The organism is Hominiventricola aquisgranensis, from assembly GCF_040096225.1.
GTDB classification, from domain to species: domain Bacteria; phylum Bacillota; class Clostridia; order Lachnospirales; family Lachnospiraceae; genus Hominiventricola; species Hominiventricola aquisgranensis.
On the sequence record NZ_JBBMFC010000004.1, the window covers coordinates 115,343 to 159,949 of the forward strand.

44 protein-coding genes (1 of these 44 running past the window's edge) are annotated in these 44,607 nt (G+C 45.9%); all 44 read left to right on the top strand.

Going from position 1 to position 44,607, the window contains the following annotated elements; genetic code table 11:
* A protein-coding gene (gene mcrC / locus WMO62_RS03375) for a 5-methylcytosine-specific restriction endonuclease system specificity protein McrC (protein WP_349143799.1) crosses the window boundary here: on the top strand, positions 1-724 show its 3' portion. It extends 344 nt beyond the left edge of the window; 724 of the gene's 1,068 nt are visible here — the last part of the coding sequence; the start codon falls outside the window, past its left edge; the stop codon is at positions 722-724.
* A gap of 10 nt (positions 725-734) precedes the next feature.
* Positions 735-1,430: a hypothetical protein gene (locus WMO62_RS03380; protein WP_349143800.1), complete on the top strand. Its 696-nt coding sequence runs from the start codon at positions 735-737 to the stop codon at positions 1,428-1,430.
* Positions 1,431-1,547: 117 nt separating this feature from the next.
* Positions 1,548-2,255 (top strand): ABC transporter ATP-binding protein, encoded by a 708-nt coding sequence (locus tag WMO62_RS03385; RefSeq protein WP_118438366.1) that lies wholly within the window; start codon positions 1,548-1,550, stop codon positions 2,253-2,255.
* The gene (locus WMO62_RS03390) at positions 2,249-4,603 is read left to right on the top strand and encodes an ABC transporter permease (protein ID WP_349143801.1); all 2,355 of its coding nucleotides are present in this window, start codon (positions 2,249-2,251) and stop codon (positions 4,601-4,603) included. Before WMO62_RS03385 ends, WMO62_RS03390 begins: the two co-directional genes overlap by 7 nt.
* A 4-nt stretch (positions 4,604-4,607) precedes the next feature.
* Entirely contained in the window at positions 4,608-5,963 is a 1,356-nt protein-coding gene (locus WMO62_RS03395) for an efflux RND transporter periplasmic adaptor subunit (protein WP_349143802.1), read from the top strand.
* 295 nt (positions 5,964-6,258) lie between these two features.
* A complete protein-coding gene (gene mutS / locus WMO62_RS03400) occupies positions 6,259-8,901 on the top strand; it encodes a DNA mismatch repair protein MutS (protein ID WP_118759800.1) in 2,643 nt (880 codons plus the stop codon).
* 18 nt (positions 8,902-8,919) lie between these two features.
* Positions 8,920-11,019, top strand: a complete 2,100-nt coding sequence (gene mutL, locus WMO62_RS03405; protein ID WP_349143803.1) for a DNA mismatch repair endonuclease MutL — start codon at positions 8,920-8,922, stop codon at positions 11,017-11,019.
* A 15-nt stretch (positions 11,020-11,034) separates the two neighbouring features.
* On the top strand, positions 11,035-11,979 hold the full coding sequence (gene miaA, locus WMO62_RS03410) for a tRNA (adenosine(37)-N6)-dimethylallyltransferase MiaA (protein ID WP_349143804.1): 945 nt from the start codon (positions 11,035-11,037) through the stop codon (positions 11,977-11,979).
* Complete coding sequence (locus tag WMO62_RS03415; RefSeq protein WP_349143805.1) at positions 11,976-13,256, top strand: methionine gamma-lyase family protein; 1,281 nt, start codon at positions 11,976-11,978, stop codon at positions 13,254-13,256. The genes miaA and WMO62_RS03415 overlap by 4 nt, the downstream gene beginning before the upstream one ends.
* A 9-nt stretch (positions 13,257-13,265) precedes the next feature.
* On the top strand, positions 13,266-14,006 hold the full coding sequence (locus tag WMO62_RS03420; RefSeq protein WP_349143806.1) for a zinc ribbon domain-containing protein: 741 nt from the start codon (positions 13,266-13,268) through the stop codon (positions 14,004-14,006).
* Entirely contained in the window at positions 13,999-14,316 is a 318-nt protein-coding gene (locus WMO62_RS03425) for a hypothetical protein (RefSeq protein WP_349143807.1), read from the top strand. Before WMO62_RS03420 ends, WMO62_RS03425 begins: the two co-directional genes overlap by 8 nt.
* Positions 14,306-14,983, top strand: a complete 678-nt coding sequence (locus tag WMO62_RS03430; RefSeq protein WP_349143808.1) for a hypothetical protein — start codon at positions 14,306-14,308, stop codon at positions 14,981-14,983. Before WMO62_RS03425 ends, WMO62_RS03430 begins: the two co-directional genes overlap by 11 nt.
* Positions 14,980-15,366, top strand: coding sequence for a hypothetical protein (locus WMO62_RS03435; RefSeq protein WP_349143809.1), 387 nt, complete (start codon positions 14,980-14,982; stop codon positions 15,364-15,366). The genes WMO62_RS03430 and WMO62_RS03435 overlap by 4 nt, the downstream gene beginning before the upstream one ends.
* On the top strand, positions 15,363-16,604 hold the full coding sequence (locus WMO62_RS03440; RefSeq protein ID WP_349143810.1) for a BaiN/RdsA family NAD(P)/FAD-dependent oxidoreductase: 1,242 nt from the start codon (positions 15,363-15,365) through the stop codon (positions 16,602-16,604). The genes WMO62_RS03435 and WMO62_RS03440 overlap by 4 nt, the downstream gene beginning before the upstream one ends.
* Entirely contained in the window at positions 16,597-18,207 is a 1,611-nt protein-coding gene (locus WMO62_RS03445) for an NAD(P)/FAD-dependent oxidoreductase (protein ID WP_349143811.1), read from the top strand. Before WMO62_RS03440 ends, WMO62_RS03445 begins: the two co-directional genes overlap by 8 nt.
* Positions 18,208-18,235: 28 nt before the next feature.
* Positions 18,236-18,490 (top strand): DUF4321 domain-containing protein, encoded by a 255-nt coding sequence (locus WMO62_RS03450; protein ID WP_117496183.1) that lies wholly within the window; start codon positions 18,236-18,238, stop codon positions 18,488-18,490.
* 52 nt (positions 18,491-18,542) lie between these two features.
* Positions 18,543-19,232 carry a RadC family protein gene (gene radC / locus WMO62_RS03455; protein ID WP_117496182.1) on the top strand — a complete coding sequence of 230 codons (690 nt, stop codon included), beginning with the start codon at positions 18,543-18,545 and terminating at the stop codon, positions 19,230-19,232.
* Positions 19,233-19,259: 27 nt separating this feature from the next.
* Entirely contained in the window at positions 19,260-20,267 is a 1,008-nt protein-coding gene (locus tag WMO62_RS03460; protein WP_349143812.1) for a rod shape-determining protein, read from the top strand.
* An 18-nt stretch (positions 20,268-20,285) separates the two neighbouring features.
* A complete protein-coding gene (gene mreC / locus WMO62_RS03465; RefSeq protein ID WP_349143813.1) occupies positions 20,286-21,197 on the top strand; it encodes a rod shape-determining protein MreC in 912 nt (303 codons plus the stop codon).
* 16 nt (positions 21,198-21,213) lie between these two features.
* Entirely contained in the window at positions 21,214-21,708 is a 495-nt protein-coding gene (gene mreD / locus WMO62_RS03470) for a rod shape-determining protein MreD (RefSeq protein WP_118438354.1), read from the top strand.
* A 12-nt stretch (positions 21,709-21,720) separates the two neighbouring features.
* Complete coding sequence (locus WMO62_RS03475) at positions 21,721-24,609, top strand: penicillin-binding transpeptidase domain-containing protein (RefSeq protein WP_349143814.1); 2,889 nt, start codon at positions 21,721-21,723, stop codon at positions 24,607-24,609.
* Between the two features lie 10 nt (positions 24,610-24,619).
* Positions 24,620-25,309, top strand: a complete 690-nt coding sequence (minC, locus tag WMO62_RS03480; protein WP_349143815.1) for a septum site-determining protein MinC — start codon at positions 24,620-24,622, stop codon at positions 25,307-25,309.
* A 45-nt stretch (positions 25,310-25,354) separates the two neighbouring features.
* Entirely contained in the window at positions 25,355-26,140 is a 786-nt protein-coding gene (gene minD / locus WMO62_RS03485; protein WP_349143816.1) for a septum site-determining protein MinD, read from the top strand.
* A gap of 15 nt (positions 26,141-26,155) precedes the next feature.
* Positions 26,156-26,428, top strand: coding sequence for a cell division topological specificity factor MinE (gene minE / locus WMO62_RS03490; RefSeq protein WP_117496176.1), 273 nt, complete (start codon positions 26,156-26,158; stop codon positions 26,426-26,428).
* A 14-nt stretch (positions 26,429-26,442) separates the two neighbouring features.
* Positions 26,443-27,546 (top strand): FtsW/RodA/SpoVE family cell cycle protein, encoded by a 1,104-nt coding sequence (locus WMO62_RS03495; protein ID WP_349143817.1) that lies wholly within the window; start codon positions 26,443-26,445, stop codon positions 27,544-27,546.
* 22 nt (positions 27,547-27,568) lie between these two features.
* Positions 27,569-27,964 (top strand): methylglyoxal synthase, encoded by a 396-nt coding sequence (locus WMO62_RS03500; RefSeq protein WP_117496174.1) that lies wholly within the window; start codon positions 27,569-27,571, stop codon positions 27,962-27,964.
* A complete protein-coding gene (locus WMO62_RS03505) occupies positions 27,948-28,937 on the top strand; it encodes a D-alanyl-D-alanine carboxypeptidase family protein (protein WP_349143818.1) in 990 nt (329 codons plus the stop codon). The genes WMO62_RS03500 and WMO62_RS03505 overlap by 17 nt, the downstream gene beginning before the upstream one ends.
* Before the next feature lie 67 nt (positions 28,938-29,004).
* A complete protein-coding gene (locus tag WMO62_RS03510; RefSeq protein WP_117496172.1) occupies positions 29,005-29,415 on the top strand; it encodes a twitching motility protein PilT in 411 nt (136 codons plus the stop codon).
* A gap of 135 nt (positions 29,416-29,550) precedes the next feature.
* Positions 29,551-30,957, top strand: a complete 1,407-nt coding sequence (locus WMO62_RS03515) for a biotin/lipoyl attachment domain-containing protein (RefSeq protein WP_349143819.1) — start codon at positions 29,551-29,553, stop codon at positions 30,955-30,957.
* A 16-nt stretch (positions 30,958-30,973) separates the two neighbouring features.
* Positions 30,974-31,669, top strand: a complete 696-nt coding sequence (locus tag WMO62_RS03520) for a YggS family pyridoxal phosphate-dependent enzyme (protein WP_349143820.1) — start codon at positions 30,974-30,976, stop codon at positions 31,667-31,669.
* Between the two features lie 16 nt (positions 31,670-31,685).
* Positions 31,686-32,207, top strand: a complete 522-nt coding sequence (locus WMO62_RS03525; RefSeq protein WP_118438346.1) for a cell division protein SepF — start codon at positions 31,686-31,688, stop codon at positions 32,205-32,207.
* A gap of 156 nt (positions 32,208-32,363) precedes the next feature.
* On the top strand, positions 32,364-33,455 hold the full coding sequence (gene aroB, locus WMO62_RS03530; protein ID WP_435390461.1) for a 3-dehydroquinate synthase: 1,092 nt from the start codon (positions 32,364-32,366) through the stop codon (positions 33,453-33,455).
* Complete coding sequence (gene lspA, locus WMO62_RS03535; RefSeq protein ID WP_118438345.1) at positions 33,448-33,963, top strand: signal peptidase II; 516 nt, start codon at positions 33,448-33,450, stop codon at positions 33,961-33,963. Before aroB ends, lspA begins: the two co-directional genes overlap by 8 nt.
* On the top strand, positions 33,960-34,886 hold the full coding sequence (locus tag WMO62_RS03540) for an RluA family pseudouridine synthase (protein ID WP_178754005.1): 927 nt from the start codon (positions 33,960-33,962) through the stop codon (positions 34,884-34,886). Before lspA ends, WMO62_RS03540 begins: the two co-directional genes overlap by 4 nt.
* Before the next feature lie 67 nt (positions 34,887-34,953).
* Positions 34,954-37,617 carry an FtsK/SpoIIIE family DNA translocase gene (locus tag WMO62_RS03545; protein WP_349143822.1) on the top strand — a complete coding sequence of 888 codons (2,664 nt, stop codon included), beginning with the start codon at positions 34,954-34,956 and terminating at the stop codon, positions 37,615-37,617.
* Positions 37,618-37,643: 26 nt separating this feature from the next.
* Positions 37,644-38,594, top strand: a complete 951-nt coding sequence (locus WMO62_RS03550; protein ID WP_118438342.1) for a chitobiase/beta-hexosaminidase C-terminal domain-containing protein — start codon at positions 37,644-37,646, stop codon at positions 38,592-38,594.
* A 163-nt stretch (positions 38,595-38,757) separates the two neighbouring features.
* Positions 38,758-39,642 (top strand): sulfide/dihydroorotate dehydrogenase-like FAD/NAD-binding protein, encoded by an 885-nt coding sequence (locus tag WMO62_RS03555; protein WP_349143823.1) that lies wholly within the window; start codon positions 38,758-38,760, stop codon positions 39,640-39,642.
* Positions 39,642-41,030: an NADPH-dependent glutamate synthase gene (gene gltA / locus WMO62_RS03560; RefSeq protein WP_349143824.1), complete on the top strand. Its 1,389-nt coding sequence runs from the start codon at positions 39,642-39,644 to the stop codon at positions 41,028-41,030. The genes WMO62_RS03555 and gltA overlap by 1 nt, the downstream gene beginning before the upstream one ends.
* Positions 41,031-41,140: 110 nt before the next feature.
* A complete protein-coding gene (locus tag WMO62_RS03565; protein WP_349143825.1) occupies positions 41,141-41,722 on the top strand; it encodes an HD domain-containing protein in 582 nt (193 codons plus the stop codon).
* A 36-nt stretch (positions 41,723-41,758) separates the two neighbouring features.
* Positions 41,759-42,598 carry a PGN_0703 family putative restriction endonuclease gene (locus WMO62_RS03570; protein ID WP_349143826.1) on the top strand — a complete coding sequence of 280 codons (840 nt, stop codon included), beginning with the start codon at positions 41,759-41,761 and terminating at the stop codon, positions 42,596-42,598.
* Between the two features lie 229 nt (positions 42,599-42,827).
* On the top strand, positions 42,828-43,565 hold the full coding sequence (locus WMO62_RS03575) for a hypothetical protein (RefSeq protein ID WP_349143827.1): 738 nt from the start codon (positions 42,828-42,830) through the stop codon (positions 43,563-43,565).
* A gap of 121 nt (positions 43,566-43,686) precedes the next feature.
* Positions 43,687-43,923: a DUF3791 domain-containing protein gene (locus WMO62_RS03580; protein WP_494337507.1), complete on the top strand. Its 237-nt coding sequence runs from the start codon at positions 43,687-43,689 to the stop codon at positions 43,921-43,923.
* Positions 43,920-44,390 carry a DUF3990 domain-containing protein gene (locus WMO62_RS03585; protein ID WP_349143829.1) on the top strand — a complete coding sequence of 157 codons (471 nt, stop codon included), beginning with the start codon at positions 43,920-43,922 and terminating at the stop codon, positions 44,388-44,390. Before WMO62_RS03580 ends, WMO62_RS03585 begins: the two co-directional genes overlap by 4 nt.
* Positions 44,387-44,599: a DUF3791 domain-containing protein gene (locus WMO62_RS03590; protein WP_349143830.1), complete on the top strand. Its 213-nt coding sequence runs from the start codon at positions 44,387-44,389 to the stop codon at positions 44,597-44,599. The genes WMO62_RS03585 and WMO62_RS03590 overlap by 4 nt, the downstream gene beginning before the upstream one ends.
* The last annotated feature ends 8 nt before the right edge of the window (positions 44,600-44,607 follow it).

Below are 44,607 nucleotides of genomic sequence, written 5' to 3' on the forward strand. Positions count from 1 at the left end.
TTATCTGCTTAGCAATGATGGAGTAGACGGAGAAAGAAAGATAGCACTGAAGGAGGTGCTGGTCTTCTTTGATGAAATAGAACTCTTGGAACCCTCTGAGATTGCGTGGAGTAGGTTACATTATCAGAGAAACAATAAGAACTATGAGCTTTTAATGAATGTATGCTACTTTGTGCTGGACGGTATGTTGCAGACAACAGAAAAGGGTGAATATAAGATGACATCCTTTTCTGATGAACATATGGCACGACTGTATGAAAAATTTATTCTGGAATACTATAGCCAGCATCACACATATCTGTCTGAGGTAAAGGCCGGACAGGTAAAGTGGGATCTGGTTGGTGATAATAGTGAGTCGATGATACGTTTCCTTCCTACCATGCAGACAGATATCATGCTAAGGCTGAATGAGAAGATTTTGATTATTGATGCGAAGTATTATGGGCGGACATTGCAGAAACAGTTCGACAAATATACGCTGCATTCTAATAATGTTTATCAGATATTCACCTATGTGAAGAATCAGGATAAGAATAATACCGGGGATGTTGCCGGAATACTTCTTTATGCTAAGACTGATGAGGATATCACACCGGATGTCATGTTTAATATGGGAGGTAACCAGATTGGAGCGAAGACGCTGGATCTGAATAAAGAGTTTTCATTGATTGTGGCTCAGTTGGATAAAATCGCTGAAGATTATTTTGGAAAGCAAGCTATTTAAGAGGTGTCGGATGGTAGTTTCAGGAGTTGAAAATCAATATAAAGAGTACCTTGCTCAGAAGAATTCACGATGGGAGTTTGGAAACAGTATTCTTTATCAAATGTGCGAAGAAAATCCGCTCCATAATAACGCGGATGTTTTGATCGGTAAAATATGGTTGATTGGCAGGAGCTATGCAGCTGCGATTGAGCGAAGAAAGAACGCAGATGATTACCAGGGCGATGATTTTTATTACGATGCCGTTGCGCCAAAGATGCTGGAAATAGGCGATGAGCTTGATAGTCGAATTGAATCATTAAAGAATAATGCCAACGTTATCTCTGATTGCGTTCCGGAGATATTGACTACGCACAAGTTTCTTATGGATGCTTTTACAGAGTTGACAGGATTAGAGAAGAGGTCTTTGGCATCAAAATACTTACATTTTCATTGTCCGAACAAGTTCTTTATATATGACAGCCGAGCAAGAGCAGCAATCGGAAAGATTGTAAAAAAACCTAATAAGAAGATCTTGACAGAAATTGCGGAGTATGATGCGGAGTATGGTGATTTTGTATGCCGGATGCTTGAACTTCAGAAGTGTCTGGATGAAAGGCTGGGTGTATATGAAAATCCCCGGTCAATTGACAGTTTTTTACTATCAAAAACGATGGCATGCTATGGTGCCAAACACCAAATATATTATTCTGCAGATCCTTGTTGTTGATGCTGATTAGTATAATTTTACATATATACCCCTGTTCACAATTGAGAATTGTATTTCATTTTCCAATATGCTATACTGTGCATGAATTAGATATATCTAACTAAAAGAGGGGAAAGTATGAGCGATTGGGTACTGAAAGGAACGGATGTGAGCCGGTGGTATGGAGACGGAGAAGTCCGTGTTCATGCGTTAAACGGGGTATCTTTCGAGATCTGTCCCGGGGAATTTGTGGTGGTCTTAGGACCGTCCGGTTCCGGTAAGAGTACACTTCTTAACCTGCTGGGAGGCATGGATAGTGCCAGCGGCGGCGAACTGTTATATGGAGAGAAAAATCTGTCGGAGATGACGGCACTGGAGCTGTCTTCTTACCGCAGGGACGTGGTGGGATTTGTGTTTCAGTTCTTCCATCTGATCCCTACGCTGACAGCCAAGGAAAATGTGGAGCTGGCATCCAGCATTACACCGGGTTCCCGAAGTGCGGATGAGGTGTTGGAGATGGTAGGACTGGCGGAACGAAAAGAACATTTTCCGGCGCAGATGTCCGGTGGTGAGCAGCAGCGGGTATCCATTGCCAGAGCAATCGTGAAAAATCCATCGATCCTGTTGTGTGATGAGCCGACCGGAGCATTAGATTCCAAGAACAGCCTGGCGGTGGTAAAGCTTTTGCTGGATGTGAGAGATCAGATTGGCTGTCCGGTGGTGACGATCACACATAATGCGGAGATGGCTAAGGTGGCAGACCGGGTCTTCTATATGAAGGATGGTCAGATCATCCGGGTGGAGAAGAATGAGCACCCGCTGAAAGCGGAGGAGCTGCTATGGTAAAGCTGCTGTTCTTGAAAATGCTTCGGGATATGAAGAAGAGTCTGGCAGCTTATGGAATCTGTCTGTTGATCGTTGGTGTGGGCTTCTGTGGCTTTTGCGTCATGTCGGTGGCGAAGGATCATCTGCTGGTGTCCAGAGATCTGCTGTATGAGAAAAGCGCATTTACAGAAGGATTTGCGGAAGTTTATGAGGCTCCGGCAGCAATCAAAGACAAGCTGGCAGACATACCGGGAATTGGAGAAGTACAGGCCAGGATCATCAAGGAAGCAAGGCTTACAGATATTGGAGATGGCAATGCCAGACTGAAGCTTATTTCTTATGAGAAAGGCGGCAGAAATGTGCCCATGCTTTTTCAGGGAACGGATGTGAAAGCAGGAGAACTTCAGGTGGTTGCCGGAAATGCATTTTTGGAAGCCAGAAGTCTGGCTGTGGGAACGAAGATCCATGTGCTGGTATCAGGAAAGGATACGGAGCTAGAGATTACAGGTGGGGGCATTTCGCCGGAAAATATTTACATTATCAGAAATATCGTGGATATGTATCCCGATGCCGCCAATTATGATGTGGGATTTGTGGATCAAAAGACCATGGAATCCCTGTACGGCATGAAAGATATGGCCAACAGCTTTGCCTTTGATCTGGATCCTGGCTACACTATTGACGATGTGAAGGATCAGGTGGAAGAGCTGTTAAAGCCCTATGGATGTTACAGCGTCTATGGAAGAGAAGATCACCAGTCAGCGTCCATGCTTGATTCAGAATTAGATCAGCTGGATCAGATGGCATTGGTATTGCCGTTTTTGTTCCTGTTTGTGGCTGCAGTGGTGCTGTATATTACCATGCATCGGCTGATCGAGCAGCAGCGGATCCAGGTGGGGACCATGCTGTCCATCGGAATCACTGGCAGACAGATTGGATGGCATTATCTGGGATATGGTCTGACTATTGGAGTGATCGGAGGTCTGGCAGGCGGACTTCTGGGAAATGTGTGTGCTACACCGTTGGTGGATTATTATCGGGTCTATTATAATCTGCCGGATGCACAGGCAGGAATCTCCATGAAATATCTGGTGATCGGTGTGATCCTGGCAAGTGTGTTCTGCTCAACAGTCAGCTATCTGTGTGCCAGAAAACTGACTCACTTAAGTCCGGCAGAGGCACTTCGACCACCAGCTCCCAAAGGGGCGAAAAAGACGCTGGCAGAGCGGATTCCAGGACTGTTAAAGCTGTTTACAGTGCCTGGTATCATGGCACTTCGAAGCATTGGAAGAAATCCAAAGCGAAGTATGCTGTCCTTGTTTGGTATTGCCTGCGCATTTATGATCACGGCAACGCTCATGTCGGTGAGCAGTCTGTTTGATGTCTTTTTGTTCGATAATCTGGAAAAAGTACAGCATCAGGATTTTACCGTTTATTTTGAAGAACCACTGAAAACGGTGGATGTACTTTCTTCCGTTGAAAATGAAAATATTGAGAAAATGGAGCCTTTTGCAGAGACACAGGCAAAGCTCATACGTGGCAATGAAGAACTGGACTGTACAGTGCAGGGCATTGACAGGGATTGCGAACTGGTACATCTCTATGATGCAGATGGTGAAACGATTCATGTGGCATCAGAAGGAATCGTCCTGTCGATCCATATGGCTCAACGGCTGGGTGTTGGTGTTGGCGGCTGGGTGGATGTGAAAGTGACATACCCGGAAGAACGGATCACGCGGGTGCCTGTCACTGCAGTGATGGAGCAATATATGGGAACAACTGCCTATATGTCTATGGAAGGACTGGCGGATATCAGTAAATATCGAAATGTGTGTACGGGTCTCTATATTAAGGCTGCTTCCGGGGCGGAAGAGCTGATCTGGAAAGATCTGGAAGGAGCACCTCAGGTGACCGGACTGGAAGGCAGGATCGCCAAGATCCAGAAATGGAGGGATATGATGGGGAGCTTTGATATGCTGATCGGTATGATGGTAGCTCTTGGAATCCTGATCGGTCTGGCAGTGCTGTACACCAGTGCACTGATCAGTTTTGAAGAGCTGAAGAGGGAATTGTCGGTGATGTTGATGTTGGGTCTATCCGCAGGGGAGTGCCTGGAAGTCATCAGCGTGGGTCAGTGGATATTGACTGCTGGCGGTGTGCTGTTGGGAATTCCCATGACTTTCTGGATGAGCCATGCATTTGCAGTGTCCATGTCTGCCAAGATGTTCAGTATCCCAGATTTTGCAGATGCTGCATCGGTGGCAGAGTCTGCTGTGCTGATGTTCATTGCGGTATTTATCAGTTCCAGACTGATACTTAGAAAATTAAAAGCGGTATCCCCTGTATCGCTTCTGATGGAGAGGGAGTAGAGAGATGAAAAAACGAGTAAAGATCATTGCAGGAGCAGTACTCTTAGGTGTGCTGGCAGTGGCAGGACTTGTGGTGCTGCTGATGCCTGTGCGTGTGGAGACGGAGACAGTCCAGAAGGCAGACCTTCTGGATACTTTTACGGTATCGGCAACAGTAACTCCGAAGGACAGCCAGTATGTATGTGCACCGCTGTCAGGCACTGTGTCAGAAGTGGCAGCCAAAGAAGGCGAGACTGTAGAGCAGGGTGCAAAGATCGTCGTACTGGACGACTCGCAGACCAGGGATGAACTGAACCGCCAGATCGAGTCTTTGAAGGCACAGAAGACCAGTGCACAGAGTGAAGGTAGTTCCACAAAAGCCCAGTTGAGTGTGAGCCGTCAGCAGCTGGAATCCCAGCTTAAACAGGCACAGCTTACCTATCGACAGCTTTACGGGGAGGAAGGGCATGCGGAGCAGCTTTACCGGGTGGCTTCTGAGAATTTTGACACGGCAAATGTGGCATACTGGAAAGCGTTTGATGAGTATGACGGTTCCAAGGATCCAGCCAAGCAGTCCGTGTTAAGCTCTCTGGAGGGTGCCAGAGCAGCAGCGGAGCAGGCACTGGTGGAAGCGGATAACAACCGCTCCGAATCCACAAAGTCATATTATGAGAGCCTGATCGCTTCTTATGAGTCCCAGTTAAGTCTGCTGGACGGAAGTGTGAAAGCGGTAAATACTGGAACCAGTGCATCTGGTCAGCAGATTGATCTTCAGATGCAGCAGGTACAGGAAGAACTGGATAAGACAGCTCCAACATCTCCAACAGATGGTGTGGTATGGGAGATTCTTGTGAAAAACGGCGATTATGTGACTCAGAACCAGCCACTGTACCGGATCTACAACACCGATCAGATGACACTGGAGGCAGATGTGCTGGATACACAGGCGGCACTGCTGAAGGAAGGCGATATTGCTACCGCAGAACTGGCAGACGGAAGTGAACTTACCGGAACGGTATCTTTTCTCTCGCCGGTATCCACGCAGGAGTTGTCGGTGCTTGGTATTGAGGAAAACAGATCTAAAGTGATTTTGGATGTAGATGGTCTTTCTGAAAAGATGGGTGCCGGTCATCAGGCAGATCTGACCTTCTCTGTGGTTCGGAAAGAAGATGTGCTGCAGATTCCATCTTCAGCCATCGTTCCGGGAGACAATGGAGATGCTGTCTATGTGAAAGCTGGCGGCAAGGCGGTTCTCAAAGAAGTGGAACTTGGAGAACAGAGCGGTGGACGCTCGGAGGTAATCAGCGGTCTGGAAGAAGGAGACCAGGTGGTGACTAATCCGTATGACACCGGAATCAAGAAAGGAACACATATAAAATAAGGCAGGACTGTCGGTGAAAAATGGATTTCACCGACAGTTTTTCGGCTTTACCCGGGTTTTAAGCTGTGATATAATGTGCGTTGCATGAAGCAGTGCCAGTTTCACAGGGAGATGAGTCGGCTGTTTACAGACGGACGCATCTCACAAGAAACTGATAGGGCGTGAGCCCAACAACGAGAGAAGTCGAAGACTTCTCGAGTGTGCACTGCGTAAGTAAAGTGTGCACTGCGATAATATAAAATGAAAGATCAGATAGAATAGATAGTGAGGTAACTGAGTGGCAGAATATACACCAATGATGCAGCAGTATCTGAAGACCAAAGAGGAATACAAGGACTGCATCTTATTTTATCGCTTGGGCGATTTTTATGAGATGTTTTTTGAGGATGCGAAGATCGCATCCAAGGAACTGGAACTGACGCTGACCGGAAAAAGCTGTGGTATGGAGGAACGTGCTCCTATGTGTGGGGTACCCTTTCATGCGGTAGAAGGATATTTGAGCCGTCTGGTGTCAAAAGGCTATAAAGTGGCGATCTGTGAACAGGTGGAAGACCCGGCATTGGCAAAAGGGCTGGTAAAGCGGGAAGTTGTCAGAATTGTCACACCTGGAACCAACCTGAACGCACAGGCACTGGATGAATCCAAGAACAATTATGTAATGAGCATTGTCTATGTCAGTGACCGGTACGGCATTTCCTTTGCGGATGTGACGACCGGTGATTATTTTGTAACGGAGGTTGATTCTGCCAGAAAGCTCATGGATGAGATCTATAAGTTTACGCCTCGGGAAGTGGTCTGCAATGAAGCACTTCTTATGAGCGGACTGGAACTGGATGATCTGAAGGAACGGCTGAATCTGGTACTGTATCCGCTGGAAAACTGGTATTTTGATGATGAACTGTGTAAAAATACACTTCGGGAGCATTTTCATGTGAGATCGCTGGAAGGACTGGGTGTGGCAGATTTTGGCTGCGGAGTCATTGCAGCAGGTGCGCTGCTCCGTTATCTGACAGATACACAGAAGACATCTCTGGCACATATGACAAAGCTTCAGCCTTATGTGTCCGGTAATTTCATGATCATTGACAGTTCCAGCCGGAGAAATCTGGAACTGGTGGAGACCTTAAGAGAAAAGCAGAAGCGTGGTTCTCTTCTGTGGGTGCTTGATAAGACGAAGACGGCCATGGGAGCCAGAACTCTGCGTGGTTATATTGAACAGCCGTTGATCGATAAGGAAGAGATTGAGAAGCGTCTGACTGCTATTGAGGAATTGAATTCCCAGATGATCACCAGAGAGGAATTGAGAGAGTATCTGAATCCTATCTATGATCTTGAACGACTGATCGGGCGGATCAGCTATCAGACAGCGAATCCAAGAGATCTGATCGCATTTAAGACTTCTCTTGGCATGCTGCCACCCATCAAGACATTATTATCCGAATTGAAAAGTCCGTTGATGCAGGAGATAAGTGAAGAGCTGGATACATTGACGGATCTATATGATCTGGTGGAGAAGTCCATTCAGGAGGAACCGCCTATCTCCATCCGGGAAGGGAATATGATCCGGGATGGCTACAATGAGGATGTGGATAGATACCGGACTGCCAAAACAGAAGGAAAATCCTGGCTGGCCGAGATTGAGACCAAAGAGCGTGAGCGGACCGGAATCAAAAACATGAAGATCAAGTTCAACAAGGTCTTCGGTTATTATCTGGAAGTGACGAATTCCTACAAGGATCTGGTGCCGGAGGATTATATCCGCAAGCAGACCCTGACCAATGCAGAACGCTATATTACTCCGGAGCTGAAAGAACTGGAAGAGACGATCCTTGGAGCAGAGGAGAAGCTGACCGCATTGGAGTATGAATTGTTCAGTCAGGTGCGGGATCACATTGCGTCCCAGGTACTTCGGATCCAGAAGACCGCCAAGGCGGTGGCAAAGCTGGATGTATATACTGCTCTTTCTTATGTGGCAGAAAAAAATAATTATGTGCGTCCGAAGATCAATGCCAAAGGTGTGATCGATATTAAAGGCGGAAGACATCCGGTGGTGGAGCAGATGATATCCAATCATATGTTTATCAGTAATGACACGTATCTGGATAATCAGTCCAACCGGATCTCCATTATCACCGGACCGAATATGGCAGGTAAATCCACCTACATGCGTCAGACGGCACTGATCGTTCTCATGGCACAGGTGGGAAGTTTCGTTCCGGCAGACAGCGCGGATATTGGGGTAGTAGACCGGATCTTTACCCGTGTGGGTGCATCCGATGACCTGGCCAGCGGACAGAGTACCTTTATGGTGGAGATGAACGAGGTCTCCAATATTTTGAGAAATGCAACCGCCAACAGTCTGCTGATCCTGGATGAAATCGGAAGGGGTACCAGTACCTTTGATGGCTTGTCCATCGCATGGGCAGTGATCGAGCATATTGCAGATAAAAAACTGCTGGGAGCCAAGACCTTATTTGCCACCCATTACCATGAACTGACCGAGTTGGAAGGCACCATGGAAGGGGTCAACAACTACTGTATCGCTGTCAAGGAAAAAGGCGATGACATCGTATTTTTAAGAAAGATCGTCAAAGGCGGAGCAGATAAATCCTACGGAATCCAGGTGGCAAAGCTGGCTGGTGTGCCGGACAGCGTGATCGCCAGAGCTAAAGAACTGGTGGAAGAATTAAGTCAGGCAGATATTTCCGTCAAAGCGAAATCAATCGCTGAGGAAAGCCAGGCAAAGGCAAAGCAGAAAGCCAAACCGAAGAAATACGACGAGGTGGATCTGGAGCAGATCTCCCTGTTTGATGCGGTGAAGGATGATGATGTGGTGAAAGAACTTCAGGAGCTGGACATCTCCAATATGACGCCGATGGATGCCATGAATACCTTGTATCGGCTTCAGAATAAGCTGAAGAACCGTTGGCAGAGCTGAACATAGAGAGAATAGAAAATGGGAAAGATTGCAGTATTAGACCAACAGACAATTGATAAGATTGCTGCCGGAGAGGTGGTGGAGCGCCCGGCTTCCGTGGTAAAAGAACTGGTGGAAAATGCTATTGATGCCAAAGCCACACAGGTGACCGTGGAGATTAAAGACGGCGGAATCGGATTTATCCGGATCACAGACAATGGAAGTGGAATGGAAAAGGACGATATTCCGCTGGCATTTCTGCGTCATTCCACCAGTAAGATCCGAAGCGCGGAAGATCTGAACGGAGTGTCCTCCCTTGGATTCCGGGGTGAGGCATTATCCAGTATTTCGGCTGTGGCTATGGTGGAACTGATCACCAAGACCAGAGAGAGCATGATGGGAAATCGCTGCTGTATTGAGGGCGGTGTACAGAAGACACTGGAAGAGATCGGTGCGCCGGACGGGACCACATTTATAATCCGTAATCTGTTCTTTAACACTCCGGCAAGAAAGAAATTTCTGCGAAGTGAGATGAGTGAAGGTTCAGCGATCCATGAGTTGATGACCCATCTGGCATTGTCTCATCCAGAGGTGGCATTCAAAGTACTGATCGGTGGACAGATGCGGATCCAGACTTCCGGAAATGGAAGCCTCAAGGATGTGATCTATCATATCTATGGAAGAGATGTGGCCATGCGTCTGATTCAGGTGGATCGGCAGGAAGGCCCTGTGCATATTACGGGATTCCTGGGAAAACCGGAGATCTCCCGTGGAAATCGGAATTATGAGAATTATTTTGTAAATGGAAGATATGTGAAGAGCAAGATCATTGCAAAGGGTATAGAAGACGGCTACAAAAGCTTTATGATGCAGCACAGGTATCCTTTTGTGTGTCTGGAATTTCAGATTGATGGCAACTTGCTGGATGTGAATGTGCATCCCACCAAGATGGAGATCCGGTTCAGCAATCAGAACCTGGTTTATGATCTGGTGGAACGGACGGTGAAGGATGCCCTGTCCGGAAAAGAACTGATCCCGGAAGTGACGCTGGATACACCGGCACGGAAACCCATAGCAACGCAGACATCAGAGTCGAGATCGCAGATGAGCACATCTGGGATGCCGGAACAGCGGGTATCTGCGCCCATCACAAGAACGATCCCACAGCGGGCAGTGGTCAGTGAGCAGCCCATGGAGTGGAAACGACCGGAGAGCAGACCGGCAGCAGAAACACCGCAGGCTTCTGCACCGGCAGGGTCGGCGCAGACAGAACGGATTCCGCTGGAAAAATTATGGAAGACACCGGAATCGACGCCGGTGAAAGAGCAGCCAAAGCCCCAGGATGCAGGTCTTGATTACTTTATGGAACAGATGCGCAAAAGGGTGGAGGAACGCCACCGTCAGGAGGCAGAGGCGGCCGCAGTTGAGCAGACCAGGCCAGAACCGCCTGCAGAAGGGGTCAAGACTACACCGGAACCGACCCAACAGCCACCGGCTCCCCAGATGGACAAACCGGAGCAGATGGAGCTTTTCGACGGTAAGCTGCTCTCAAAAGAAGCAGCGATCCATCATGTGATCATCGGGCAGTTATTTGATACTTACTGGCTGGTACAGTATGCAGACAAGCTTTATATTATTGATCAGCATGCAGCCCATGAAAAAGTGCTGTATGAAAGACTGATGAAAGATCTGAGGAACCGGACATTCCAGTCTCAGTTATTATCGCCGCCGATCATATTGAATTTAAGCATGCAGGAAGAGGAATTGTTCCTGAAATACCGGAACTGTTTTACAGACATGGGATTTGAAATCGAGGAGTTTGGTGATCGGGCCTATGCGGTACGTGCAATTCCATCTAATCTGCCAGGAATTGCCAAGCAGGATATTCTGATGGATCTGCTGGATGGTCTGTCAGACATTACGGGGACAGCCAGTTCAGAGACACTGCTTGACAAGGTGGCATCTATGTCCTGCAAGGCAGCAGTTAAGGGTAATCATCAGATGTCTTCCATGGAGGCGAAGGCACTGATCGATGAGCTTTTGTCGCTGGAAAATCCTTACAATTGTCCTCATGGAAGACCGACGATCATTTCCATGAGTAAATATGAGCTGGAGAAGAAATTTAAGAGAATCGTATAGGAAGGATAGAGGCTTATGAAGGAGCCATTAATCATATTGACCGGGCCGACCGCAGTGGGCAAGACCCATCTGTCCATTGCTCTTGCAAAAGCAGTGGGGGGAGAGATCATTTCGGCGGATTCCATGCAGGTCTACAAACATATGGATATAGGTTCGGCAAAGATTATGCCACAGGAGATGGACGGAGTCCGTCATTATCTGGTGGATGAGCTGGAGCCTTTTGAAGAATTTCATGTGGTGCGCTTTCAGGAGATGGCGCGTGCTGCCATGAAAGAGATTCGAAGCCGTGGGCACATTCCTATTCTGGTGGGAGGAACCGGATTCTATATTCAGGCAGTGGTGCGGGATATTGATTTTACGGAAAATGAAGCAAGTCCCTATCGGGCGGAGCTGGAAGCACTGGCAGAGGAAAAGGGAAGCACCTGGCTTCATGAGGAACTGCGTAAGGTCGATCCAGAATCTGCAGAAGCCATTCATGAAAACAATGTGAAGCGGGTCATCCGTGCACTGGAATTTTACAGACTGACCGGAAAGAAGATCTCGGAGCACAATGAAGAGCAGAAGGAGCGCCAGTCGCCCTATCATTTTGCCTATTTTGTGCTGAATGATGAAAGAGAGCATCTGTATCGGCGGATCGAGCAGCGGATCGATCAGATGCTGGAACAGGGATTGGTAGATGAAGTAAAGAAGCTGAAAAGCATGGGCTGCCATCAGAATATGGTATCCATGAAAGGGCTTGGATATAAAGAGATTCTGGACTATCTGGACGGGATCACTACATTGCCGGAAGCAGTAGAGATCCTGAAGAGAGATACCAGACATTTTGCAAAGCGCCAGATCACCTGGTTTAAGCGGGAAGAAGATGTGATCTGGTTAAACAAGCAGGACTACGCATATGATGAGGACAAGATCCTCGGTACTATGCTGGAAATATTAAGAGAAAAGGATATTATAAAATGAACTTAAGTGAAATGTATCAGGAGATGGGCATTGATCAGGATGTATATGCCTATGGACAGAAAATAACAGAGGATTTGAAGGAACGTTTTTCGGAGATCGATGAGACCGCAGAGTACAATCAGCTGAAGGTGCTGCATGCCATGCAGAAAAACCGTGTCAGCGATATTCATTTTGCTGCTACCAGCGGATATGGATACAACGATCTTGGAAGAGATACACTGGAATCCGTATATGCAGATACCTTCCATGCAGAGGCAGGACTGGTGCGTCCGCAGATCACCTGTGGAACTCATGCTCTGGCAATCGCACTGGCAGCAAACTTACGCCCGGGAGATGAGCTTTTAGCTGTTTCCGGAAAGCCTTATGACACGCTGGAGGAAGTCATTGGAATCCGTCCAAGCAATGGAAGCCTTGCAGAGTATGGCGTGACCTATCGCCAGGTGGATCTGAAAGCAGACAGCAGTTTTGATCTGGAGGGGATCCGTGCAGCTGTCAATGAGAAGACCAAGATGGTGCATATTCAGCGGTCCAAAGGTTACCAGACCAGAAAGACCCTGTCTGTGACAGAGATTGGCGAGGTGATTGCATTTGTCAAATCCATCAAACCGGATGTGATCTGTATGGTGGACAACTGTTATGGTGAATTTGTAGAGCGGATCGAGCCTACAGATGTGGGAGCAGATCTTTGTGTGGGATCCTTGATCAAGAACCCAGGCGGCGGACTGGCACCCATCGGAGGCTATATCGTAGGAAAAGAGGCTTATGTAGAGAACTGTGCATACCGCCTGACTTCTCCGGGTCTTGGAAAAGAGGTAGGAGCAACTCTTGGAGTTATGCAGTCCTTTTATCAGGGATTTTTCCTGGCTCCGACCGTGACTGCAGGAGCACTGAAAGGTGCCATCTTTGCAGCTAATGTGTATGAAAAACTGGGATTTTCTGTACTTCCTAATGGAACTGAGAGCCGTCATGATATCATTCAGGCTATTACTTTTGGAAAACCAGCGGGTGTGATCGAATTCTGTAAAGGAATCCAGGCAGCAGCACCGGTGGACAGCTATGTGGAGCCGGAGCCGTGGGCAATGCCGGGTTATGACAGCGATGTGATCATGGCAGCAGGTGCATTTGTGCAGGGATCTTCTATTGAGCTGTCTGCAGATGGACCGATCAAACCGCCCTATGCCGTGTATTTCCAGGGTGGACTTACCTGGGAACATGCCAAATTTGGTATTCTCATGTCTCTACAGAAGTTGAAAGATGCAGGAATCGCAAACTTATAGGATGACTCTATGAAATGTGCACATTGCGGGGCGAATCTGAAGCTGACGGATGAATATTGCCCTTATTGCGGAAGAAAAAATACGCAGAGCAGTCAGCATGTAAAAGAAAAGAAATATTATGAAAAGGATTCCACAGATACCCGGAAGAAGGTACATACTGTATACCGGAGTTCTTCAAAACTGCGGGTGCGGGGAATCGCAATCCTTATATTGGCAGTGCTGGTGATCGTTCTTATGTTTGTCACTTTTTATGTGGATGAGAGAATATATTACAGGAAGCAGGAATGGGCGGTGTTCCATGAGGATGAAGTATCCGCACAGATCCGTCAGTATCTGGATGAGGATCGGTATGAAGCTTTTTATGGATACTGCGATGCTTATCACCTGACTGGCTGGACGGCCGGGCCGTTTCTCAAATACCGTCCGCAGATGGAAGCAGTCCGTATTGGTATGTTTATTGATCAGCGGGCAAATGAATATTTGACTGCGGATTCTGTCTATGGGCAGAACAGTGCAATGGAGAGCATCAGCGGCCTTTTGCCGGAATTTTACAACAGAGACAGCCTCTGTTATCAGTCCAGAGAAGTCATGGACCCGGATGAAGTGAATGAAGATCTGAACCGGATCTATGAGCATATGGAAGAAAAACTGATGGTTTATTTTGACCTGACAGAAGAGCAGGCGCGGAGCCTTTCCTCCATGAGTGAGGAAGAGATTCTGCTTTTGCTGGAGGAGACAAGAGATGAGTAACATACAATGCAGATCCTGCGGAGCCATATTTGACGATCATCTGACAGAATGCCCCTACTGTGGAGCAACCTGCATCAAAGGGTCGGAGAACGCGTTTTTACGATATCTTAAGAAACTGACAAGAAGGGTTGCAGATGCTCCGGCGCAGTATGCCAGGGAAGGGCAGATAGAATGGAAACATGTGGTGATCCTGGTCCTCTCGACCATGCTGGTCGTGATGCTGGGAGCTACAGCAGTATTTACATACAGTAACATGGAAGAGCAGGCAAGATGCCGACAGATCAAGGAAACCATATTACATGAACAATAGAGAACGAAAAGAACATGCAAAAAGCATGAAAGAATTTGACCGTGACTATCGGAAGACAAAGGAAGGTGTCTGGAAGCAGACCAGACAGTATCAGACTGGTTCACGCAAAAAAGTGGTGATTGGATTGGCTGGATTTTTCCTGATCGTGTTCTGCATTTTTATGGCAGAATTACAGGCTGGAGCATTGGAAAAATCTCTTCGCCGCTGGGAAGCGGGAAACAACTATGATACAGTTATCAGTCAGATTCAGGAGTATCTGGATCAGGGCGAATATGGAAAGTTATTTGAGTATGGAGAATATTACCATCTGACGGATTCGGAAAAAGGCAGGTTTGCGGAATACTACCATGTGTTCTGGTGTGCATGGAGATACGACAGAACCGCCGGTGATATGGACAGCTATTTAAGAAGTCAGGACTATGAAGATCAGAGCATCAGAGACAGTTATTTACAGAGTCTGGCGGACAGTCTGTCGTCTTTTTATCAGGAGAGCTGGCCGGATCAGTACCCGGAAGAGATGAGTTCCATCTATGAGACCATGAGAACCAGAATGGGAGAATTGCTGGAAGAAAGAATCGGACTTTCGGAGGAAACAGTTGAAGAACTGGATGGAATGACTTCTGCAAGGATTGCGAAGCTTCTTCGGGAAAGGGGACAGGCAGAATGAAAAAGTTATTAAGTCTGGTGATCGTCATTCTGACAGTCCTTATGAGCATTGAACTGATCGCCATTGCAGACAACGCCATTGGATTTCTGCCGGAAGGAACCAGGACGGTGACCTTCCTCACATATATCAGCAGAGAAGAATATGCGTACTGTGTGGAGCGTTATTATAAAAATGAGGCTCTGGGGGTAGAGCCTGATGAAGAGATGCTGGAGTGCTATGGGGTAGCCCGATACTATGAAGCAGCTCTTCAAAGACAGGTGAGCCTCAGAAAAGGAGACAGGGAGCAGGCAAAGGTCGCAGAAGAACAGATGGAACAGGCTTACGGACAGATGGGAGAGCTTGCGCCGGTGAGAGACAGAATTGACGAGGTGATAGAGCGTTGAAACAAGTATTGATTATAGGAGGCGGAGCTTCTGGACTGATGGCAGCGATTACAGCGGCCAGAAACGGGGCGAAGGTGACTCTTCTGGAAAAGAACAGACAGACTGGTAAAAAACTGCTGGTCACTGGGAACGGGCGATGTAATTTTACCAACCGGAATCAGGAATTATCCAATTATCGGACAGATCGGCCGGATCTGGTGAAAGAAGCACTGGAGAGCTTTTCGGTGGACGATACGGTAGATTTTTTTGAAAGTCTGGGCATCCTTACCAAAGAGAGAAATGGCTATCTCTACCCGGGCAGCGGACAGGCTTCTTCTATTGCAGATGTGCTTCGGCTGACTGCGGTGAAAGAAGGAGTCAAGATCGCCTGCGATACGAAAGCACTGGCAGTGAAAAGAATCAATGACAGATTCGCAGTGGAGACAGAAGGCTGGACTTATGAGGCAGATGCCCTGATCCTTGCCTGTGGCTCCAAAGCAGCGCCGGAGACAGGTTCTGACGGGGACGGTTATACATTTGCAGAAAGTATGGGACATACGGTGGTGGATCCACTGCCCGCTCTGACAGGTCTGTGTGTGGCAGAAAAAGATGGAGGTAAGGTAGCAGGCGTTCGGGCAGACGGAGCAGTGACCTTACAGATCGGAGAAGAGAAATACTGTGAATCCGGGGAACTACAGTTTACTTCGTATGGACTGTCAGGTATTCCGGTATTTCAGATCAGCCGATATGCGGCGAGAGCCCTGAACCAGGGAATCGAATGCAGTGTGACCTTGGATCTTTGTCCTCTCCGGAAGCGGGATCAGGTGCTTACAAGACTAAAGGATCGGAGAGCATATACCCAGGAGCGAAGAGGTGCAGCCGTGCTTCTTGGCATGTTTCCGGATAAACTGTGCAGTCTTCTTCTGGAGCGCGCAGGAATCTCACTGAAGAAGCAAGGCGGAGACTGGACAGACGAGGACTGTGAGCGGCTTGCCGCACAGATCAAAGGACTTCACTTTACCATCAGCCGGTGCCGCGGCTATGAACAGGCACAGATCTGTACAGGAGGAGTCCCTTTGACAGAACTGGATCATACGACCATGGAATCCAGGCGCGTGCCAGGACTTTATCTCACTGGAGAGCTGATTGATGTAGATGGAGCCTGCGGAGGCTATAATCTTCAGTGGGCATGGACCAGCGGATATCTGGCAGGCAGAGCAGCGGCACAGGAACAGAAAGGTATAGAAGTACATGCTTAGAATCAGACAGTTGAAGCTTCCGGTGGAACACAGCCGCCGGGATCTGGAACAGAAAATCATCAAGACTCTGCGTATTCGGCCGGAGGAACTGATCCGTTATGAACTGATCCGCCGTTCGCTGGATGCCAGAGGCGGGGAATTAAAATATGTCTATATGATCGATGCAGAGGTGAAACGGGAACCAACCGTACTGAAGCATTGCAATGGTCATGCGGAGAAAGCGGTGAGAACCTGGTATCAGTTTCCGAAAGCCTCCGCAGATGCAAAAAAAATGCAGGGAAGACCGGTCATTATTGGTGCAGGACCTGCAGGTCTGTTCTGCGGCTGGATGCTTGCAAAAGCAGGCTATGCACCGCTGGTTTTAGAGAGAGGCGAGAAGGCGGAGGATCGTGCCAGAACGGTGGAGCATTTCTGGCTGACGGGAGAACTGAATGAGCGGTCCAATGTACAGTTTGGAGAAGGCGGAGCAGGTACATTTTCTGATGGAAAACTGAATACACTGGTAAAAGACCCGGTGGGACGCAACCGGAAAGTATTGGAACTGTTTGTGGAAGCCGGAGCCGATGAAGAGATCTTATATGAGCAGAAGCCTCATCTGGGAACAGATGAACTGATCGGAATTGTGACCTATATCCGAAAAGAGATTGAGCGTCTGGGAGGAGAGGTACGGTTTCATTGTCAGATGACAGACCTGTTGATCCAGAATGGACAGATCCATGGTGTCCAGGCCACAGATCTGAAGACCGGAGAGATGGAAGAAATCGCTTCCGGACAGGTAGTGCTGGCAGTGGGACATAGTGCCAGAGATACCTTTTCCATGCTGAAGACCAGGCAGATCCCTATGCGGGCAAAGCCTTTTGCGGTGGGTGTACGTATGGAACATCCGCAGGAGATGATCAATATCAGCCAGTATGGAGCTGATTATCCATCATTTCTGCCGTCAGCAGCTTATAAAGTAACCCGGCAGACAGGTGCAGGAAGAGGTGTATATTCCTTCTGTATGTGTCCGGGCGGCTATGTGGTCAATGCATCGTCAGAAAAAGGTCATCTGGCGGTCAATGGAATGAGTTATCATGCGCGTGACAGCCGGAATGCCAACAGTGCCATGATCGTGACCGTGACACCGGAGGATTTTGGAAGTGACGATATTCTGGCAGGTGTGGAATTTCAGAGAAAGCTGGAGCGGGCGGCTTATGAACTGGGTGGCGGAAAAGTTCCGGTGCAGTTGTTCGGAGATTTTTGTCAGAATATACCGACAACCACGCTGGGAGAGGTGGAGCCTTGCATCAAGGGACAGTACACGTTTGCCAATGTGAGGAACATTTTCCCGGCAGAGCTGTCCAGTGCACTGGAAGAAGGAATCCATGGCTGTGAGAAGCTGATCCGTGGATTCGACCGGCCGGATGCAGTGTTATCCGGTGTGGAGAGCCGGACTTCTTCGCCGGTGCGGATCATGCGGGATGAGACCTTTGAAAGTGAGATCAGGGGACTTTATCCCTGCGGAGAGGGAGCCGGATATGCAGGCGGGATCACATCTGCGGCCATGGACGGATTAAAGATTGCAGAAGCAATTGCAAAAAAATATTTGCCGTGTTATGATTAAATGAACTGGTTTTGGAGGTAAGATACAAATGAGAGGAACGAAGAACGGATGGACATTACTTCTGCTGATGCTGGCCGGTGTGGTGATCGGCGGATTTATCGGAAGCATTGCATCGAGTGTGCCAGGACTGGACTGGCTGAATTACGGGCAGGCATTCGGACTTGAGAATCCACTGGTTTTATCTATGGGACTTGTGGTACTTACATTTGGTCTGACCATCAAGATCACGATTGCCGGTATTATCGGCATTGCACTGGCGATCCTTATCTATCGCTGGATCTAGTTATAATAAGATAACCGAAGGGATGTCTGAACACCAACGGAGGTTATCGCATATGAACAAACAGTTTGACTGTCTGCCTGAAGAAGACAGACCCTATGAAAAATGTATTCGCTATGGAGTGCAGGCACTGACCAACAGGGAACTGCTTGCAGTGATCCTGAGGACAGGAGCAAAGGGAAAACATGTTCTTGATCTGGCAGGAGAGCTGCTGAATCTTGTGCCGGAGAGGGAAGGGTTTACCGGGATCCGGCGGTTGAGCATGACCGAGCTTTCAGCGGTTCATGGAATCGGAAAAGTGAAAGCAGTACAGCTTAAATGTATTCTGGAAATAGCGAGACGGATGGCGAGAGAAGAAGCCGGCGAAGGGACTGCATTTACTTCGGCAGAAGCTGTGGCAGGATATTATATGGAAGATCTGCGCCACAGAGAACAGGAAGTGCTTCTGGTCCTGATGCTCAATCAGCGGGGTCGGTTGTTAAAGGAGACTTACCTGTTTCAGGGAACCGTGAATGCATCAGTGATCTCGCCCAGAGAGATCTTCCTGGAAGCTCTGTCAGCCAGAGCAGTTCAGATCATTCTTCTGCATAATCATCCAAGCGGAGATCCGCGGCCGAGCAGAGAAGATCTGGAAGTGACCAGAAGAGTACAGGAGGCCGGAGAGCTGATAGGAATCACATTGACGGATCACATTATTATAGGAGGTCACTCCTATATCAGTTTTCGAGAAAAAAATTATATGTAGACACAGAGAAAGAGGGAAGAATATACCATGAATAATCATAGTTTTGGCTGCGATTTTGGATCTTATCATCTGAAAATATACAACAGAGATGCAGATGGATATTTGATGCAGCATAATATGGTAGCAGTTCAGGACAAGAATAAACTGCTGGCATGTGGAGATGAGGCATACGCTATGTATGAAAAAGCACCGGCCAACATTCATGTAGGTGCACCTATGTCTTATGGTAATCTGGCGAGCATCAGCAACATGCAGGCATTTCTGAAAAAACTGCTGGAAGAGAATATTAAGGGACAGCTGAAAGGTGCAGACTTTTTCGTGGCACTTCCCACAGATATGCAGGAACGGAACTTTACCATGCTGATCCAGGATTCTGCCATGAAGCCAAAGACCGTATATCTGGTTGACAAGCCAGTAGCAGCAGGTCTTGGTCTTGGCATCAATGTAAAAGAGGCACAGGGAGTTCTGATCGTAGATATCGGAGCTGAGACTACGGAAATATCCGTACTTTCTCTTGGTGGAACCGTGATCAGCCGCCTGATCCAGACCGGTGGACGTTCTATCGACGATGCGATCCAGAGTGCGATCCGTAAGGAATACAGTTTCTTCATTGGCAGCAAGACCGCAGAAAATATCAAAAAAGAGCTGGCGTATGCTGTAGATCCGGAAGAGAAGACCATGCAGATCTGCGGACGTAATATGGTAGTCGGTCTGCCGCAGATGCTGGAATTATCCGCTGCATTTGTATATGATGCGATCAAAGAGCAGCTTGGAATCATTACCGACGCCATCAAGACGATTCTGGAGCGTACACCACCAGAATTAGGTGTTGATATTATTGCAAATGGTATTTATCTGACCGGTGGTTCTGCACGGATCCGTAATCTGGATCAGCTGCTTCAGAAGAAGACAGGTATCAGTGTGAAAGTGGATGAAGATCCGGAAATGTGCGTGGTAAGAGGGCTTGCCCGTGTGATCAATGAAAAGGAATTCCGTCCGCTGGCATTCGTTACCAAAGAACAGAAATATGTATAACGGCGGGAGCTGTATAGTATGAAACGAAGAAATCGATTTACGATTCCGTCAAAATATATTTTGTTTGCACTGACGTTGTTGTGTGTTGGCACGATGTCAGTGTCTTTCCTGACAGATTTTGACGGAGGGATCCTTAATTCCGTCTCTGGTTATGTGCTGATCCCGGTACAGAAGGGGATCAATGCAGCTGGCGGCTGGGCCAGATCAAGAGTCGATAATCTGGCAGATCTGCAGCAGATCAACGAAGAGAACCAGAGCCTGAAGGAACAGGTGGCAGAACTGACGCTGGAAAATAATATGCTGATGCAGGAACGCTATGAACTTCAGGAGCTGAGAGATCTTTATAATCTGGACAGCGATTATTCTGATCTGAATAAGATCGCGGCCAATGTCATTGGAAAAGATACCGGTAACTGGTTTAATATGTTCATTATTGACAAGGGTTCCAGTGATGGAATCAAAGTGGATATGAATGTGATCGCCGGAGGCGGACTGGTCGGTATCGTGACCAAGACCGGACCGGACTGGGCACAGGTGCGTTCTATCATTGACGACATGAGTAATGTCAGTGCCATGATCCTGAAAAATTCAGATCTGTGTTATGTGCGCGGTGATCTGGAGATGATGTCAGAGGGAACCCTGCAGCTTAATCAGCTCAGAGATCAGAATGATGAGGTAGAATCCGGAGACAAAGTTGTCACTTCTTATGCCAGCGCAAAATATCATAAAGGAATCCTGATCGGCTATGTAAATGAACTGGCTGTGGATTCCAATAATCTGACCAAGTCCGGAAGCATTACTCCGGCTGTGGATTTTGAGCATCTGAGTACGGTTCTTGTCATCACTGACCTAAAGCAGCAGGTGGATGAATCCCAGGCGGATGCAACGGAAGAAGATACGCTGCTGGATGAGACTACTGAGGCAGAATAGGAGGGCAGAAGAATAGATGAAGCGTAAAATTGTGATCGCTCTGATGATTCTTCTCTGCTTTCTTCTGCAGAGTACGGTGTTTCAGGCTCTTGCTATTGGCTCTATCAGTCCCAATCTCATGATCATTCTGACAGCTTCCTTCGGGTTTATGGGCGGTCGGAAAGAAGGTATGATCGTAGGATTTTTCTGTGGGCTGCTGGAAGATATTTTCTATGGAAGACTTCTTGGCATGCATGCAATCATTTATATGTACATCGGCTATGGCAATGGACAGTTCAACCGGATCTTTTACGGAGACGATATTAAGCTGCCGCTGAGTCTGATCTCGGCCAGTGAACTGATCTATGGACTGGGAACGTACATGATCATGTTTGTCATGAGAAGCCGGTTCGCATTTTTTCATTATCTGACAAGTATCATTCTGCCAGAACTTCTGTATACAGTCATTGTGACCCTGTTTATTTATCGGTTGATCTATAAGATCAACGTAAGGCTTAAGACTGATTCGTAAGGAGCGGGTAATTTGCTGGAAGATATCAAAGAATCCATATTGAATTTCATAACATCGCGTATATTCGTGCTCGTGGTGATTTTTCTGGCTTTTTTCGGAATTATGATGAGCCGGATCTTCTATCTGCAGATCATCAATGGACAGAATTATGCAGATAGCTTTACCATGCGTATTAAACGTGAGGTAAGTTTACCTGGTACCAGAGGAAGAATCTATGACAGGAACGGACAGGTTCTGGCAGATAATGTTCTTTCCTATTCGGTGACCATGGAGGATAACGGAACTTATAAAAGTGCAAGAGAGAAGCAGTCTACCTTAAACCGGACTGTGTTGAAGGTCATAGATATTGTAGAGTCTCATGGAGATAACGTGATCGGTGATTTCGGTATTGTGTACCAGAATGGCTCTTATACTTATACGCAGGAGGGAAGAGCACTGCTTCGTTTTAAGGCGGATATTTATGGTTACAGCAGTATTGATGATCTGAAGCCGGAAGAATATGTGGCGACTGCGGACGAGATGATCGAGTATCTGTGCGGTAAGAAGAAGTTCTGGATCTCTCCGGACCTTTATACAGAGGAGCAGATCAAGGAATATAAGGTTCCCACAGATCTGACGCCGGAACAGATCTTAAAGCTGGTGACTATCCGTTATGCCATCAGCAGCAACAGCTTTAAACGTTATGTGACCACCACAGTGGCTTCAGATGTATCAGATGCCACAGTTGCAGAGATCCTGGAGAACCAGAGTAATCTGCAGGGAGTGGATATTGAGCAGAGCAGTCTGCGTACGTATGCCGATTCCAAATATTTTGCAAATATCATTGGATATATCGGCAAGCCTGACCAGGACGAGCTGGATACGTTGAAAGAACAGAATGAAGATTATGATGCCAACGACCTGGTTGGTAAAGCAGGTCTTGAGCAGTATATGGAGACAGATCTTCAGGGTAAGAAGGGGCAGCGTACCATCTATGTGGACAGTGTGGGAAATGTGCTGGAGGTGGAGAGCGAGACACAGCCAGAATCAGGACATGATCTGTATCTGACCATTGATAAGGATCTGCAGATTGCAGTATATAATATTCTGGAACAGCGTCTGGCGGGTATTCTGGTATCCAAGATCCAGAATATTAAGCAGTATGTGCCAGGGGCACACAGCTCTGCCACAAGCATTGTGATCCCTATCTATGATGTCTATTATGCGCTGATCCAGAACCATATTATTGATACGTCCCATTTTACAGCGGATGATGCCACGGATCTGGAGAAGTCAGTACAGCAGCGGTTTGATACCCAGCTTGAAGACGCGATCAGCCGTATTATGGCACAGCTTCAGTCGGATAGTCCGACTGCCTATTGTGACTTGCCAAGTGACATGAAAAATTATATGAGCTACATTGTGTCTGACATCCTTATGGGTGAGGATCAGGTGCTCATGAAGAGTGCGGTCAATACAGAAGACGCTACTTATATTGCCTGGGCAAAAGACGAGACCATCAGCCTGAAGGAATATCTGGAATATGCCATTTCCATGAACTGGGTGGATGTATCCGGGCTTGATGTGAAGAATTCCTATATGAATTCCGAAGAAATCTATCAGGTGGTAGTTGATTATATTTCGTCAAAACTGACAACCGACAGCAAATTTCATACAATGCTGTATAAATATGTCATTTTGAATGATGTGGTGACGGGAAGAGAAGTTTGTTTGCTCTTGTATGACCAGGGTATACTGGAGTATGATGAGGAGACGGTTGGAAAGCTCAGAAGCGGTGCTTATTCTGCATACAGCTTTATGCTGGATAGGATCAAGAATCTGGAGATTACACCGGGACAGCTTGCACTGGAACCGTGTAGTGCCGGATGTGTGATCACGGATCCGAATACGGGTGATGTACTGGCAAATGTGTCTTATCCGGGATATGATAACAACCGACTGACTAATACCATGGATTCTGCTTACTATGCAGAACTGAACCGTGACCTGGCAGGACCTCTGTACAGTCGCTCTACACAGGAACGCACAGCGCCTGGTTCTACATTCAAACCGATTTCTGCTGTTGCAGGTCTGGAAGAAGGAGTGATCCGTTCCACAGATATTATTCATGCAACGGGTGTGTTTACGGAAGCGTACGGTTCACCTACCTGCTGGATCTATAACCAGTATCATGGAAGCCATGGAAACATCAACATGGTGGATGCTATTCGTGTTTCCTGCAACTATTATTTTTATGAGGTAGGATTCAGACTGGGAGGCGGACGGAGCACCGGTTATTCATCAGACCGGGCACTGGCAGCACTCTCAAAATATGCAGCTATGTTTGGTTTTGACCATACATCCGGTATGGAACTTCCAGAGAGCGATCCGAAGATCTCAGACAGTGACGGTATTCGTTCAGCAATTGGACAGGGTACTCATCTGTATACGGTATCTCAGATCGCCAGATATGTAAGCACGATCGCAAACAGAGGAACTGTGTATGATCTGACATTGCTGGATAAATTGACAGATTCTGAAGGAAAAACTATTGATGATTATTCGGCATCAGTATATAATAATATCGATATTGCGGATAATTCCTGGAACACCATTCAGGAAGGCATGCATCAGGTGGCAGAGAATACGGCGGCATTTAAAGATCTGAACCTTACCATTGCAGGAAAGACCGGTACGGCACAGCAGTCTAAGAGTCATCCAAACCATGCACTGTTCATGGGATATGCACCATATGAGAGCCCGCAGATCGCAATTGCGATCCGAATTGCCAACGGCTATACTTCCGCAAATGCAGCTTCTATGGCAGCTGATATCTTTTCCTATTATTTTGATCTGACAGATAAAGATGAACTGCTGAATGGATCTGCAACAACTGCCACAAGTGCAGTGATCAATGACTAGGGAGACAGTTATGATACAACAGACAGTTGTGATAAAGAGCAACAAATATGGAATTACCTTGTGCCTGGATAAAGATATTGCTTTTCGTGATCTGCTGTCGCAGATCGCAGAAAAGTTCAAAGCATCTGCCAAATTCTTTGGTGATGCTCAGATGGCATTGAGCTTTGAAGGACGCAGATTATCAGAGAGTGAACAGCTGGAAGTGGTTCAGACAATTCAGGAGAATACTTCGTTGGAGATTCTGTGTATCATGGAACAGGATACGCTGACAGAAGCTTATATGAAGGAAGTCCTGGAAGACAGAAAAAAAGAACTCTCTGCCAGTGATGGCAAATTCTATAAAGGAACACTTCGTTCCGGACAGGTACTGGAAGCTGGAAGCAGCATTATTATTCTCGGCGATGTGAATCCGGGAGCCACCGTTGTATCGAAAGGCAATGTGGTGGTACTGGGAAGTCTGAAGGGAACGATTCATGCAGGAGCCGCAGGAAACGAAGGCGCTTTTGTGGCGGCACTCAATATGAATCCCATGCAGATCCGGATCGCGGATGCCATTGCAAGGGCTGCAGATGACAAGCCTGATAAGAAATCCAGAAAAGCGAAAGAGACCTCCACAGGTCCGATGATCGCCTATACAGAAGACGGCAACATCTATATGGAGCCGATAACAAAAGAAGTTATCAACGATATCCGGATCTAAGAAGACCTGATGCGGATCGAGCGATATAAAATTGGAGGACGCAATATGAGTGAAGTAATTGTAATTACATCAGGAAAAGGCGGTGTGGGCAAGACAACCACCACAGCCAACGTAGGAACCGGTCTGGCAAAACTGGACCAGAAAGTAGTTCTGATCGACACCGATATCGGACTTCGTAATCTGGATGTTGTCATGGGACTGGAAAATCGCATCGTTTACAATCTGGTAGACGTGGTGGAAGGAAACTGCCGGATCAAGCAGGCACTGATCAAGGACAAGCGATATCCGAACCTGTATCTGCTTCCGTCTGCACAGACCAGAGATAAGACAGCGGTAAGCCCGGAACAGATGGTGAAGCTGATCGAGGAACTGAGAAGCGAGTTCGATTACATACTTCTTGATTGTCCGGCTGGTATTGAGCAGGGATTCAAAAATGCCATTGCAGCGGCTGACCGTGCGTTGATCGTCACGACTCCGGAGGTATCTGCAATCCGTGACGCAGACCGTATCATAGGTCTTCTGGAGGCAAATGAGATCAAGCAGACGGATCTGATCGTAAACCGTATCCGCATGGATATGGTGGAGAGCGGAAATATGATGTCTATAGATGATGTTGTTGAGATTCTTGCAATCAATATTATCGGTGCAGTACCGGATGATGAGAATATCGTTATCTCTACCAACCAGGGTGAGCCGTGTGTAGGGGATTCTTCTCTTGCAGGACAGGCATATATGAATATTTGCCGCAGAGTGATGGGAGAGGAAGTACCATTCCTGGATCTGAAGGTAAAGACCGGATTTCTCGGAAAGTTAAAGAATCTGTTCAAATAGGGGGAGGACAAGTCTATGGGATTCATGGATTTTTTCCGGAAAAAGAATTCCGGCGAAGTCGCAAAAGACCGTTTGAAGCTGTTATTGATCTCTGACCGGGCAAACTGCTCACCCGAGGTCATGGAAGCAATTAAAAATGATATTATCAAGGTTATCACCAAATATATGGATATTGACAGCGAGGGACTTGATATTCAGATCACACAGACAGAGTCAGAGGGCGGTAATGGAACTGTTCCGGTGCTGTGTGCCAATATTCCGGTGAAGGACCTGAGAAAAAGAAGTTAGGAATCAGGTGAGACATGTTCAGACAATATAGACTGCAGGATTTTAGACTGCGGCTGGTTGTTCTTGTTTACGCAATCACGATCCTTGGTATTCTGGTCATAGGAAGTGCGGCCGAAGAGTACCAGAGTCAGCAGCTGCTTGGAATGATACTGGGAACAGTAGCCATGCTCGTGCTGACTTTGATGGATTATCGCATTTTGCTCAATCTGAGCTGGGTGTTATATGCAGTGAATATTATTTTGCTGCTTGCAGTAAAATTTGTAGGGTATGAGGCAAATGGAGCCAAGCGCTGGCTGAATCTTGGATTTATGCGGTTTCAGCCATCCGAGCTTACCAAGCTGATCCTGATTATATTCTTTGCATACTTTTTTACAAAATATAAAGATCAGCTGAACACCTGGAAGATGATTCTTGCATCTATCGTGCTTCTGCTGATCCCGCTGGGACTGGTCATTGCGCAGCCACATCTGTCAGCGACCATTACCATTGCCTATCTGTTCTGTGTCTTGTTCTTTGTGGCGGGTTTAAGTTATAAAGTGATCGGAGGCATCATTGCTGTGACAGTGCCATCGATCATTATATTTCTGAATCTGATCATGCAGGAAGGACAGACCATTCTGAATGAGTATCAGTTAGACAGAATCATGGCATGGTTGAACCCGGCAGAATATGGAGATGACGCATATCAGCAGCAGAACTCCATCATTGCCATCGGATCCGGACAGCTCTATGGCAAAGGCTTATATAATAATGATATCTCTTCTCTGAAAAACGGTAATTTTATCGTGGAACCGCAGACGGATTTTATCTTTGCAGTTACCGGAGAGGAGCTTGGTTTCATCGGATGTGCGGCAGTCATTATTCTGTTGACACTGATCACGTTGGAATGTCTCTGGATCGGAAGAAATGCCAGAGATCAGGAAGGAATGATCATCTGTTGCGGTTTTGGGGGATTGATCGCATTTCAGACGTTTGCTAATGTATGTGTAGCGACGGGACTTATGCCAAACACCGGTATTCCGTTACCGTTTGTCAGTTATGGGCTGACTTCGTTGGTAATGTTGTATATGGGAGTAGGAATAGTACTAAACGTAGGGCTTCAACCTAAAAAATACTAATACTCGGAAGGGGGAAATTTCTATGAATATCGGATTGATTGCACATGATGCAAAAAAAATCCTGATGCAGAATTTTTGTATTGCGTACAGAGGGATTCTCTGCAAACACGAATTATATGCAACCGGAACAACTGGACGGCTGATTGAGGAAGTGGCAAACTTAAATGTCCATAAATTCCTGGCAGGCCACCTGGGCGGTGAGCAGCAGCTTGGAGCACAGATCGAGCATAACCAGATCGACCTTGTGATTTTTCTGCGTGACCCGGTACAGCCGAAGAGACATGAGCCGGATGTAAATAATGTGGTTCATCTGTGTGACGTACACAATATTCCGATCGCTACCAATCTCGCAACAGCAGAGCTTCTGATTAAATCACTGGACAGAGGAGATTTGGAGTGGCGTGAAATGTATAAATAAAAGATTTGTCAGAGTCTGCAGTCTGTTACTGGTCTGCAGTCTTTGCACGATATCAGGCACCGGTTGCGGAGAGAACCGGCTGGAGGATGCTTTTGAGGCAGATCTTCCGGGAATTGGGATCCAGACATCGGAGGAATCATCGAAGATTCCATATTTTGCCAGTGATCTGTGTGTGACAGATACGGATGTGCAGGATATAGAGGCTGATACAGAAGATGCGCTTGCTGCATGCTTCTTTAATCTCAATGAGAAAAAAGTCTTATATGCAAAAAATATCCATGAACGAATGTATCCGGCCAGTACGACCAAGATCATGACCGCACTGGTGGCGCTTGACAAGGGAGATCTGGATGCACAGACCACAGTGAGCAAAGAAGCAATCACGTTTTCAGAAAGCGGTGTATCCACAGCCAAGCTGAAAGAGGGAGATGTTCTTACTCTTCGGCAGCTTTTATATGCACTTTTGACGGTGTCTGCCAATGATGCAGCCAATGTGATCGCCGAGCAGATCGCAGGCAGTCAGGATGCATTTGTGGAGATGATGAATCAGGAAGCACAGAAGATCGGCGCAACGAATACACATTTTGTAAATGCCAATGGTCTTCATAGTGAAGATCATTATACGACAGTATATGACTTGTATCTGATGTTCAATGCTGCCATGCAGCATGAGGAATTTCTTCAGATGCTGCAGGAAAAAGAATATCAGGCATCTTATCAGGCGGCAGATGGAACCACTGTAGAAGCAGTCTGGTCCACAACGAATCAGTTTACAAAGGGCGATGTAACGGTTCCGGATGGAGTTACTGCTGTTGGTGGAAAGACCGGCACAACAACGGCAGCCATGTCCTGTCTGGTGCAGCTTTTTGAGGATGCGCAGGGAGAACAGTATGTGGCAATTATCCTTGGTTGTAAGGAACGTGGAATCCTTTATCAGGAGATGCAGACATTTCTGTCTAATCTGAACAATTAGACTTGTATTTTTAACCTCTGAATGGTATAATCTTACTAACAAGACGGAACATAAGGAGGGCACCATTATGGTACAATTGATTGTTGGAGTAAAGGGTGAAGGAAAGACGAAAAAGATGCTGGAGCATGTACATAACATTCTCGCATCTACCGATGGAAATGTAGTATATCTGGATAAGTCCACGCAGAATATGCATGAGCTTGACAATCGTGTTCGTTTGATCAACGTAACAGAATATCCGATCCAGAATACAGATCAGTTTATCGGTTTTGTATGTGGCATCTGCTCTCAGGATTATGACCTTCAGGAGATTTATCTGGATGGATTTTTGAAGATTGCAAAACTGGAAGGTCAGGATATTTCTTCCACACTTTCTCAGCTGAATCAGATCAGTGAACAGTTCCATGTAAACATGGTGCTCAGCGTGTCTATGGCTAAGGATCAGATTCCTGAATTTGCCAAGGGACAGATTATTTAAGATAGAAAAAACATCAGACGGATGCCCACAATTGTTGGTCATCCGTCTTTTTATGCGAATATTCAGAGACAGGTATATGTCTGTAACGGTGAATCCTGAATATTGACATATAAAACAGGAAGGAGTGTCTGGCATATGCCTCGCAGACGACGGAAAAGAAAAGTAGTTCGTGTAAACAGCAGACGACCGATCAATATTGATAAAGTATTCTTTGGCGCAGTGGCCGTCTATATGTGTGTGATCTGTTACATGGCTCTGACATCAGTGCATATTGCGGGATATGAGGTGCAGGCGGGAACACTGGCAGTCAACCATACCTATAAAGGATTTGCTGTTCGGCAGGAGACGGTCTGTACAGCAGATACTTCCGGTTATGTGAGCTTCTATGCCAGTGCAGGAGACCGTGTCTCAGGTTCCAGTCTGGTGTATACGATAGATGAGAAGGGTGAGATCAACGATCTGATCCGGGAAAATGCAGATACTGTGGATCTGACGGATGATAATTTTTCACAGATCCGAGGGGATATGAAAAGTTTCATGGACAGTTATGATGATACTCAGTTTGGGGATGTCTATGAATTTCAATCTAATATGGAAAGCATGGTCATGGAGCTGGTGAACCAGAGCATGTTGGACAGTCTGGCGGAAGCGGGAGATGATTCCATGTTTTCCCGGGTTTATGCCAGTGGAAACGGAATCCTCGAATTTTACCAGGACGGCTATGAAGATGTGACGGTGGAGAGTATGACAGAAGATATGCTGGATCCATCCACTTATACAAAGCAGAGTCTGAAAAAAGAAATGGTGCAGGCCGGAGAGCCGGTCTACAAGTTGTCAACATCTGAAAAATGGTCTATGGTAGTACCTCTTTCTGAAGAGGAAGCTACAGGATTTATCAATGATGGCACCAATTATATGCAGGTGCGTTTCACCAGGGATGATACCAAGACCTGGGCAAAGTTTTCTATTGTCTATGTAGGAAGTACGCCCTGTGCCCGACTGGATTTTAATACATCCATGGTCCGTTTTGCAGACCTTCGTTACATAGAAGTAGAGTTTATGATCGATGATCAGCAGGGGCTTAAGATTCCCAATACAGCCATCGTTGAAAAAGAATTTTATCTAATCCCCAAGGCTTATCTGGTGGAACAGGATGGAGAACAGGGATTCATGAAAGAAATCTATGACAAAGATGGGGGCGCATCTGTAGAATTTCTGAAAATGACCATCTACTATGAAGATGACGATTATTATTATATTGATCCTATGGAATCTGATTATACCACCGGAAACACGAAATTGCCCATTGGGACTTATCTGGTGCAGCCCGATTCACAGGAACGTGTTCAGGTTGGAAATACAGGTGTGTTGAAAGGTGTTTATAATATCAATAAAGGTTACACGCAGTTCCGCCAGATCAACATTCTCTACCAGAACGAGGAATACGCACTGGTGGAGCAAGGAACCAGTTATGGACTTACCGTCTATGACCATATTGTTCTCAATGGGTCAGCGGTAGATGAAGATCAGATTATCTATTAGACGAGGAGTGACAGCTATGGTAGCAGAAAATTACAGATATGTTCTGAAAAAAGTGGAAGAGGCATGTGCACGCAGTGGAAGAGATCCTAAAGATGTGACGCTGATCGCAGTCAGCAAGACCAAACCAATCGAGATGATCGAAGAAGCGATGGAAGCGGGAGCCCGTGTATTTGGTGAAAATAAAGTGCAGGAGCTTTGCGATAAATATGAGCAGCTTCCGAAAGATCTGCACTGGCATCTGATTGGCCATTTACAGAGAAACAAAGTAAAATATATTGTGGATAAAGCGGAACTGATTCATTCTGTGGATTCTTTGAAGCTGGCAGAAGAGATCAGCAAAGAAGCACTGAAAAAGAATGTGGAAGTAAATATTCTGATCGAAGTGAATGTGGCTGAGGAAGAAAGTAAGTTTGGTGTTTCTGTGGAAGAGACACCTGTATTAGTGGAAGAGATCGCAAAACTCCCAGGAATCCATATTCAGGGGCTGATGACGATCGCACCGTATACAACAGATCCGGAAGAAAATCGCCCGGTTTTCCGTACATTAAAAAAATTGGCAGTTGACATCAAAAAGAAAAACATTGATAATGTATGCATGGATGTGCTTTCTATGGGTATGACCGGAGATTACCAGGTGGCAGTGGAAGAGGGAGCGACTCTGGTGCGTGTTGGAACCGGTATTTTCGGAGAGCGCAATTATGAAGTGATATAAAAGGAGAGCTAAGAACATGGGCATTTTTGATAAGCTGATGGATACCATGCATTTGGGAAATGATTACGAAGACGATTATGATGATTACGATGATGACTTCGATGATGAACCGGAACCGCGTGGAAGCCTGTTTAAGAAGAAGGATAAAAAGTATGATTATGATCTGGGAGATGATGGAGCAAGCGGATCAGAGAAAGTGAAACCGGTAAAACAGCAGCCGGCACGGATCATGCCTATGCGTTCAAAAAAAGGAGCAGCCGGTATGGAAGTCTGTGTATTCAAACCAACTCAGTTTGATGAGTCCAGAGAGATTACAGACACCTTGTTAAATGGATGTACGGTAGTGCTGAACTTTGAAGGCCTGGATGTGGAGATCGCGCAGAGAATCATTGATTTTACTTCTGGCTCCTGTTATGCAATCGGCGGAAACCTTCAGAAGGTATCTAACTACATATTTATTGTGACACCGAAGAGTGTAGACATCTCCGGAGATTTCCAGGAGATTTTAAGCGGGGCATTTGATATCCCGACGATTTAGAAAAGACAACAGGAAACGAATGAAAGGGAGCATCAGATGAAACGTGGGTCCGATGCTCTTTCTTTGGCTTAAAGAATAACAGGAGATCATATGAACAGAGTGAAGACAGAGATTCCGGCTACTTTGGAGGAAGCGGCACAGGCAGGCCGTGTCTGTATGGATGTAAAAAAAGATGGTCAGTTTTGCTACCATATTTATCTGGAGCCGGATTTTGCAAAATTGCCTGAGGCAGTAGAACCGCTGAATATTAAGGAAAGAAAGCTGTGCATTGTGGCAGACAGTACCACAGCAGAGCTTTATGGTGCGGAATTAAAGGAGATTCTGAAAGAAACATGTACGTATGTATCCATGTTTGTCTTCCCGGCCGGAGAGGTAAACAAGACATTAAATACGGTCAGGGATCTCTATGAGCATCTGATCCTGGAAAAATTTGACCGAAAAGATATGCTGGTGGCATTGGGCGGTGGAGTGGTCGGTGATCTGACTGGATTTGCTGCGGCTACCTATCTGAGAGGCATCGGATTTATTCAGATCCCGACAACATTGCTCTCTCAGGTGGATTCCAGTATCGGGGGAAAGACCGGTGTTGATTTTGACGCATACAAAAACATGGTAGGAGCATTTCATATGCCGCGGCTGGTCTATATGAACCTGAATGTATTGAAGACATTGCCGGATCGACAGTTTTCCTGCGGAATGGGTGAAATCATCAAGCATGGTCTGATCCAGGACTCTGACTATCTGGAAAAATTAAGCACATATCAGAGAGAGATCCGTGAAAAAAACTATGCGGCACTTCTGTGGATGGTAGCCGGCAGCTGTAAGGTCAAACGGCATGTGGTAGAGGAAGATCCTACAGAACAGGGAATCCGTGCCTGGCTGAATTTTGGACATACCATCGGACATTCCGTTGAGAAGCTGAAAGATTTTACACTTTGTCATGGCGAGTGTGTGGCTATTGGCTGTGCGGCTGCTGCATGGATGTCCTGGAAGCGGGAGCTGATCTCTGAAAAAGAGAAAGAAGCTGCGGAGCAGTTATTGTTGGATTACCAGCTTCCAGTGCGTGTGAAGGGACTGAAGCCTGAGGATATTGTAAAGACAACAAAACTGGATAAGAAGATGGATGCGGGCAAGGTAAAATTTGTCCTTTTGAAAAAAATTGGAGAAGCATTCGTAACAAGGGACGTGGAAGATGAGGAACTTCTGCGGGCAAGCCGGTACGTCTGCGGGGAGGAAATACATGAATAAGCAATTATGCCGTCCATGGGTGATCGCAGTCCTGACTGTACTGTTGGTAGCGCTGGATCAGTGGACCAAATATCTGGCGGTATTATTTTTGAAGGATCAGGATCCATTTGTGATCATTGACGGAGTATTTGAGCTTCATTATCTGGAAAACAGAGGTGCAGCTTTTGGAATCATGCAGGGACAGCAGGTATTTTTCCTGGTGATCGCACTGGTAGTTCTTCTGGCTGTGGTCTATCTGTTCTGTAAAATGTCAAAGGATGCGAAGTTTGTACCGCTTCGTCTGATCGCCATTGCAGTGTTGGCAGGTGCCTGGGGAAATATGATCGATCGTGTAAGATTAGGTTATGTAGTAGATTTTTTCTATTTTAAACTGATCAATTTCCCAATCTTTAATGTGGCAGATATTTATGTGAGTGTGGGAATGGTGATTCTTGCACTGTTGATTTTCTTCTATTATAAAGATGAAGACCTGGCATGTCTTCTGCAGGGGAAGGAGAAACGTTCATGAGTCAGATCAGCCTGCAGGCCGATGAAACATACATGGATGAGAGACTGGATAAATTTTTAAGTGCCATGCTTCCAGACCAGTCCCGTTCTTATCTTCAGAAGATCATTAAGGATGGTAATGTACTGGTAAATGGAGAGCCAAAGAAATCCAGTTACCGGCTGGAAGACGGAGATGAAGTGACTGCAGATCTTCCGGAACTGAAAAGTCCGGACATCGAGCCGGAAAATATTCCGCTGGATATTTTATATGAGGATGACAGTATTCTCATGGTCAATAAGCCAAAGGGAATGGTTGTACATCCATCGGCAGGACATTATACAGGTACATTGGTCAATGCAGTGCTCTGGCACTGTCAGGGACAGCTGTCAGGGATCAATGGAGTATCCAGACCAGGAATCGTTCACCGGATCGACAAGGATACCACCGGTGTACTTGTGGTATGTAAAAATGATGCAGCGCATAATGCGGTGGCAGCGCAGTTAAAGGAACATTCCATCACAAGAAAATATCGGGCCATCGTACACGGTGTGATCAAAGAAGACGAAGGTACTGTGGATGCACCGATCGGCCGTCATCCAACAGAACGTAAGAAGATGGCATCCGGTGTAAAGAATGGAAAACGGGCAGTGACTCATTATCGGGTACTGGAACGTTTTCAAGGATATACCTACGTGGAATGTCAGCTGGAGACAGGTAGAACTCATCAGATCCGTGTCCATATGGCATCCATCCATCATCCATTGCTGGGAGATACCGTGTATGGACCGGCAAAGGATTCTCATCATCTGGAAGGGCAGACGCTCCATGCTATGGTGCTGGGACTGATTCACCCGGTAACGGGAGAATATCTGGAGGTGGAAGCTCCGCTTCCGGAATATTTTGAAAATCTGTTAAAGAAATTCCGGGCAATGTCAGGAAATTGATAAGAGCAGAAAGGTTACTGGAACGAGATATGAGGAACAGTAACACGAAGAAAAGGACGGATAGAGTATGAGCAACAGTCGGCAGACGACAAAGAAAAAGACAACAGGAAATACCGGAACAAAGAGAAGTTCCACGAAGACAGCTTCGGCAAGGAACAGTTCCCGGTCAGGAAAGAACAGTTCAGGGAAGAGAACACAGAACAAAAATCAGAACAGCGGCATTGAACGGGAAATCGGACTTGTGGTGCTGTTATTGGTGTGCGTTTTTCTGTTTGTCAGCAACTTTGGCGTGGGCGGTGCCGTTGGCAAGTTTTTAAGTGGTGTATTATTTGGACTGTTTGGACTGTTTGCCTATCTGTTGCCTGTACTGGTGCTTCTGATGGTACTGTTTTCGCTGGCAAACCGGGAGAACCTGGAGGCAACACTGAAGATTGCAGGGGTGGTGCTCTGTGCGGTGGCTTTCTGTGCATTGATGCATATGCTGATGCCCAATGCCCCTGAAGAGATCAAAGATGTATATACCTATTGCAAGACCAATCGGATCGGAGGAGGTCTGCTGGGAGGCATTGTGGCAATTCTTCTGAAAAAAGCTGTGGGAACGGTAGGAACTTATCTGGTACTGCTGGGTATCCTGATCATCTGTGTGGTGATCATTACAGGCCGTTCCTTTGTAGATGGCATGTCTCATGGAAGTCAGAGAGTCTATGAATCTGCCAGAGAGGATATGGCACGCCGCAAAGAGCTTGCGGATGAGCGAAGAGAGCAGCAGCGTGCCCGTGCCAGAGAGTTAAAGGAGCAGAGACAGGAACGGAAAGTGACAGGAGTTACCATGGATGTGACCATTCCGAAACAGGAAAATGGTCTGATTGAGGTGACAGAACCGGACAGCGTAAGCTTTGCAGATCCGGCTCAGGCACAGATGCCTGTAGAACAAGAGGTTCCTGTACAGGTGGGTACTCCGGTTCACAGTTATGCAGTGGAGCAAGAGCCGTATCAGGAGTATCCGGCAGCGGAACCCATGCAATCCTGGTCTTCACCGGATGCAGAGATTAACTTCAGCGAGGAAGATCTTCTGAAAAATGCCATGAATACCAGAGATCTGGATGAGACAGAGCCGGTCCATGTGATGGAAGCTTCTCAGGCAGAAATCTCTCAGGCAGAAATCTCTCAGGCAGAAATCTCTCAGACAGAAATCTCTCAGGCAGAAATCTCTCAGACACAGGTCGCTCAGACAGCAGAGGCAGAATATGAATTTCCGCCACTGTCTCTTTTGAAGAAGCCGAAAGCATCCTCTGGTAAGAAGGATGATAATGTGGTACTGCAGGAAACGGCTGAGCATCTGCAGCAGGTTATGGAAGACTTTGGGGTCAATGCCACCGTAGTCAATGCCAGCAGAGGACCGGCAGTGACCAGATATGAAGTACAGCCTGCTCACGGTGTAAAGGTCAGCAAGATCCTGGCTCTGGCAGATGATATCAAACTGAATCTGGCTGTGGCAGATGTACGTATAGAAGCACCGATCCCCGGAAAGGCCGCTGTAGGTATTGAAGTGCCGAACAAAGAAAATTCAACGGTCATGTTCCGTGAACTGGTAGAATCCAAAGAGTTCCGGGAGCATAAATCCAAGATTGCATTTGCGGTCGGTAAAGATATTGGCGGAAACATCATGGTGTCGGATATTGCCAAGATGCCGCATCTTCTGATCGCTGGTGCAACAGGTTCCGGTAAATCTGTGTGTATCAATACTTTGATCATGAGTATTTTATACAAAGCACGGCCGGATGAAGTGAAACTGATCATGATCGACCCGAAGGTAGTGGAGTTAAGCGCATATAATGGGATTCCGCATCTGCTGATTCCGGTTGTAACGGATCCGAAGAAAGCGGCAGGCGCATTGAACTGGGCGGTTGCAGAGATGATGGGCCGGTACAATCAGTTTGCAGAATTAAATGTAAGAAATATTGAAGGCTACAATGAAAAGATTGACAGCATCAAGGATATTCCTGATGATAACAAGCGTGAGAAGATGCCGCAGATCGTCATTATCGTGGATGAGCTGGCGGATCTGATGATGGTTGCACCAGGTGAAGTGGAGGATGCCATCTGTCGTCTGGCACAGCTTGCAAGAGCAGCCGGTATTCACCTGATCATTGCGACTCAGAGGCCATCGGTCAATGTCATCACAGGTCTTATCAAGGCAAATATGCCGTCACGAATTGCATTTGCCGTATCCTCCGGTGTGGATTCCCGTACTATTCTGGATATGAACGGAGCGGAGAAGCTTCTGGGAAAAGGCGATATGCTGTTTTCGCCTTACGGTATTCCGAAGCCGCTGCGTGTGCAGGGAGCATTTGTATCAGATGCGGAAGTAGGAGCAGTCGTTGAATTCTTGAGCAGTAGAAAGCCGGAAGATTCCCAGAAGGAACAGGAGATTGCTGAGAAGATGAAGGAGATGCAGTCTACCATTGAAAATGCAGCCACATCGTCTGACGGCAGCAGCGGATCGGATAAAGATGTATTGTTTGCAGAGGCTGGAAGGTTTATTATAGAAAAAGATAAAGCGTCCATTGGAATGCTGCAGCGCTGGTTCAAGATCGGATTTAACCGTGCGGCAAGAATCATGGATCAGCTGGCAGATGCCGGAGTGGTTGGTGAGGAAGAAGGGACAAAGCCCCGAAAGGTGCTCATGTCTTCGGAACAGTTTGAACAGTACATAGAGGAACAGTACTAGAACGCAGAAAGGATAGACGGATTCATATGAAATGCCCGAAATGTGGAGCAGACATCCCGGAAGGAAAGTTTTACTGCGAGAAATGCGGCGAAGCTCTTCAGATCGTACCGGACTATAATCCGGCAGAGGATATCACCATTGGTGAAGAGGATAACAACATACAGAATAAGGACAGTTCAGATGCTTCTTCAGGAGAACAGAGATCGGATCGGAAACAGCGTTTTTTCTATCTGCTGAAAAAATATGGTCCATTTGCACTGGTTCTTTCCATTGCAGGAATCATTACTTACTGGACCTCTTATCAGTCTACATTCCATCAGGATGCAGTGACAGAAGTGGCAGAGGAACTGGAAAGTGAGACAGAGCAGTTGCTGGAAGTACCATCTTTAAGTCTGCCGCCGGGAACCTATGGGGATTCCATTGATCTGGTGATCTCTCATGATCAGCGTTCGCAGGGGCTCATTTATTATACGATGGATGGTTCTACGCCCGGTGAGGCAAGCAAAATCTACAATCAGCCGGTCCATATTGATGAGGGAACTACAGTGATTCGTGCTGTATTTATCAGTAATGACGGACTGCGGAGCGAGGAAGCGGGCGGTACTTACAAAATTGTCCTTGATTATCCAAGCGAGCCCCAATTCAGTGTAAATGGCGGCGATTATGACAGTGGATTCTATGTGACGATCACAGCGGACAGAGAAAGTACGGTCTATTATACGACGAATGGAGAGGAACCGGATGTTTATTCAAAAGTGTATCGGGAACCAATCTATATCAATCCGGGACTGACGGTTCTTCAGGCAGTAGCCGTCAACAAAGAAGGCCGTGCGAGTGGTATTATGGAAGAAATCTATAACGTGGCGGAGACAGAGGCACCTGAAGATGGAACAGGAGCAGCAGAGCCCGGCACAGAGACTGTTCCGACCGGAGAACTGCCGGTTCAGACAGACCCTGCAGCAGTACCTGTACAGTAATAGGGAACATGAGCAGATTTCATTTATTGAACAAAAAAATTATGATAAATATTGGGCGAACAGGAAATTTTTGTTGAAATATACAGAATTTTGCATTATCATAGGAAGTAATGATTTGCAGTCGTGAAACCGGGCGGCTGCGGATAGAGATAGGAGGCTATGTATGTTTAAGATTTTAGAGGCAGAGCAGCTCTCTGCAAATGTCTACAAGCAGGTTATTCTCGCTCCGAGAGTAGCAAAATCCTGCGAACCTGGACAGTTCATCATTCTCAGAGTGGACGAGAATGGAGAGCGTATTCCGCTTACCATCTGTGATTATGACAGAGAAGCAGGAACGGTTACCATCGTATTCCAGCCGATTGGTGTATCTACTAATAAACTGCTGAAGCTCAAAGCTGGCGATTCCATCGCAGACTTTGTAGGACCGCTGGGACGTCCGTCTGAGCTGGTAACAGATGATTTTGAAGAAGTTAAGAAAAAGAGAGTTGTATTTATTGCTGGTGGTGTAGGTACTGCACCGGTATATCCGCAGGCTAAATGGCTTCATGACCATGGTGTCGAGTGCGATATCATCATTGGAGCAAGAAGCAAAGACATCCTGATCATGGAAGACGAGATGAGCAAGGTTGGTAACCTGTATCTCTGTACGGATGACGGAAGCTACGGCTTCAAGGGTGTAGGTACTGCTATGCTTGAAAAACTGGTAAGTGAAGGACATCAGTATGATCTGTGTGTTGCAATCGGACCGATGATCATGATGAAATTTGCCTGTCTTACCACCAAGAAACTTGGTATCCCGACTGTTGTCAGCATGAACCCGATCATGGTAGATGGTACTGGTATGTGTGGTGCCTGTCGTGTAATGGTAGGTGACGAAGTGAAGTTTGCCTGCGTAGACGGACCGGAGTTTGATGGTCATCTGATCGACTTTGATCAGGCTATGAAGAGATCAGCTATGTATAAAGCCGAGGAAGGAAGACGTCTTCTTGAGTATAAAGAGGGCAAGACCCATCACGGTGGCTGCGGAAATTGCGGAGGTGACAAATAATGGCTAACGGATTAACAAGAGTAGTAGTCAGAGAGCAGAACCCGCAGGTTCGTGCTACTAACTTTGACGAAGTATGCTACGGTTACAATAAAGAAGAGGCAATGGAGGAAGCTGCTCGTTGCCTGAACTGTAAAAAACCGAAATGTGTAGAGGGTTGTCCGGTATCTATTGATATCCCGGCATTCATCGCAGAAGTAAAAGAAGGAAACTTCGAGGAAGCATTCAAGATCATCAGCCAGTCTTCCGCACTTCCGGCAGTATGTGGACGTGTTTGTCCGCAGGAGAGCCAGTGCGAAGGAAAATGTATCCGCGGAATCAAAGGTGAACCGGTTGCTATCGGTAAACTGGAGCGTTTCGTAGCTGACTGGGCAAGAGAGAACGGTATCAAACCGCAGGCTCCGGCTGAGAAGAATGGCAAAAAAGTTGCTGTTATCGGTTCCGGTCCTTCCGGTCTGACCTGTGCAGGAGATCTTGCAAAACTTGGTTATGATGTAACCATCTTCGAGGCATTACATAAAGCAGGTGGAGTACTTGTATATGGTATTCCGGAGTTCCGTCTTCCGAAAGATCGCGTAGTTGCACCGGAAGTTGAGAACGTAAAATCTCTCGGCGTAAAGATCGAGACTGATGTTATCATCGGTAAGACTGTTACCATTGATGAGCTGATCGAGAACGAAGGATTCGATGCAGTATTCATCGGTTCTGGTGCAGGACTTCCGAAATTCATGGGTATTCCGGGTGAGACCGCTTGTGGTGTTCTGTCTGCAAACGAGTTCCTGACCAGAAACAACCTGATGAAAGCATTTGATGAGAACTATGATACCCCGATCGTACATGGCAAGAAAGTTGTTGTAGTCGGTGGTGGTAACGTTGCTATGGACGCTGCCCGTACAGCACTTCGTCTTGGCGGTGAGACTCATATCGTATACAGAAGAAGTGAGGAAGAGCTCCCGGCTCGTAAAGAGGAAGTTCATCACGCTAAAGAAGAAGGTATCATCTTTGACCTTCTGACCAATCCGGTAGAGATTCTCGTTGATGAGAATGACTGGGTGAAAGGTGTAAAATGTATTAAAATGGAACTGGGTGAGCCGGATGCATCCGGAAGACGTCGTCCGGTAGAAGTTCCGGGATCTGAGTTCGTGATCGACTGCGATACCGTTATCATGTCCCTGGGTACTTCCCCGAACCCGCTGATCTCCTCCACAACCAAGGGTCTTGAGATCAACAAGAGAAAATGTATCGTAGCTACCGAAGAGACCGGTGCAACCTCCAAAGAGGGCGTATACGCTGGTGGAGACGCTGTAACTGGTGCGGCTACCGTTATCCTTGCAATGGGTGCTGGTAAAGCTGGTGCAAAAGGTATTCATGAATATCTGAGCCAGAAATAAAATACAGGCAAATAGTAGAGGCTGTGTGAACAGATATGGACACTTGAAAGTGTCTGTTCTGTTCATACGGCCTTTGTTAGTCTACGAGAGACTGAAAAGAGGATAACCATATGCAGCCAACAGATCTTATAAAAGCACTTCACACCGCAGAGCGGTTAAAAGATACCATGCGTCACTGTTATACATCTGGTGGACGGAGAGAAAGTGTGGCGGAACATAGTTGGAGAGTATCCCTGATGGCATACTGGATCAGTGATGAATTTCCAGAGGCAGATATGAATAAGGTGATAAAAATGTGTCTGATTCATGATCTGGGTGAATGCTTTACAGGAGATATTCCTACATTTAAGAAAACGGAGAAAGACGAACAAAAAGAAGAACAACTTCTGCGAGAGTGGGTAGATCAGCTGCCGATGCCTTTCCAGAAAGAAATGGCAGATTTATATGCAGAAATGGAAGAAAGAAAGACGGTCGAGGCGAAGATCTATAAGGCACTTGACAATCTGGAAGCAGTACTGCAGCACAATGAGTCTGATCTTGCCACGTGGGAGGATCATGAATATGAGCTGACCAGAAATTATGGAAATGACAAGGTACAATTTTCTGAATACCTGAAAGCACTGAGAGAAAAACTGCGGGAAGAAACAGATGAGAAGATCGGTGAAGGTATAAAAATGGATGCTGTTAGATAGTGATTGGGAAAAGTTGACTAGATTGTTGGAGAGATGATGATCAGAAAAGAGACTTTTGCAAAGAAAATACAAAGAATGATGGGAGAGCGTGTTCCAGATTATATTCCCAGAGGAAGTTGGCAAGGTCATACCTATGCACATATCTTTACAGATATTGAGATCAACTTCATTGACGGGATGTGTCCGAAGTTTTGTAACATAAAGGGCGAATTGACAGATACTGTGATAAAATATCATAAAGGTGCTGCACATATGAATTCTTCCCAGGTAGTTTGTATCAGTTTTTTTAAGAAATTTTTTGAAAAACCTGAATATGAAAATTATTTATTAGAGGTACTTCGAAAATCAGGAATTTCTATTGAGCAGGATGAAAAAATCGTGTCTGCGACATTTGAGTATGAACCCTGTGAAAAGGAAGGAACAAACTTTGACTTCTATTTGGTACTTACAGGCGGAAAAAGAATTTCATTTGAAATCAAGTATACAGAAGCGGAATTTGGTGGTATATCCGTAGATAAAGACGAATCTGGCAAATATGATAAAAAATGGGATGAAATTTATAAAGGAATGGTGGATCAAAGTCCTTTCCTTAATGTTAATAGGGAGACATTTTATAAAACTTATTATCAGATAAATAGAAATATTGTTTATGCCAAAGCAGACGATTATGTCGTGTTTCTTACACCTAGCGCTAATGATGCCAAGGCATTGGTAGCGGGACGGAACTACATAGACGGAATGAAGAATCCGCATATTTGTAATCTTTACTGGGAGGATGTTATTGGAATTACACAAAACACCGTAAAAGATTGTGAGGAATTAAAAGATTATTATTTAAAATTCCATCATAAATATATTGAGATTTTAGATCAGTGAAACAAGGATTGTTATAAGTGCACCGGTCAGTTTGATTCTTGTCCAGATGTGTAGGGGAGAAACGATCATGGATCATGTTACCAGAATAAATTTGAAAACGGATTGCGATGACAGAAGTAAGCTGATTGATTTTTGTCTGAATGGAGATAAGCAATTTCTTGCTATTGGCTGGAGCTATATCTACGAAAAGGGGAAAAAAATTAAAAATTTTGAAGATTTTTATTATGCAGTGAAAGAAGATGTATCAAGAATCAATCATGCATTTAATGTCTTTCGGGACGCTGTCGAGGGTGATTTGTTTTGGACTCGTGATCTGGAAGGCAATTATTGGATCTGCAGAGCGATTGAAAAAGCGCAGATGAAATATGATGATTCTATGGATATTGGGGTGGTTCTTCCGATCATTGCGTATAAATCGGGTTTGCAGATCCCCGGACAGATAAAAGCTTCCTTTAATCGTCCAAGAGGCGGTATTGCAGAAGGGCTGTATGATGAGATTATTATAGAATATTCAAAGCATATCTATAATGTATTATCAGGTACAGAAAAATATGTATGTACACAGTTAGAAGGATCCATTCTGGATAATCTTCCGGATTTTGATCTGGAAGAATTGGTAATTGCTTATTTACAAATAGAGAAGAATTATTATGTGCTGTCAAATTCTATTGCAAATAAATCAACAACTATAAAGATAGAGTGTGAGCTTATCAGCAGGGATATAAATAAAAAGAGAAAAGCAGTTGTTCAGGTGAAAGGGGGTAAGACGAAGCGGATAGATGCTTTGGATTACAAGCCATATGCGGATGACGGATATGAAGTGTACTTATATGCTCCGGTAATAGAAAATATGGATTTGGTGCCAAATTGTATAAAAATATCAAGAGAAGATTTGATGTCTTTCTATAAAGAATATAAATGTATTTTGCCTGATTCAATTACAAGGTGGGAAAATTTGTTTTCATGATTATTAGTTTTTGAATACAAATCCCAAATTGTGTGATTGATATTTCTGTGTTAAGATAAAATAATAATGTAAATTTGAAGTATTATGTACGAATATTTAAGTAAAGGAGATCAAAGCTGTGATACAGGATAAAAAAATTCAAAATTCCAATGAATTGGAATTTGCTGTATTTTGTATTGAAAATGTTGCTGTCAGATTAGGGGTAAATGCAGAACGTGTTTATCAGGCATTTACAGGAAAAAGCGATATCCTAAATGGTTACATTGTGCCAGAATATGAAATGCTGCATACTCAGAGCCTGGAATATATTGTAGATGACCTCCTTGATGTGATGAAAGAAAGGGGTGTGGAAGTATGATTCTTTATCATGGTTCTTTTTTAGAGATTGTAGAGCCGGATTTGATTCATTCTCGTCCCAATGTAGATTTTGGACGTGGTTTTTATGTTACACCACTGTACGAACAGGCTGTCAAATGGTGCGGAAAGTTCAAATGCAGAGGAAAAGAAGGTATTATCTCTCGATATAAATATGACGAAAGTCGAGAGGATGAATTAAAAACTTTGAAGTTTGATTCTTATTCTGAGGGGTGGCTTGATTTCATCCTGATTTGTCGTAGTGGAAAAGATATGACGGACTATGATATAGTGCTTGGTGGTGTTGCCAATGACAAAGTATTCAATACAGTGGAATTGTTTTTTGATGGATTGATTGATAAAGCTGAAGCCATCAACCGTCTGCGTTATGAAAAACCAAATCTGCAAATATGTTTTCGGACAGAAAAAGCATTGTCCCTGCTGCGTTTTGAAGGGAGTGAAAAAATATGACAGCTAATCCGATTTTGCTTCAAAAGAAATATAGCCGAATTATTGCATGTTTTGCAAAAAAGCAAGGACTTTCATTGGATACGGCATTGAATTTCTTTTATCACTCGGAAGTTTACCAACTGATTCGGGATGGAGTATCGGATATGCATTGCATGAGTGATGAATATCTTGCAGAAGAGCTAGAACAGGAATATAGTCAGAAAATATAAAGAAATTT

Coding starts and splice junctions, on each gene's coding strand:
- WMO62_RS03550 (WP_118438342.1), top strand. CDS start 37,644: ATGAAATGCCCGAAATGTGGAGCAGACATCCCGGAAGGAAAGTTTTAC.
- WMO62_RS03540 (WP_178754005.1), top strand. CDS start 33,960: ATGAGTCAGATCAGCCTGCAGGCCGATGAAACATACATGGATGAGAGA.
- WMO62_RS03430 (WP_349143808.1), top strand. CDS start 14,306: ATGAACAATAGAGAACGAAAAGAACATGCAAAAAGCATGAAAGAATTT.
- WMO62_RS03460 (WP_349143812.1), top strand. CDS start 19,260: ATGAATAATCATAGTTTTGGCTGCGATTTTGGATCTTATCATCTGAAA.
- WMO62_RS03385 (WP_118438366.1), top strand. CDS start 1,548: ATGAGCGATTGGGTACTGAAAGGAACGGATGTGAGCCGGTGGTATGGA.
- WMO62_RS03570 (WP_349143826.1), top strand. CDS start 41,759: ATGATCAGAAAAGAGACTTTTGCAAAGAAAATACAAAGAATGATGGGA.
- minD (WP_349143816.1), top strand. CDS start 25,355: ATGAGTGAAGTAATTGTAATTACATCAGGAAAAGGCGGTGTGGGCAAG.
- aroB (WP_435390461.1), top strand. CDS start 32,364: ATGGATGTAAAAAAAGATGGTCAGTTTTGCTACCATATTTATCTGGAG.
- WMO62_RS03510 (WP_117496172.1), top strand. CDS start 29,005: ATGGTACAATTGATTGTTGGAGTAAAGGGTGAAGGAAAGACGAAAAAG.
- mreC (WP_349143813.1), top strand. CDS start 20,286: ATGAAACGAAGAAATCGATTTACGATTCCGTCAAAATATATTTTGTTT.
- WMO62_RS03515 (WP_349143819.1), top strand. CDS start 29,551: ATGCCTCGCAGACGACGGAAAAGAAAAGTAGTTCGTGTAAACAGCAGA.
- WMO62_RS03545 (WP_349143822.1), top strand. CDS start 34,954: ATGAGCAACAGTCGGCAGACGACAAAGAAAAAGACAACAGGAAATACC.
- gltA (WP_349143824.1), top strand. CDS start 39,642: ATGGCTAACGGATTAACAAGAGTAGTAGTCAGAGAGCAGAACCCGCAG.
- WMO62_RS03390 (WP_349143801.1), top strand. CDS start 2,249: ATGGTAAAGCTGCTGTTCTTGAAAATGCTTCGGGATATGAAGAAGAGT.
- WMO62_RS03500 (WP_117496174.1), top strand. CDS start 27,569: ATGAATATCGGATTGATTGCACATGATGCAAAAAAAATCCTGATGCAG.
- lspA (WP_118438345.1), top strand. CDS start 33,448: ATGAATAAGCAATTATGCCGTCCATGGGTGATCGCAGTCCTGACTGTA.
- WMO62_RS03495 (WP_349143817.1), top strand. CDS start 26,443: ATGTTCAGACAATATAGACTGCAGGATTTTAGACTGCGGCTGGTTGTT.
- mutS (WP_118759800.1), top strand. CDS start 6,259: ATGATGCAGCAGTATCTGAAGACCAAAGAGGAATACAAGGACTGCATC.
- WMO62_RS03445 (WP_349143811.1), top strand. CDS start 16,597: ATGCTTAGAATCAGACAGTTGAAGCTTCCGGTGGAACACAGCCGCCGG.
- mreD (WP_118438354.1), top strand. CDS start 21,214: ATGAAGCGTAAAATTGTGATCGCTCTGATGATTCTTCTCTGCTTTCTT.
- WMO62_RS03565 (WP_349143825.1), top strand. CDS start 41,141: ATGCAGCCAACAGATCTTATAAAAGCACTTCACACCGCAGAGCGGTTA.
- WMO62_RS03520 (WP_349143820.1), top strand. CDS start 30,974: ATGGTAGCAGAAAATTACAGATATGTTCTGAAAAAAGTGGAAGAGGCA.
- WMO62_RS03420 (WP_349143806.1), top strand. CDS start 13,266: ATGAAATGTGCACATTGCGGGGCGAATCTGAAGCTGACGGATGAATAT.
- minC (WP_349143815.1), top strand. CDS start 24,620: ATGATACAACAGACAGTTGTGATAAAGAGCAACAAATATGGAATTACC.
- WMO62_RS03555 (WP_349143823.1), top strand. CDS start 38,758: ATGTTTAAGATTTTAGAGGCAGAGCAGCTCTCTGCAAATGTCTACAAG.
- WMO62_RS03585 (WP_349143829.1), top strand. CDS start 43,920: ATGATTCTTTATCATGGTTCTTTTTTAGAGATTGTAGAGCCGGATTTG.
- WMO62_RS03425 (WP_349143807.1), top strand. CDS start 13,999: ATGAGTAACATACAATGCAGATCCTGCGGAGCCATATTTGACGATCAT.
- WMO62_RS03525 (WP_118438346.1), top strand. CDS start 31,686: ATGGGCATTTTTGATAAGCTGATGGATACCATGCATTTGGGAAATGAT.
- WMO62_RS03435 (WP_349143809.1), top strand. CDS start 14,980: ATGAAAAAGTTATTAAGTCTGGTGATCGTCATTCTGACAGTCCTTATG.
- WMO62_RS03395 (WP_349143802.1), top strand. CDS start 4,608: ATGAAAAAACGAGTAAAGATCATTGCAGGAGCAGTACTCTTAGGTGTG.
- miaA (WP_349143804.1), top strand. CDS start 11,035: ATGAAGGAGCCATTAATCATATTGACCGGGCCGACCGCAGTGGGCAAG.
- WMO62_RS03590 (WP_349143830.1), top strand. CDS start 44,387: ATGACAGCTAATCCGATTTTGCTTCAAAAGAAATATAGCCGAATTATT.
- radC (WP_117496182.1), top strand. CDS start 18,543: ATGAACAAACAGTTTGACTGTCTGCCTGAAGAAGACAGACCCTATGAA.
- WMO62_RS03450 (WP_117496183.1), top strand. CDS start 18,236: ATGAGAGGAACGAAGAACGGATGGACATTACTTCTGCTGATGCTGGCC.
- minE (WP_117496176.1), top strand. CDS start 26,156: ATGGGATTCATGGATTTTTTCCGGAAAAAGAATTCCGGCGAAGTCGCA.
- WMO62_RS03415 (WP_349143805.1), top strand. CDS start 11,976: ATGAACTTAAGTGAAATGTATCAGGAGATGGGCATTGATCAGGATGTA.
- mutL (WP_349143803.1), top strand. CDS start 8,920: ATGGGAAAGATTGCAGTATTAGACCAACAGACAATTGATAAGATTGCT.
- WMO62_RS03380 (WP_349143800.1), top strand. CDS start 735: ATGGTAGTTTCAGGAGTTGAAAATCAATATAAAGAGTACCTTGCTCAG.